Origin of the sequence: Bradyrhizobium sp. SBR1B (assembly GCF_014198205.1) — a bacterium.
In the GTDB taxonomy this organism is placed as follows: domain Bacteria; phylum Pseudomonadota; class Alphaproteobacteria; order Rhizobiales; family Xanthobacteraceae; genus Bradyrhizobium.
The window spans coordinates 1-57671 of the sequence record NZ_JACIHC010000003.1; the positions used below are offsets into that span (position 1 = coordinate 1).

The 57671-nt window shown below is 65.3% G+C and carries 48 protein-coding genes and 1 pseudogene (1 of these 49 running past the window's edge); 24 read left to right on the forward strand and 25 right to left on the reverse strand.

What is annotated here, in order from left to right:
* From GGD61_RS08310 to GGD61_RS08330, 5 genes are all read right to left on the reverse strand, one after another.
* A partial coding sequence (locus GGD61_RS08310; RefSeq protein ID WP_143108996.1) for a transposase occupies positions 1–245 on the reverse strand: 245 nt, incomplete at its 3' end.
* Positions 246–425: 180 nt separating this feature from the next.
* On the reverse strand, positions 426–2153 hold the full coding sequence (locus GGD61_RS08315) for a methanol/ethanol family PQQ-dependent dehydrogenase (RefSeq protein ID WP_092261827.1): 1728 nt from the start codon (positions 2151–2153) through the stop codon (positions 426–428).
* 117 nt (positions 2154–2270) lie between these two features.
* Positions 2271–2924 carry a ubiquinol-cytochrome c reductase iron-sulfur subunit gene (locus GGD61_RS08320; protein WP_092261860.1) on the reverse strand — a complete coding sequence of 218 codons (654 nt, stop codon included), beginning with the start codon at positions 2922–2924 and terminating at the stop codon, positions 2271–2273.
* Positions 2925–3186: 262 nt separating this feature from the next.
* Positions 3187–3651, reverse strand: coding sequence for a group III truncated hemoglobin (locus tag GGD61_RS08325; RefSeq protein WP_018320743.1), 465 nt, complete (start codon positions 3649–3651; stop codon positions 3187–3189).
* Between the two features lie 269 nt (positions 3652–3920).
* The gene (locus GGD61_RS08330) at positions 3921–4772 is read right to left on the reverse strand and encodes a 3-hydroxybutyryl-CoA dehydrogenase (protein WP_092261828.1); all 852 of its coding nucleotides are present in this window, start codon (positions 4770–4772) and stop codon (positions 3921–3923) included.
* A 357-nt stretch (positions 4773–5129) separates the two neighbouring features.
* Between GGD61_RS08330 and pstS the strand changes: the two genes are divergently transcribed.
* From pstS to GGD61_RS08360, 6 genes are all read left to right on the forward strand, one after another.
* Positions 5130–6176 carry a phosphate ABC transporter substrate-binding protein PstS gene (gene pstS, locus GGD61_RS08335; protein WP_183230520.1) on the forward strand — a complete coding sequence of 349 codons (1047 nt, stop codon included), beginning with the start codon at positions 5130–5132 and terminating at the stop codon, positions 6174–6176.
* A gap of 87 nt (positions 6177–6263) precedes the next feature.
* Positions 6264–6608, forward strand: coding sequence for a helix-turn-helix transcriptional regulator (locus tag GGD61_RS08340; protein WP_092261830.1), 345 nt, complete (start codon positions 6264–6266; stop codon positions 6606–6608).
* An 11-nt stretch (positions 6609–6619) separates the two neighbouring features.
* Complete coding sequence (locus tag GGD61_RS08345) at positions 6620–7099, forward strand: ArsI/CadI family heavy metal resistance metalloenzyme (protein WP_026202415.1); 480 nt, start codon at positions 6620–6622, stop codon at positions 7097–7099.
* A gap of 17 nt (positions 7100–7116) precedes the next feature.
* Complete coding sequence (gene arsC, locus GGD61_RS08350; protein WP_092261831.1) at positions 7117–7527, forward strand: arsenate reductase (glutaredoxin); 411 nt, start codon at positions 7117–7119, stop codon at positions 7525–7527.
* On the forward strand, positions 7527–8225 hold the full coding sequence (locus GGD61_RS08355; protein WP_092261832.1) for an MIP/aquaporin family protein: 699 nt from the start codon (positions 7527–7529) through the stop codon (positions 8223–8225). The genes arsC and GGD61_RS08355 overlap by 1 nt, the downstream gene beginning before the upstream one ends.
* A 167-nt stretch (positions 8226–8392) precedes the next feature.
* Positions 8393–9091, forward strand: a complete 699-nt coding sequence (locus GGD61_RS08360; RefSeq protein WP_018320750.1) for an ABC transporter permease — start codon at positions 8393–8395, stop codon at positions 9089–9091.
* Here GGD61_RS08360 and GGD61_RS08365 read toward each other — a convergent pair.
* Complete coding sequence (locus GGD61_RS08365) at positions 9065–9874, reverse strand: substrate-binding domain-containing protein (RefSeq protein WP_092261833.1); 810 nt, start codon at positions 9872–9874, stop codon at positions 9065–9067. The two genes, GGD61_RS08360 and GGD61_RS08365, sit on opposite strands and share 27 nt — an antisense overlap.
* Positions 9875–10035: 161 nt before the next feature.
* On the opposite strand from GGD61_RS08365, the gene GGD61_RS08370 reads away from it, so the two are divergent.
* From GGD61_RS08370 to GGD61_RS08395, 6 genes and pseudogenes are all read left to right on the forward strand, one after another.
* Positions 10036–10335: a hypothetical protein gene (locus tag GGD61_RS08370; RefSeq protein ID WP_092261834.1), complete on the forward strand. Its 300-nt coding sequence runs from the start codon at positions 10036–10038 to the stop codon at positions 10333–10335.
* Between the two features lie 483 nt (positions 10336–10818).
* Positions 10819–12123: pseudogene (locus GGD61_RS41210) on the forward strand (autotransporter-associated beta strand repeat-containing protein); the annotation flags it as partial.
* On the forward strand, positions 12104–13411 hold the full coding sequence (locus GGD61_RS41215) for an autotransporter outer membrane beta-barrel domain-containing protein (protein ID WP_283814527.1): 1308 nt from the start codon (positions 12104–12106) through the stop codon (positions 13409–13411). The pseudogene GGD61_RS41210 and the gene GGD61_RS41215, both read left to right, overlap by 20 nt.
* A gap of 248 nt (positions 13412–13659) precedes the next feature.
* The gene (locus GGD61_RS08385; protein ID WP_092261836.1) at positions 13660–14907 is read left to right on the forward strand and encodes a hypothetical protein; all 1248 of its coding nucleotides are present in this window, start codon (positions 13660–13662) and stop codon (positions 14905–14907) included.
* A gap of 63 nt (positions 14908–14970) precedes the next feature.
* Positions 14971–15243: a TonB-dependent receptor plug domain-containing protein gene (locus tag GGD61_RS08390; RefSeq protein WP_177237453.1), complete on the forward strand. Its 273-nt coding sequence runs from the start codon at positions 14971–14973 to the stop codon at positions 15241–15243.
* Between the two features lie 336 nt (positions 15244–15579).
* Entirely contained in the window at positions 15580–17583 is a 2004-nt protein-coding gene (locus GGD61_RS08395; protein WP_092261838.1) for a bifunctional diguanylate cyclase/phosphodiesterase, read from the forward strand.
* A 6-nt stretch (positions 17584–17589) separates the two neighbouring features.
* On the opposite strand, the gene GGD61_RS08400 is transcribed toward GGD61_RS08395, so the two are convergent.
* The 8 genes from GGD61_RS08400 to GGD61_RS08435 are packed head-to-tail and all read right to left on the reverse strand — an operon-like array spanning position 17590 to position 25954.
* On the reverse strand, positions 17590–18309 hold the full coding sequence (locus GGD61_RS08400; protein ID WP_092261839.1) for an ABC transporter ATP-binding protein: 720 nt from the start codon (positions 18307–18309) through the stop codon (positions 17590–17592).
* A complete protein-coding gene (locus GGD61_RS08405; RefSeq protein WP_092261840.1) occupies positions 18302–19057 on the reverse strand; it encodes an ABC transporter ATP-binding protein in 756 nt (251 codons plus the stop codon). Before GGD61_RS08405 ends, GGD61_RS08400 begins: the two co-directional genes overlap by 8 nt.
* Positions 19054–20052: a branched-chain amino acid ABC transporter permease gene (locus tag GGD61_RS08410; RefSeq protein WP_092261841.1), complete on the reverse strand. Its 999-nt coding sequence runs from the start codon at positions 20050–20052 to the stop codon at positions 19054–19056. Before GGD61_RS08410 ends, GGD61_RS08405 begins: the two co-directional genes overlap by 4 nt.
* The gene (locus tag GGD61_RS08415) at positions 20049–20924 is read right to left on the reverse strand and encodes a branched-chain amino acid ABC transporter permease (protein ID WP_018320760.1); all 876 of its coding nucleotides are present in this window, start codon (positions 20922–20924) and stop codon (positions 20049–20051) included. Before GGD61_RS08415 ends, GGD61_RS08410 begins: the two co-directional genes overlap by 4 nt.
* An 11-nt stretch (positions 20925–20935) precedes the next feature.
* Positions 20936–22177, reverse strand: a complete 1242-nt coding sequence (locus tag GGD61_RS08420; RefSeq protein WP_092261861.1) for an ABC transporter substrate-binding protein — start codon at positions 22175–22177, stop codon at positions 20936–20938.
* Between the two features lie 23 nt (positions 22178–22200).
* A complete protein-coding gene (locus GGD61_RS08425) occupies positions 22201–24576 on the reverse strand; it encodes a xanthine dehydrogenase family protein molybdopterin-binding subunit (RefSeq protein WP_092261842.1) in 2376 nt (791 codons plus the stop codon).
* Positions 24573–25097: a (2Fe-2S)-binding protein gene (locus GGD61_RS08430; RefSeq protein ID WP_092261843.1), complete on the reverse strand. Its 525-nt coding sequence runs from the start codon at positions 25095–25097 to the stop codon at positions 24573–24575. Before GGD61_RS08430 ends, GGD61_RS08425 begins: the two co-directional genes overlap by 4 nt.
* Entirely contained in the window at positions 25094–25954 is an 861-nt protein-coding gene (locus GGD61_RS08435) for a xanthine dehydrogenase family protein subunit M (RefSeq protein ID WP_092261862.1), read from the reverse strand. The genes GGD61_RS08430 and GGD61_RS08435 overlap by 4 nt, the downstream gene beginning before the upstream one ends.
* Before the next feature lie 254 nt (positions 25955–26208).
* Between GGD61_RS08435 and GGD61_RS08440 the strand changes: the two genes are divergently transcribed.
* On the forward strand, positions 26209–26829 hold the full coding sequence (locus tag GGD61_RS08440; RefSeq protein ID WP_177237454.1) for a TetR/AcrR family transcriptional regulator: 621 nt from the start codon (positions 26209–26211) through the stop codon (positions 26827–26829).
* Between the two features lie 167 nt (positions 26830–26996).
* On the opposite strand, the gene hutU is transcribed toward GGD61_RS08440, so the two are convergent.
* The 3 genes from hutU to hutI are packed head-to-tail and all read right to left on the reverse strand — an operon-like array spanning position 26997 to position 31447.
* Positions 26997–28667 (reverse strand): urocanate hydratase, encoded by a 1671-nt coding sequence (gene hutU / locus GGD61_RS08445; RefSeq protein ID WP_183230522.1) that lies wholly within the window; start codon positions 28665–28667, stop codon positions 26997–26999.
* 9 nt (positions 28668–28676) lie between these two features.
* Positions 28677–30236: a histidine ammonia-lyase gene (gene hutH / locus GGD61_RS08450; protein WP_183230523.1), complete on the reverse strand. Its 1560-nt coding sequence runs from the start codon at positions 30234–30236 to the stop codon at positions 28677–28679.
* Positions 30233–31447 carry an imidazolonepropionase gene (gene hutI / locus GGD61_RS08455; RefSeq protein ID WP_183230524.1) on the reverse strand — a complete coding sequence of 405 codons (1215 nt, stop codon included), beginning with the start codon at positions 31445–31447 and terminating at the stop codon, positions 30233–30235. Before hutI ends, hutH begins: the two co-directional genes overlap by 4 nt.
* A gap of 84 nt (positions 31448–31531) precedes the next feature.
* Here hutI and GGD61_RS08460 point away from each other — a divergent pair, with 84 nt between their 5' ends.
* The 8 genes from GGD61_RS08460 to GGD61_RS08495 all read left to right on the forward strand — a co-directional run bounded on the left by GGD61_RS08460 (position 31532) and on the right by GGD61_RS08495 (position 42784).
* Entirely contained in the window at positions 31532–32890 is a 1359-nt protein-coding gene (locus tag GGD61_RS08460) for a formimidoylglutamate deiminase (protein ID WP_183230525.1), read from the forward strand.
* Positions 32887–33615 carry a histidine utilization repressor gene (gene hutC, locus GGD61_RS08465; protein ID WP_183230526.1) on the forward strand — a complete coding sequence of 243 codons (729 nt, stop codon included), beginning with the start codon at positions 32887–32889 and terminating at the stop codon, positions 33613–33615. The genes GGD61_RS08460 and hutC overlap by 4 nt, the downstream gene beginning before the upstream one ends.
* Before the next feature lie 105 nt (positions 33616–33720).
* Complete coding sequence (locus tag GGD61_RS08470; protein WP_183230527.1) at positions 33721–34665, forward strand: ABC transporter substrate-binding protein; 945 nt, start codon at positions 33721–33723, stop codon at positions 34663–34665.
* Positions 34666–34737: 72 nt separating this feature from the next.
* On the forward strand, positions 34738–35511 hold the full coding sequence (locus GGD61_RS08475; RefSeq protein ID WP_183230528.1) for an ABC transporter permease: 774 nt from the start codon (positions 34738–34740) through the stop codon (positions 35509–35511).
* Positions 35508–36293 (forward strand): ABC transporter ATP-binding protein, encoded by a 786-nt coding sequence (locus GGD61_RS08480; protein ID WP_020508750.1) that lies wholly within the window; start codon positions 35508–35510, stop codon positions 36291–36293. Before GGD61_RS08475 ends, GGD61_RS08480 begins: the two co-directional genes overlap by 4 nt.
* Positions 36286–37518: a Zn-dependent hydrolase gene (locus GGD61_RS08485; protein WP_183230529.1), complete on the forward strand. Its 1233-nt coding sequence runs from the start codon at positions 36286–36288 to the stop codon at positions 37516–37518. The genes GGD61_RS08480 and GGD61_RS08485 overlap by 8 nt, the downstream gene beginning before the upstream one ends.
* A 1106-nt stretch (positions 37519–38624) precedes the next feature.
* Entirely contained in the window at positions 38625–39779 is a 1155-nt protein-coding gene (locus GGD61_RS08490) for an MFS transporter (protein WP_183230530.1), read from the forward strand.
* 158 nt (positions 39780–39937) lie between these two features.
* Positions 39938–42784: a winged helix-turn-helix domain-containing protein gene (locus GGD61_RS08495; protein ID WP_183230531.1), complete on the forward strand. Its 2847-nt coding sequence runs from the start codon at positions 39938–39940 to the stop codon at positions 42782–42784.
* A 19-nt stretch (positions 42785–42803) separates the two neighbouring features.
* Here the strand turns inward: GGD61_RS08495 and msrA are convergent, their stop codons facing one another.
* From msrA to GGD61_RS08525, 6 genes are all read right to left on the reverse strand, one after another.
* Complete coding sequence (msrA, locus tag GGD61_RS08500) at positions 42804–43319, reverse strand: peptide-methionine (S)-S-oxide reductase MsrA (RefSeq protein WP_092253107.1); 516 nt, start codon at positions 43317–43319, stop codon at positions 42804–42806.
* Positions 43320–43457: 138 nt separating this feature from the next.
* On the reverse strand, positions 43458–43880 hold the full coding sequence (locus tag GGD61_RS08505) for an OsmC family protein (protein ID WP_092253109.1): 423 nt from the start codon (positions 43878–43880) through the stop codon (positions 43458–43460).
* A gap of 110 nt (positions 43881–43990) precedes the next feature.
* Positions 43991–44839, reverse strand: coding sequence for an enoyl-CoA hydratase/isomerase family protein (locus GGD61_RS08510; protein ID WP_177236947.1), 849 nt, complete (start codon positions 44837–44839; stop codon positions 43991–43993).
* Between the two features lie 31 nt (positions 44840–44870).
* A complete protein-coding gene (locus tag GGD61_RS08515) occupies positions 44871–46184 on the reverse strand; it encodes an epoxide hydrolase family protein (RefSeq protein ID WP_092253113.1) in 1314 nt (437 codons plus the stop codon).
* Positions 46185–46423: 239 nt separating this feature from the next.
* The gene (locus GGD61_RS08520) at positions 46424–47113 is read right to left on the reverse strand and encodes a VOC family protein (RefSeq protein ID WP_092253115.1); all 690 of its coding nucleotides are present in this window, start codon (positions 47111–47113) and stop codon (positions 46424–46426) included.
* Positions 47114–47242: 129 nt separating this feature from the next.
* On the reverse strand, positions 47243–47914 hold the full coding sequence (locus GGD61_RS08525) for a sensor histidine kinase (protein WP_092253944.1): 672 nt from the start codon (positions 47912–47914) through the stop codon (positions 47243–47245).
* Between the two features lie 330 nt (positions 47915–48244).
* Between GGD61_RS08525 and GGD61_RS08530 the strand changes: the two genes are divergently transcribed.
* Both GGD61_RS08530 and GGD61_RS08535 read left to right on the forward strand, forming a co-directional pair.
* Entirely contained in the window at positions 48245–51118 is a 2874-nt protein-coding gene (locus GGD61_RS08530) for a winged helix-turn-helix domain-containing protein (protein ID WP_092253116.1), read from the forward strand.
* Positions 51119–51236: 118 nt separating this feature from the next.
* Positions 51237–51944 (forward strand): hypothetical protein, encoded by a 708-nt coding sequence (locus GGD61_RS08535; protein ID WP_092253946.1) that lies wholly within the window; start codon positions 51237–51239, stop codon positions 51942–51944.
* A 167-nt stretch (positions 51945–52111) separates the two neighbouring features.
* Here GGD61_RS08535 and GGD61_RS08540 read toward each other — a convergent pair whose 3' ends face one another.
* The gene (locus GGD61_RS08540) at positions 52112–54994 is read right to left on the reverse strand and encodes a winged helix-turn-helix domain-containing protein (RefSeq protein WP_092253118.1); all 2883 of its coding nucleotides are present in this window, start codon (positions 54992–54994) and stop codon (positions 52112–52114) included.
* A gap of 355 nt (positions 54995–55349) precedes the next feature.
* Here GGD61_RS08540 and GGD61_RS08545 point away from each other — a divergent pair, with 355 nt between their 5' ends.
* A complete protein-coding gene (locus tag GGD61_RS08545; RefSeq protein ID WP_092253120.1) occupies positions 55350–56336 on the forward strand; it encodes a helix-turn-helix domain-containing protein in 987 nt (328 codons plus the stop codon).
* Between the two features lie 124 nt (positions 56337–56460).
* On the opposite strand, the gene GGD61_RS08550 is transcribed toward GGD61_RS08545, so the two are convergent.
* Positions 56461–57671: the 3' portion of a molybdopterin guanine dinucleotide-containing S/N-oxide reductase gene (locus GGD61_RS08550; protein ID WP_092253122.1), read on the reverse strand. 1111 nt of this gene lie beyond the right edge of the window; only the last 1211 of its 2322 coding nucleotides appear in the window; its start codon lies off the right edge, out of view; the stop codon is at positions 56461–56463.

Sequence of the window (57671 nt, forward strand, 5' to 3'; positions counted from 1 at the left end):
AGCGCCTCCTCCAGTTCGCGCTCCGAAAGACCGTAGAGCGACTGCAGCAGCACCGCGCGAAACAGCACAAGCACCGGATAGCCTGGACGACCGGGGCTCCCTTCATCCCGCAAATGACCGATCAGCTTCTCGAACCGGTACCACTTGACCAGGCCAGCCAACCGATCCAGCGCCGCATTGGCGCCGGCGCCCTTCGGCATCAGCGCTTCCACAAAGCTCGGCTGTCCTGTCCGCTTCACCGCCATCGTCATTCCCCCAAGGCTTTGCCCTAGGGAATCACAACTGGCGGATTACGCAACAGGCCCCCAAGGGGAGAAGGGAAGTAAGCGCGTTCGACGCCTTCCATCGCAAAAATGCGGCGGACGTTGCCGTCCGCCGCATTCGCCACCCCCCTGCTGCTCCGCTTCTTTCGATCCGCCGCGGAGCTACTTCTTCAGCGCGAACACCCAGATGACGCCGCCTTGCGGCACGTTGGCTTCGATGCCGATGTTGTTGGTCACCAGCGCGTCCTGGATGCGCTGCGCGTCGACGCCCCATCCCGACTGGATCGCGATGTATTGGGTGCCGTCGATCTCATAGGACACCGGCATGCCCATGATGCCGGAGTTGGTCTTCTGCTCCCACAGGAGCTCGCCGGTCTTGGCGTTGAAGGCGCGGAAGTTGCGGTCATTGGTGCCGCCGACGAAGATGAGATCGCCCGCGGTCGCCGTCACCGAACCGAACAGCTGCGACTTCGGGAAGTTGTGTTGCCACACCTTCTTGCCCGTGGTGGGATCCCAGGCCTGCAGCTCGCCGAAATGATCCGCGCCCGGCTTCGTCTTCAGGCCGATGTCTTCCGGCTTGGTGCCGAGCCAGAGCTCACCCGGCTTGAGGGCGACTTTCTCGCCGGTGAAACCGCCGCAGAAATTCTCGTTGGCCGGCACGTAGACGAGGCCGGTCTTCTGGCTGTAGGCCGCCGACGGCCAGTCCTTGCCGCCCCACAGCGACGGACAGAACTCGACACGCTTGCCGATCACCGGCTTGTGCGCGGGGTCGACGATCGGCTTGCCGCTCTCGGGCTCGATCCCCTTCCAGACGTCGGTCGAGACGAACGGCCAGCCGGCGACGTAGTTGATCTTGGTCGGCGTGCGCTCGAGCACCCAGAAGATCGCGTCGCGGCCCGGATGGACCAGGCTCTTGATGTTGCGGCCATCGCGTTGCAGGTCGATCAGCATCGGCGCATCGACCTCGTCCCAGTCCCAGGAATCGTTCTGGTGGTACTGGTGATAGGTCTTGATCTTGCCGGTGCTCGGATCGAGCGCAAGCACCGAGGAGGTGTAAAGATTGTCGCCGGGATGGGTCTCGCCGGGCCATGGCGCGGCGTTGCCGACGCCCCAATAGATCGTCTTGGTCTCCTTGTCGTAATTGCCGGTCATCCAGGCTGAGCCGCCGCCGTTCTTCCAATCGTCGCCCTGCCAGGTGTCATGGCCCGGCTCGCCTTCGCCTGGAATGGTGAAGGTTCGCCACAGCTCCTTGCCGTCCTTGGCATCATAGGCCGCGATATAGCCGCGCACGCCGAACTCGCCGCCGGAGCCGCCGACAATGACCTTGCCATCGACGACCAGCGGCATCAGGGTCATGTACTGGCCCTTCTTGTAGTCCTGCACCTTGGTGTCCCACACCACCTTGCCGGTCTTGGCATCGAGCGCGACGACGTGGTCGTCCGTGGTGGCGAGGTAGAGCTTGTCCTCCCAGAGGCCAACGCCGCGGCTGGTCGGGTGCAGCTGGAACAGATCGTCGGGGAGCTGCCGCTTGTAGCGCCAATATTCGTCGCCGGTCTTGGCGTTGAGCGCGATCACCTGTCCCATCGGGGTCGCCACGAACATCACGCCGTTGTTGACGATTGGCGGCGCCTCGTGGCCTTCGACGACGCCGGTGGCAAAGGTCCAGACCGGCGTGAGATTCTTCACGTTGGAGGTGTTGATCTGATCGAGCGGGCTGTAGCCGTGCCCGTCATAGGTGCGCCGATAGAGCATCCAGTTGTTTGGCTCCGGATTCTCCAGCCGCTGTGCGGTGACCGGTGCGTAATTCTCGATCGGACCTGACACGGCGGCGGTCGAGGCGAGGCAGGTGAAGGCGACGAAGCCGGACAGGTACCATTGCTTCCTGGTCATGGACGTTCCCCTTTTCATCCGTTTGAATTCTTGTGTTGAATTCTTGTCGTTCGTCCCGTCGTCCGCCCAACGGCGGATACGACCTCTCGTGACGCGGGCGTGGGCCCGCACCGTCCGTCATCCTGGCTGCGCGCCACCTACCTTTCCGATGAAATTGCCGGCGACGCTGAGCGAGCCGTCAGCGAGCGCCACCGGCAGCGCCGCGAGCCGTCGCGGCGCCGGGCCGAACACGACCTGTGCGCCCGCACGAGGATCGTATTCGGAGTTGTGACACATGCACTTGAACACCTCCTTGTCGCCGACATCGCTCTTCACCCAGGCGGTGACGGGACAGCCGGCATGCGAGCAGATCGCCGAATAGGCGATGATGCCGTCGACCGCGCGCGCGGCCGTCTTCTCGTCAAGCTCGGCGGGATCGAGCTTGATGATCAGGATCTCGTTGAGCCGGGAGGCGCTGCGCACCACCGATGTCTTGGGATCCTTCGGCCAGGCATGCACCGGCGGTCCGCCGGCCGGCAGGTCGGCCGCGGTGATGGGCTTTCCCTCCTTGTCGCCTTCGGAAAAGACGAGCACATCGCCTTTCTGCGGCCGTTCGTCGGACCCGGGCGGATCCTCGCCCGCGTGCGCAGACGCGGAGCAACCGAGGCAGGCGGTGGTGGCGAGCGCGCCAAGCAGGATCGTTCGCCGCGTCTGCTCGGCACAGGCGTCGGCTTCGGGTTTCCCAGGACTCTCGGACGGTGATGAATTGGTTGTGAACGATGCGCGGGACATGTTCACAAGCAGGCACTGGAACTCTGCCGAAAACAAGGCGAAGAGTTGGCACCGCAGTGCATCAATGTGGCTTTGCTCGCGTTGATTGAACAACGATGAACGTGTTCAAGCGCCTTTTCACAATTCAACGTCGCGCCGCGCGAGCGGCATGATGATTTTGCAGATCAGACCGATGATGTTGGAATTGGTGCAACGCGCTATTCGTCGCGCTGCGCAAACGCAGCGCGACGACCCTGCATGTTTTGCAGGCAGCCGGTCGTTGTCAGGACCTGAGCACGTGGCGCGGCGCGGCGATAGAACCGGAGACGGTGGCCGATGCCATCTCAAAACTGTCGGCGATGCGGCGCGCTTTGTCGATGAACAGGCTAGCTGCTGGCGGCGGGCAGACCTCGCGCGCGGTCTGCTCGAACAGATCGAGCCAGCGGTCGAAATGATCGCCGACCAGGCTCAGCGGTAAATGCGCCCGCATTGGCGAGCCGTGATAGCGGCCGCTCATCAGCACGACCGAGGACCAGAAATCTCTGAGCTTGGCGAGATGCTCGTCCCAATTCTGCACGATCCCGAACACCGGGCCCAGCCGTGCATCTTCGCGCACGCGGCCATAGAAGCGGGTGACGAGTTCCCCGATCATCTCTTCGGTAATCCCGGTGCGCTCGATCGCATCCTGGGTCAACAGGTTCCGCCGCGCGGCCGCCGCCTCGCGCTCGGCCTTCAGTCGATCCGACATGTCCTTCGTTTTCCGTTCGTTGTTCCCCGCGTTCCCGCGAGCCGCCCGTTCGACATTGTCAGGCCTAATGCGCCCGACATCTTTGTCCTGGCGCAAATTGCGGGATTGGGCCGCGGGCGTTTCGAGCCCGGCGTCTGCTCCTTGATCAGTATCGTAGGGTGGGCAAAGGCGCACTTGCGCCGTGCCCACCATCAGTCCGATACGGCCACGGAACGTGGGCACGCTTCGCTTTGCCCACCCTACGGGACCGTCTTTGTCGCGATGACAGATCACGTACCGTAGCTGTAGAAGCCCTGCCCGGTCTTGCGGCCGAGATGGCCTGCATCGACCATCTCCTTGAGCAGCGGCGCTGGCCTGTATTTAGGATCGTTGAAGCCCTTGTAAAAGACATCCATCACCGAAAGCATGGTGTCGAGCCCGACGAGATCGGCCAGAGCCAGCGGCCCGATCGGATGGTTGCAACCAAGCTTCATACCAGCATCGATCTCTTCCGCGGTCGCAATTCCCTCCTGGAGCGCGAAGATCGCCTCGTTGATCATCGGGCACAGGATGCGGTTGACGGCAAAGCCGGGGCTGTTCTTGGCGGTGATCGCCACTTTGCCGACGCGCTTGGCGAAATCGAGGGCCTTGGCGTGGGTGTCGTCGGAGGTCTGCAGGCCGCGGATCAGCTCCAGCAGCGCCATCACCGGCACCGGGTTGAAGAAGTGCATGCCGATGAAGCGGTCGGGACGATCGGTCGCCGCAGCGAGCTTCGTGATCGAGATCGACGAGGTGTTGGTCGCAAGCAGCGTTCGCGGCGACAACGTCGCGCAGAGATCCTTCAGGATCTTGACCTTGAGCTCCTCGTTCTCGGTTGCGGCCTCGATAACCAGATCGCAATCGGCAAGCTTCGCCCGGTCGGTGGTGCCGGTGATGCGCTTGAGCGCCGCCTCGCGATCGGCCGCCGACATCTTCTCCTTCTTGACCAGACGCTCGAGGCTGCCGCCGACGGTCGACAGCCCGCGGTTCACCGCCGCGTCGGAAATGTCGACCATCACGACCGAGAGCCCGGCCGCCGCGCAGACCTGCGCGATACCATTCCCCATGGTCCCTGCCCCGATGATGCCAACGGTCTGGATCATTGCTCCATATCCTTCATCCTTGCGGCCCCGCCGACACGGCACGGCCCATTATTCCCTGCATCAGGCTCTAGCACCGCCGAGGGGCGCCTGCGACCTGATCCTGCCTCTCCTTAAAGCATCCACGGCGGGAATAAAGCCGCCGACGGGCGCGAAACGGCCCGATTTGGCCGCATGGCGCGTAATTTGCCCCAAAATTGCGTCCCTGCCCGGCCGGGACAGCGGCCTCCCTCAATCGGACGACGCGGCGGAGCTGACGGCGTGGTGTAGTCGGCGCGCAATGGCCACCGCGAATGCCTCGCGACGCAATTGTGAGATCGACCACATCGGCTTCGTGCCCCACCTGTTAGCCTCGCGCAAATGAAGACACATATTGCACTTCCCATCATCCTCGCCGCTCTGCTCGTCGCAACGCCAGGCTTGGCAGCCGAGACCAGAGGAGCCGGCTCAACCTTCGTTTCGCCCGTGATGGCGAAATGGACCGACGCATATAAGGCCAAGACCGGCAACGTCGTCAGCTATCAAGCGGTCGGCTCCGGCATCGGCCTCGGCCTGATCAAAAAGGAAGCCGTCGATTTCGGTGCCAGCGATATGCCGCTCGACCCCAGGGAGTTGGACAGGCTCGGCCTGATGCAATTCCCGATCGTCATCGGAGGCGTCGTGCCAGTGGTCAATATCGACGGCGTCAAGCCCGGCCAGATCCGCTTCACCGGGCAGGTGCTCGCCGATATCTATCTCGGCAAGCTCAGATCCTGGAGCGATCCGGCGATCGCCGCGATCAACCCCGACGTCAGATTGCCGAACGCTGCGATCACGGTGGTCCATCGCATCGACGGCTCAGGCACGACATTCAACTGGTCGAACTATCTGTCGAAGGTTAGCCCGCAGTGGGAAGCCAGCGTGGGCGAAGGCACCTCCGTCGAGTGGCCGCTTGGCCTCGGCGGCCGCGGCAATGATGGTGTCGCCTCGCTCGTCGGTCTCATACCCGGCGCGATCGGCTATCTCGAATATACTTACGCGCTGCAACGGCTCGACCGGATTTCCTTCGGTATCGTGCAGAACAGCGCCGGCAATTACGTCGTGCCCGACGCCGCATCGTTCCAGGCGGCGGCATCAAGCGTGGACTGGAAGGCGGAGAAGGATTTCCATCTCGTGCTCACCAACGCGCCCGGCGAAGACGCCTACCCGATCACGGCGACGACCTTCGTGCTGATGCCGAAGGCGCCGAAATCACCGGAACGATCGGCAGCCGCCATCGACTTCGTCCGCTGGTCGCTGGAAAACGGAAAATCCGAGGCCCAGACGCTCAACTACGTCCCGCTCCCGCCTGCCTTGATCGACCAGATCGAACGCTATTGGCAGCAGAGCCTGGAAGCACAGACGGCAACGGCGGCCGTGAAGCGCTGAACAGCGACGGCGGCCGTCAATCGAGATTGGCTCTCCGCATGCCAATCTCGATTGACAGGCCGCCATTATTTCAATAATCGTTGAAATATGGAAAAGATGGACGCCGTCGCGGCGCTCGCCGCGCTCGCTCAGGACAATCGCCTCGATGTCTTCCGCTTGCTGGTGCAGGCCGGCCCCGAAGGCCTGACCGCCGGCGCGGTGGCCGAGGCGCTGGATCTCGCCCCCAATACGCTGACCTTCCATTTCGACCGGCTACGGATGGCTGGGCTCGCGACCGTCCGTCGCGAGGGGCGTTCGATGATCTATGCGGCGCGGTTCGAGACCATGAACGCGCTGGTCGGATTCCTGACCGAAAACTGCTGCGGCGGGGTGTCATGCGCTCCGGCAAAGCCTTCGAAACCGGCGCGGAAGCGCAGCAAAGTGCCAGCCTGAAAGGACAGACCATGAAGCGCCTGCACGTTCACGTGTCCGTCGAGGATCTCTCCCATTCCATCGGATTCTACTCCGCCCTGTTTGCCAGCGAGCCCTCGGTCGTGAAGTCCGACTATGCCAAATGGATGCTGGACGACCCCCGCGTGAATTTTGCGATCTCGACGCGCGGACGCGCGGCTGGGCTCGATCATCTCGGCATCCAGGTCGAGACCGGCGAGGAACTCCAGGAGGTCTATGCCCGACTGCGCAAGGCCGGCGGCAACGTCGTCGAGCAGGGGCAGACCACCTGCTGCTACGCCAAGTCGGAAAAGTCCTGGATCGACGATCCGGCCGGCATCGCCTGGGAAACCTTCCACACCACGGGCGAGAGCACCGATTACGGCGACGGCAGCGGCGAGAACCAGGCGCGGGTCGCGCATGAGAAGCCGGAGCAGCAATCGGCCTGCTGCGCGCCGCAGGCGGCGCCGGCAACCTCGCGGGCCTGCTGCTGAGCACGAGGGCACCTGCAATGGACGCGATCATCTACCACAATCCCGATTGCGGCACGTCGCGCAACACGCTTGCCATGATCCGGCATGCCGGTATCGAGCCGCACGTGATCGAATATCTGAAAACGCCGCCGTCGCGGGCATTGCTGCAGCAGCTCGTCGCGCGCATGGGGATTTCGGTGCGCGAGGCGGTTCGCGAAAAAGCGGCGCCCTATGCGGAGCTCGGGCTCGCCGATCCGGCGCTGACGGACGATCAGTTGCTCGACGCGATGATGGCGCATCCGATCCTGATCAACCGACCGATCGTGGTGACGCCGAAAGGCGTCAGGCTATGCCGCCCCTCCGAGCTCGTGCTGGATCTGCTACCGCCGCAGCGGGGCGAATTCGTCAAGGAAGACGGCGAGCGCGTCAGGCTGGATCGCGACGCCTGATGCCGAGCCTTGCACAGCGCGCCTTCGCCGAGTGGCTCGGGACGGCGTTCCTGCTTGCTGCGGTGGTCGGCTCCGGGATCATGGCGCAGAAGCTCTCGGGCGGAAACGTCGCGCTGGCGCTGCTGTGCAATACGATCGCCACGGGCGCAATCCTGGTGGTGCTGATCCTGATCTTCGCTCCGATATCGGGGGCTCATTTCAATCCGGCGGTCACGCTCGCATTCGCCTTGCGCGGCGAAACGACGTGGACGGACGCGGCGACCTACGCCATCGCCCAGATCGCCGGCGCGGTCGCGGGTGTCGGGATCGCGCACCTGATGTTCGAGCTTCCTGTCCTCCAGCTTTCCCTCACGGCCCGCACCGGAGCCGGACAATGGCTGGCCGAGGCTGTAGCCACCTTCGGTCTGCTCTCGACGATCTTTGGCGTCGGGCACCGGACCAACACCGCCGTGCCTTACGCCGTCGGCCTCTATGTCACGTCGGCGTATTGGTTCACCTCGTCCACCTCGTTCGCCAACCCCGCGGTCACCATCGCCCGCTCACTGTCCGATACGTTCGCGGGTATTGCCCCGCAAGGCATGCCGGCTTTCATTGCCGCGCAGTTCATCGGCGCAATTCTCGCCGTTCTGCTCGCGCGCTGGCTTTGGGCCCCCGAAAGGCAAAGCTCCCGTCAGATCGTGTCAGAAGAGCCTGCATAACGCGGCGCCAGCCGCATTTTTTGAATTGAATCGCGTTTCCAAACCGTTCCTCCCGGGTATTCTGTGGATGTCAGCAAGACTCGCAGGAACCGGTCCGTGAAGCCGCTACGAACACCCGATATCGACGATCAGGAGGCATTCCGCCCGGCACCGAAGCGTCAGGCCGCATGAACGACTTCGCACGATCCGTTGGCGCGGCGCTCTCGCTGATCGGCGAAGCCGACGCCGAGCTGCTCGGCATCGTCGCATTGTCGGTGCGCGTCAGCCTGACCGCGAGCGTCCTTGCCCTGCTGATCGGTGCACCGATCGGCGCCTTGCTTGCGATCACGCGTTTCCGCGGGCGGCAGGTCATCATCGTGCTGACCAATGCGCTGCTCGGTCTTCCGCCGGTCGTGGTCGGGCTCGCGCTCTATCTTCTGCTGTCGCGGTCCGGCCCGCTCGGCGCGGCCGGATTGTTGTTCACGCCGGCCGCCATGGTGATCGCGCAGACGCTGCTGGCCACGCCGATCGTGGTGGCGCTGGTGCACCGGCCCGCGAGCCTGCTGTGGGCGGAATATGGCGATCTGGCACGGATCGACGGGCTGTCGATCTTCCGCTGCATGGCGCTGCTGTACGCGCTGGGCCGGACCTCGCTGCTGACGGCGTTTCTCGCGGCCTTCGGGCGCGCCATCGCCGAGGTCGGTGCCATCATCATCGTCGGCGGCAACATCCGCGGCTTCACGCGCACGATGACGACCGCGATCGCGCTGGAGACCAGCAAGGGCGATCTGCCGCTGGCACTCGGGCTCGGCCTGATCCTGCTCGCGCTCAGCGTCGCGGTGTCGACCATCGCCTTCCTGCTAGTGGGACGCGTTGGGGAAAAATAGCTGCTCGCCGCCAACCTTGTATCCGGCGATCGCCTCCTGCCCCTTCGATGACACGAGCCAGTCGATGAAGGCCTGCCCATCCTTCGCCTTCACATTCGGGTGCTTCTCGGGATTCACCAGCATGACGCCGTACTGGTTGAACAGCCGCTTGTCGCCCTCCGTCAGGATGGCGAGCTCGCCGCGATTCTTGAACGACAGCCAGGTGCCGCGGTCCGACAGAACATAAGCGTTCGACGACGACGCCATGTTCAGCGCCGGGCCCATGCCCTGGCCGATCTCACGATACCAGCTGTCCTTGCCGGCACTGATGTCGACGCCCGCCTCCTTCCACAGCCGGAGCTCGGCCGCGTGCGTGCCGGATTTGTCGCCGCGCGAGATGAACGGCGCCTTCGCCGCCGCGATCTTGCGCAGCGCATCCGTGACGTCCTTGCCGCCGGCGATCTTCGCGGGATCGCTTTTGGGCCCGACCACAACGAAGTCGTTGTACATGACGTCGAAGCGCTTCACGCCCTGCCCTTCGGACATGAACTTGTCTTCGGCAGCCCGGTCATGGACGAACACCACGTCGGCATCGCCGCGCCGCCCGATATCCAGTGCCTGTCCGGTACCGACGGCAACGACCTTCACGCTGATGCCCTCGTCCTTCGAGAACAGCGGCAGCAGATGGCCGAACAGGCCCGACTGTTCCGTCGACGTGGTCGAGGCAACCGTGATGGTGCGATCCTGCGCGAATGCGATGGTGGACCAGAGCAAAGCTGCTCCGATGGCGACAATCTTCCTCATGCGTCGTCCCCCACAAACAATGACGGTCCTGAATAGCCGATGGCGATGGCGACGGGAACCCCGACATTCGGCCGCAGAGAGTTGAAGCGATGGCATCAAATCGGCAGGAACGCCGATGCCGCAGGCGGATTGTCCGGAGATGTCATGGCAAGGAGAATCCCATGAAAAAGATCATTCTGGCATCCGCATGCATCATGGCGCTGGCGACCGGTAGCGCCTTCGCGCAGACACAACCGGCTCCCGGCGCCTCCGGTCAAGGCGACGTCGGCCCCTCCTCGCGCGGCCCCGCGACCAAGGGAATGACGACCGGCAAGTCGTCGAACATGCAGAACGAGGCCAGTGACAGCAAGGGCGCACAATCGCCGTCGGCCGGCGGCACCAACACGAATAACATGGGCAGCCAGGCCGGAGGCAGCGCGGGTTCAGGATCCGGTTCAGGTTCAGGTTCCGGCGGGCGATAGACCAAGCGCAGAGCTCGGCCCGGGCCGTCTTGAAGCGCGAGGCTCGCGAATCAGCCGCGACATGTGGCGCAGCGAGTCTCGGCTCGCTCCGTCATGTTGCGCGCACAAGATTCCGGTCGCCGTCTTGCCGTGTACGTCATCAATTTATGTTCGACGCGCGTGGTGTAGTTACCGCAGCATTAATTCTGTCGACCTGACGTTGCATCGGAAACACACTGCACATCTTTCCCGATGCGCGGCAACGATCAGCATTGACCCGATCACAGGCAGCAACATACCGTCGCAATCACGATCAGCTGTCGATGATGTTTGGCGATCCGCCATCCGGCGCAGCACCAAGAGCAAGACAAGGGGCTGTGCGCCATGCGCGAATGCATCGGGGCTGCGACGTTTTCACGACAAGCGAACGACGATCGGGGCAGACATCCACAGCATCCCCTATCCTTCACAGGCAAGCGAGCCGCGTTCCGGCGCCTGCTGTTAATGAGCGCCTCGGCGGCGGCGCTGTCGGCGGTTTTGCCAGACCAGGCGGCCGCGCAGACCTGGACTGGCGCCACCAACAATGACTGGACGGTGGGCTCGAACTGGAACACCGGAACAGCGCCCGTCGGCGGCGCGGTTCTCATCGCCACGCCTGCAGACGTTGTTCTCGGCGTGGTCCCCGGCGCGACCAGTACGACGGGTAATTTCAGACTCGGTGGTGCTGCAGCCGGCGTAACAACCAGTCTCACAATTCAAAATGGCAGCACACTGACCAGCACAGGCAGCACCATTGCGATTGGCAACGCCCTCGGTGCGACGTCCGCCTTGACGGTGACCGGAGCCGGTTCGCAATGGATCGTCAATGGCACACTGCAAATTCTTGCAACAGGGAACACGCTCAATATCGAAAACGATGGAACCGTTGTTGCGACGAGCAGGGCTGTTGTTGGCACCCCAGCCGGGACCTCCACAGCCACACTCAACGTCAAGGGCGGCACGCTTGAGACTGGCTTCATCACCATTGCCAACGCTGGCGGCCAGGTGAATTACGACAATGCCGTGATCCGCGCCCGGGGCAATAACGCGAACTTCTTTGGCGGCACCGCCGCCCAGAACAACATCGCCGCGGGCGGGTTGACCTTCGACACCAACGGCTTCACCGTCATCGCATCAGCCGCGGGCGGCCTCAGCGGCGTCGGCGGATTGACCAAGACCGGCAACGGAACCTTGTTCCTTCGTGGCGGCAGCACCTACACCGGCGAAACGGTGATCCAGCAGGGCACGCTCGCCATCGGTGTCGTCGCCGGCGCCAGCGACGCCCTCGCCAATTCGAGGCGTGTGGTCGCAAATGCGACATTCGATATTTCCGGCATCGTCGACGCCACCTCTCACATTCAGAGCCTTGCCGGCACCGGCACCGTCGTGCTCGGCACCAAGACGCTGGCGATCACCAATGCCGGCGACACGTTCGCAGGCACACTCGGCGGCACCGGCGGCCTGCAGATATCAGGCGGCACGCAGACGCTGTCCGGCGTCAACACCTATGGCGGCGCAACCACGATCACCGGCGGCACCCTGCGCGCCGGCGCGGCCGGCGCCTTCAGCGCCGCATCCGCCTATGTCGCGGCCGCAGGCACAACGCTCGACCTGAACGGCTTCAACCAGACCATCGCATCGCTCGACAATGCCGGCCTGGTGCGAACCGGCGGCGCGCCGGGGACCACGCTAACGGTGAGCGGCAATTATGTCGGTAGCGGCGGCACGCTTCTCCTCAACACCGCGCTCGATGGCGACAGTTCGATCACCGATCGCCTGGTCGCAAGGCGCCACCTCCGGTGCCTCCACGCTGCGCATCGCCAATGTCGGCGGCGGCGGCGCGCAGACCGTCGAAGGCATCAAGGTGATCGACGTCGCCGGCGCCTCGAACGGCACCTTCGCGCTGCAGGGCAATTACGTCATTGGCGGCCAGCAGGCCGTGGTCGGCGGCGCCTATGCCTATACGCTGCAGAAGAACGGGATCAGCACGCCCGCAGACGGAGACTGGTATCTGCGGTCCAGCCTGATCAATCCGCCGCCATCGGCGCCGGCCGGGCCGCTCTATCAGGCCGGCGTTCCCCTCTACGAGAACTACGCACAGGTGCTGCTCGGGATGAACCAGCCGGCGAGCCTGCAGCAGCGCGCCGGCAACCGCTATTGGGGCGGCAGCGAAGCGATGGCCCGCGCAGGCATTGATACCGCGCAGACGGCCGAGGGCTCATGGACGCAATCAGCGTTCTGGGGCCGGATCGAGGGCGGCCAGAGCGCGTTGCGGCCTTCCAACACCACCGGCTCCACCTATGATTCCGACGAGATGAAGGTGCAAGTCGGACTCGACGGCGCTGCGCTCGACAATTCGCGCGGCCGGCTGATCGTCAGCCTGACGGCGCAATACGGCCTGACCACGGCCTTCGTCAATTCGCTGTTCGGCAACGGCCGCATCCGCGCGCAAGGAACCGGCGTTGGCGCAACCGCGACCTGGTACGGCCATGACGGCTTCTATGTCGACGGCCAGGCGCAGACCATGTTCTATCGCAGCGACCTGTCATCTGCGCTGGTCGGCTCGTTGATCCACGGCAATGAGGGCCTTGGCTACGCGTTCAGCCTCGAGGGCGGCAGGCGGATCGCAATTGGCAACGGCTTCTGGCTGGCGCCGCAGGCGCAGCTCGCCTATTCGAAGGTCGGCTTCGATGCCTTCACCGACCGCTTCGGCGCGCTGGTCTCGCTCGGCAACGCCGACAGCCTGCTCGGCCGCCTCGGGCTATCGCTCAATCATCAGCGCACCTGGAACGACGGCACGGGCATCGTCCGCTCTGACCTCTATGCCATCGGCAATCTGCACTACGAATTTCTCGAAGGCACCAGGATCGATGTCGCCGGCACCGGCTTCGCCAGCGGCCATGACCGGCTGTGGGGCAGCATCGGCGGCGGCGGCACCTATAGCTGGGCCAACGGCCGCTATGCCGTGTTCGGCGAGCTCACCTATCGCGCGAGCCTCGATGCTCCCGCGGACAATCACAGCTATAGGGGCACCGGCGGCTTCCGTCTGGTGTGGTGAGCGCTGCCCGCGAAGGTAGCGGTCGATCGCGCTGCAGCGTCACGACGATCGCGGTCTCAGTGTGATGGCCGACACTTGATCCGGTCACCACGCGCACGCGACGAACGCGTGGATGTTCTGCAATTGGTCCCGCCTACATTGACAGGGGTGTGACGGCCGGGGCAGTTTTTCACATTGCTGGCGAATCAGCGATTGCCTCACGCCGAGTACCTCTTGGACAACTCCCTGTGCTTTCGAGACTGATATCGTTGCTGCGCCGCATCCCCGCGGTGAAATGGGCGTTCACCCGGCTTCGGCCCTTGCCGCAGGGCGGCAGCATCGACGGTGCGGCGGTCGTCGCGGAACAGCCCGTCATCGTTACTGAGGGTGCTGACGCTCTTCCGGCTCTCGACATCGGCATCGGCACTAATCCACTGCGCAGCGACGCCGCGGTCGCGGAGGACGGCACCGCCAACCCTGTCATCACAGAGGCAGCAGCCGATATCGCCGGCAGCGACGAGTCCCTGCAGCAGGCGCCGTCAGATGTCGAGCCGGTCTTCGTGGCAGAGGTCTTGGCTTCGGACGAGGTCATCAGCGAAACGGTCGATGGTCCCAAACCAGTCGATGTTCCTGAACCCGTCATCGACAATGATCCGCCTGTAGAGGTCTCGACGAAGCTCGAGCCCGTCGCCACCGAAGCGGTCGCGGCCATCGACATCGAGGACGAGCCGGCCAAAGCCGCTGAGCCCGTCATCAGCAGCGATCCATCTCCCGAGCTCACGACCGACGTTGAGCCCGATGTCGTGGAGGAGACCTCGTCCAATCTCGAGGTCGCTTCGCTTGATGTTGTTTCGGTTGATGTCGCTTCGGTTGACGCTCCCGCTCTCGTCGTTGCCGACGATCCCTCCACTGTCGCCGCCGCGGATGTCGAGCCCATTGTAGACGACACTCATGTCACGCTTGCCGATCCCGATGTCTCGGCGGAACCTGTCGTTGAAGAGAGCATCGACAGCGATCCCACCTCCGGCACCGCGGTGGCGATCGAGCCGGTCGCTGCAAGCGATCCTGCCCCTGTCGCCGCGGACGACTCTTCGGCCGACGCCATCGTGGTCACGCATGATGAGCCGGCTCCGGCTCTCGCAGCTCCCGCTGAGGAGATTCGCAGTGCGCCGAAACTTCGCGCGAAAGCAACGGAACCTGCCGATCGCACCGCGCTGATCCGGCAGCGCTGGGCGGAAAGCGGAATCAGGATGTGGAATCCCCGGCTTCACGGCACCGGCGAAGCCACGCTGAACATCCAGGGCAGCGTCGGGCTGCTGCCGCCTGCGCCCGGCGAGACGATGCCGCGCTACGACAAGCTGGAATTCAAGATGCTCGGCGGACAGATCGTCTGCGAGGGCGTCATCGTCGAAGCCCCCGCACTGGCGAGCCATCGCAGTTTCGCCCGGCTCGCCGAGCCTGGGAAACCCGAGCGTGTCCGCGAACCGACGCGGGAACGCCAGGCCGCTCTGGCCTGATCCTTTCCGCTGCAGCGCCGTCACGTTTGTGCTAGGCTGAGTTTCCCGAATATGGGGGATCGCATGCCTGCAAAGCTGTTGCGACTGATCGTGATCGCCGCCGTCTGCGTCTCGCAAGGAGCCTTTGCGGCCTCCAGCAAGCGGCCTCACCACAGGCCCGCCACCGATCCAGCCGCGCCCTACAAGGCGGACCGGCTCTCCTCCTCGCGCGGCGAGACCATCCTCAACACGCCCGGCCAGACCACCGTGCTGACGCGAGAAGTCCTCGACGACATGAACGCGAGGAGCCTCCGCGATGCCATGCGCTCGACCGCCGGCGTCACGGTCGGACGCTAGAGCGGAATGGCATTAGGCTGAATCATTCCCGCGGTGGCTCGTTCACCGCTCCCGCTTGCGGGAGAGGTCGGCGCATTCCGGGCGATGCGAAGCATCGTTGCGCCGAAGCGCATGGTTAGCAGAGCGTAACGTCGGCTTTTGCAGGACTTCGCCGCCGATATGCCTGCCGACGCGGCCCCGTATCGTTAACACGGCCTCACCCTTGCACGCGGCCGGAAATTCTGCGGTAGCGTGCAACCCTGTGCAGGTCTTTCGCGCAAGACCCGATCTAACGCGCCCTTTACCCACGCTATGCAAGATCGCCGGCAATTTCAGGGATCCGGGGCTCGTATTTCAATGCCTGTTGCCGATTTGAAGTCTCACTTCGCCGCCGCAATGCGGCTGTTTCGCGTGCCGGCCGACAATCCCGAGTTGACGCGCGCGCAGTTCGACGCCTTCTCCAAGCAGATCCCGCTGCTCTACTTCATCCTGATCACCAACACGATCGCGGTCGCATATACCTATGTGCCGCTGGCGCCGGCCTCGCTCAGCATGATCGTGCCGGGCGCGTTGGTCGCGGTGGCGGGCTATCGGACCTTCTGGTGGCTGCGGCAGCGCCACCTCGTCCGCAGCGACGCCGACATCCTGCGCAATCTGCGTCTCACCAACTGGATCGCGGCCCCGATCGCGGCGGGCTTCACCATCTGGTCGTTCGCCCTCTATCCCTACGGCGATCCCTTTGCCAAGAGCCAGGTCGCTTTCTACATGGCGGTGACCGTGATCGGCTGCATCTTCTCGCTGATGCATCTGCGTTCGGCCGCACTGATCGTGACTCTCGTCGTCGACGTGCCGTACGTCGTGTTCTACTTCGCCACCGGCGAGCCGACGCTGGAGGCGATGGCCGTCAACAATCTCCTTGTCACCGGCGCGATGGTGACGGTGCTGACCATCTACTACCGGGACTTCGCCGATCTCGTCGCCAGCCGCAAGTCGCTGCTGGCACAGCAAGCGGCGACGCAGGCGCTCTCGGACGAGAACTTCCGCCTCGCCAATCTCGATTCCCTCACCGAGCTGCCGAACCGCCGCCGCTTCTTCGCCGAGCTGTCGAGCGCCTTTGCCGACGCCGAGCGCAGGAACGTTCGCGTCGCGGTCGGCATCATCGACCTCGACGGCTTCAAGCCGATCAACGACAATTACGGCCACAGCGTCGGCGACCGCGTGCTCATCGAGGCGGGCCGCCGCATCCGCGAGGTCTGCGAGGGCTTCGGCCCGCAACGCGTGGAATTCGCCCGGCTCGGCGGCGACGAGTTTGGCCTCGTCGTCTGTGATGACCCCGACGATGCCGATCTGGCACGGCTTGGCGAACGCATCGGCGGGCAGGTCAAGCTGCCTTACCAGCTCGACACCGCGCACACCGGGTTGTCCTGCTCGATCGGGTTTGCGCTGTTTCCGGACTCCGCGACGACGTCGGAAGCTCTCTATGAATGTGCCGACTATTCGCTTTATCACGCCAAGCGCCATCAGCGCGGCCGCACCGTGATCTTCTCGGGCGAGCTCGAAGCCGAGATCCGGAGCCGCGGCGTGATCGAGAATTTGTTGCGCACCTCCGATTTTGGCGCCGAGATGGAGCTGGTGTTCCAGCCGATCGTCGACGCCATGAGCGAGCACACTGCGGGCTTCGAGACGCTGGCGCGCTGGCACAGCCCCCGTCTCGGCTGGGTGTCCCCTGCCGACTTCATCCCTGCCGCCGAGCGCATCGGCCTGATCCGGCCACTGACGCAGACGCTGCTGGCCCGCGCGCTCGCGACCGCCAAGACCTGGCCCGACGACATCCGCCTGTCGTTCAACCTGTCTGCGCACGACGTCTGCGCTGCCGAAGGCATCCTGCCCCTGATCTCCATCATCGAGAAAAGCGGCCTGTCGCCACGACGGATCGATTTCGAGATCACCGAGACCGCCGTCACCTTCGATTTCGTGCGCGCGCAGCAGTCGGTCGCGACGCTGAAGGCGATGGGCTGCGGCATTTCGCTGGACGATTTCGGCACGGGCTATTCGTCGCTGAGCCACGTGCACCGGCTGCCGCTCGACAAGATCAAGGTCGACCGCAGCTTCGTCGCCGACATCAACGAGAATCCGGTCAGTCACAAGATCATCAAGTCACTGACGGGCCTCTGCGACGACATGGAGATCGCCTGCGTCGTCGAGGGAGTCGAGACCCGCGCCCAGCTCGATACCTTGCGCCGGCTCGGCTGCGACTTCATCCAGGGCTATTATTTCGCAAAACCCATGTCGGGCGATGCGATCGGCGACTATCTGGCGAACGAACGCCAGCGCCTCGACGGCGCCAAGGTCGTGGCCTGAGACCGCTCACACCGCGCAGTAGCGTTCCTGGATGTCCTTGTCCGCGAGCAGCGCCGCCGCGCTGCTTTGATGCACGACCTCGCCCTGGTCGATGATCACGGCGCGGTCGGCCAATCGAAGAGCCCATTCGACGTTCTGCTCGACCAGCAGCAGTGTCTTGCCCTCGTCGCGCAGGCGGCGGAACAGCACGCCCATCTCCTCGACGAGGACGGGCATGATGCCCTCCGAGGGTTCATCCAGCAGGATCATCTTGGGCTTGCCGATCAGCGCGCGCGCGATCGCCAGCATCTGCTGCTCGCCGCCGGAGAGCGTCACGCCCTCCTGGTCGAGGCGCTCCTTCAGGCGCGGAAAGGTTTCGGCGATCTCGTCGATCGCCGTCCGCTCCTCGATGTCGCTGCCGGCCGCGACCAGGCCGAGCCGGAGATTCTCGCGCACCGACAGCCCGGGAACGATGCGCCGCTCCTCGGGCACGTAAGCGAGACCGAGGTGGAAGCGCTGATGGGCGCGCAATGGCAGGAGCTCCCTGCCCGCAAAGCGCGCGCGGCCGGTCGCCTTCGGCATCAGGCCCATCATGGTTCGCAAGGTTGTGGTCTTGCCGGCGCCGTTGCGGCCGACGAGGGCAACCACCTCGCCCTCCTTCACGTGCAGGGAGATGCCGTGGAGGATGTGGCTCGCCCCATACCAGGCGTGGAGATCTTCGATTTCGAGCAGCGCGGTTTCAGCCATAACCTTCACTCTGTCCGAGATAGACCCGGCGGACCTCCGGATTGCTCCTGATCTCGTCGGGCGCGCCGTCGGCGAGCAGGCGGCCATGATGCAGCACCACGACGCGCTTGGACAGGCCCAGCACCATCTTCATCTTGTGCTCCACCAGGAGCACGGTGCGCTTGTCGGCAAGCCGCTCCAGCAGCGCGACCATATCCTTGGTCTCTTCCGGTCCCATGCCGGCGGTCGGCTCGTCGAGCAGCAGCAACTCGGGCTCGGAGACCAGCGCGATCGCGATCTCCAGCGCGCGCTGCTGGCCATGCGAGAGGAATTTTGCAAATTCGCTTCGCTTGCCGAGCAGCCCCACCGCGTCGAGCGCCGCATCAGCACGCGCATGCAATTCGGTCAGCCGAGCGCGATTCCGCCAGATGTCGTAGCTCACAGCCAGCGCCTGCGCCGCGACGCGGACGTTCTCATGCACCGACAGATCCGGAAAGATGTTGGTGATCTGGTAGGAGCGCGAAATGCCCTGGTGCACGAAACGGTGCTGCGGCAGGCCGTTCAGCTCGCGTCCGCGGAAGTGCAACTTGCCGGACGTCGGCGTCAATACACCGGAGAGGATGTTGAAGAACGTACTCTTGCCGGCCCCGTTCGGCCCGATAATCGAGGTCAGCTGTCCCGCCGCAAAGGACAGGGTGATATCCTCGAGCGCGACGAAGCCGCCGAAGCGCTTGCCGATTCCCTCGGCGCGAAGCAGCTCGCCGCTCATCGCCGCGCCTTTCCGATACCGAGGACGTCCAGCAGCGTTCCCCAGATGCCCTTGGGCAGGAACAGCACGAACAGCACGAAGATCGCGCCGACGAAAATCTGCCAATGCGGCGTCCACAGCGAGATGACGTCCTCCAGGATCAGGAAGCTCGCCGCGCCGACGAAGGGCCCGAAAAAGCTGCGGGCGCCGCCGAGCAGCACCATCATCACGATCATACCCGAGGTCTGGTAGTGCAGGATGTCGAGCGGCACGATCGACAAATGCAGCGCCAGCATGCAGCCGCCGAGCGAGGAGATCGCGCCCGACAGCATGAACACGACCAGCTTGCTGCGTTCGACATCGTAGCCGCAGGCCCGCGCCCGCTGCTCGTTCTCGCGGATCGCCTCGATGACGGCCCCGAACGGCGAATTCAGGATGCGCGACTGGAACCACATCGCCAGCGCCGCAAAGGCCATCAGCACGTAATATTTGTTGACGGGGTCGAGGAAGTTGACTTGATGGCCGAACAGGCTGATGCGGTCGACGGTGAAGCCGCGCAGGCCGTTCTCGCCGCCGGTGAAGGACGAGGCCTGGAGCGCGACGTAATAGACGAGCTGCGCCAGCGCGAGCGTGACCATGGAGAAATAGATGCCGCGGGTGCGCGTCGAGATGATTCCGATCACGGCCGCAAGGCAGGTGCTGAGACCCACGGCGATCGCGACCGCGGCAAACCACGGCACGCCGTAACGCCCGATCGCAATGCCGGTGAAGTAGGCCCCCGCACCGAAGAACGCGGCTTGGCCGAACGACAACAGCCCGGTGTAGCCGAACAGCAGATTGTAGCCCATCACCACGACGCCGTAGATCAGGACGTTGACGGCGAGCGCCTTGGACGGCAGCAGCCAGGGCAATATCGCCAGCACGGCGATGGAGAGCAGCACGCGATGGTCGAGAAGCCGGCCGAGCCCGCTCGGCGCAGGCTTGGCGATAACCTCGCCGCTCGAAGGATGCGTCACGCCGTCCTCCCTCTCACCCCGAACAGGCCTTGCGGGCGGATCAGCAGCACCACCGCCATCAGCGCGAACATCACGATGGTCGCCATTTCAGGCGCGAACAGCGCCACCAGGCTGATGGAAATGCCGACCATGAGGCCGGCCACGACCGCGCCGACGATCGAGCCGAGGCCGCCGATCACGGTGACGACGAAGGCTTCGGCCAGAACCAGCGAGCCCATCTCCGGATTGACGCTGCGCATCGGCCCGGCGAGCACGCCGCCGAGTGCGGCAAGTCCGACGCCGAGCCCGAAGATCGCGAGCCAGACGCGGCCGATGTCGACGCCGAGCACCTGCATGATGGTGGGATCGCGCGCACCCGCGCGCACGATCAGGCCGACCCGGGTCTTCTCCAGCGTCAGCCAGAGCGCCAGCAGCACCACCGCCACCAGCACGATGACGAACAGGCGGTAACGCGGGAAGAAGCCGATGCCGAGATCGAGCACGCCGATCAGCTGCGGCGGGGTCGGAAACGGAATGCCGTCGCTGCCGAACACGATGCGCACGCCCTCGACCAGGACGTAGCTGAGGCCGAAGGTGAGCAGCAGCGGATCGTCGATCGAGCGTCCATACAGCCTGCGGATCAGCACGAACTCGATCAGCATGCCGAAGGCGCCGATCAGGATGGGCGCCAGCAGCAGCCCCCACCAGAAGCTTCCGGTGAGAGAGGCCAGATACAGCCCCGCATAGGCCCCGATCATGAACAGCGCACCATGGGCGAAGTTGACCACCCCGAGCATGCCGAACACGATCGTCAGTCCAAGCGCAGTGATCACCAGGACCGCCCCAAGGGCGATCCCGGAGAGAAGCTGCATGATGATCAGCGACAGGTCCATCGTCTCAAGACTTACGTGGCGTGGCCGAGCTCGCTGCAGCTGCGCAGCATGTCGTCCGAGCCTGTGTCGTTGGCGAGAATGGCGAACAGATCGTTGTCGCCCGCCATGGCGGACTTCTTCTTGGACTCCAGCACCAGCACCGACTGCACCGATTGGTGGTCACATTTGCGGTAATGCTGCGGGCTCTTGGTCAGATCATATTGCAGTTTTTCGAGAGCATCGACCACCTTGTCGGTGTCGGTGCCGTCGGCGACCTGCATCGCGGCCAGCAGCGATCCGACGCCGGAATAGCCGTAGGCACCGTAATCGGTCGGGATCGCGCCGCCATTGGCGGCCTTGAACGCCGCGTTGAAGCTGGCGGCCGACTTGCTCTGCGCCTCCAGGCCCCAATAATAATTGGCGCCGCCGACCACGCCCTCGAATACGTCGGGGCCGACTGCGAGCCGCTGGTTGTGCAGGATGACGGGGACCACGATCTTCATCTGCTGCTTGACGCCGAAATCCACGGCCTGCTTGATCGCATTGGCCTGGTCGCGGCCGAAATTGGAGATGCAGAGCACGTCCGGCCGCATCGACATCAGGCGCGGCATGAAGGTGGAATAGTCGGCTGCACCGAACGGATGCAGGATCTCGCCGACATTGTCCGCGCCAATCGCCGCCTGCGCACGCTTGAAGCCGCGCAGCATCTCATGACCGTAGGCATAATCGGCGACGAGATGGGCGACTTTCATGCCCTTCTTCAGCGTCTGCCGCGCCACCGCGGCTGTCGTCATGTGCGGGTTCAGCGCCTCGTGAAACGTGTATTTGCTGAAATCCTTGGCCTCGTTGATGGTGTCGGACTGGCTGATCGAGACGTAGATCACGCCGCGGGCGCGCGTGACCTCGTTGACCGCAAGCTGCACAGCGCTGGAGAGCGCGCCGACCACGGCATGAACCTTGTCCTTCTCGATCAGCTCGAGCGTACGCGTCGCGGCCTCGCCGGCGTTGAGCTTGTCATCGCGCACCAGCAGCTCGACCTTGCGGCCGCCGATGCCACCCTTATCGTTGACGAGCTTCACCGCGAGTTCGGCGCATTTGACCTGATCGCGTGCTTCCGCTGCGAAGGGGCCGGTCAGCGGCGTCGGGAAGCCGATGCGGATCGTCTCGTCGGCCGCACGGCCGAGCCGGGGCATGGCGAGCAGCGCCGCGCTTGCCGAAAGGCCGGCGAGCGCAGTGCGGCGGGTTACTTTCGGGGTCGAACCGGATTTGGGCATGATTTCCTCCAACTGTCTTTTTTCTAGAAACGCTTCAGGGCTTTCAGGACTTTGGCGGGCGTGATCGGAATCGAACTGATCGTCGCATCGAACGGCGCGATCGCGTCGTTGACGGCGTTGAGTACGCAGGCGGACGCCGCGGCCGTACCGGCTTCGCCGACGCCCTTGGCGCCAAGCTCCGTGTCGGCGGTCGGCGTCTCGACATGAGCGATGACGATGTCGGGCATCTCCATCGGCATCGGCACGAGATAATCGGCGAGCGAGCCGTTCATGAGCTGACCGGTGTCGCTGTAACGGCATTCCTCGAACAGTGCCGCGCCCAGCCCCTGCACGATGCCGCCGCGGAGCTGTTCGTCCACGAGCATCGGATTGATGACGCGGCCACAATCCTCGACGATGAAATGCTTCAGGAGCTTAATGAAGCCAGTCTCGACATCCACCTCCAGCGAGCAGCCCTGGATGCCGTTGGTAAAAGCGAACGGATAGCCCTGCGGCGCGAAGTGATGGCTCACGGTGAGCTGCGCCTGCGTGCCCGGCGGCAGCGTATCGGAGCGGAAATAGGCGATGCGTGCGATTTCGGCGATCGGCAGGCGCGGGTTCCGCGTGCTTGCATCGACGATCTCGCCATCGAGGATATCGAGCGCCGATGGCTGCTCCTGCAGAATGAGCGCGGCAATCTCCAGGATGTTGCGCTTGAGCGCGCGCGTGGCCTGCAGCGCGGTCTCGCCGCCGATGCCGGCGCCGCGGCAGGCCCAGGTCGCGCCGCCATGCGGCGTCACCTCGGTATCTCCGGTGATGACCTTGACACACTCCTGCGCGAGGCCCAGCTGATCGGCCACGATCTGGCTGATGATCGCCTCGGTGCCCTGCCCCTGCTCGGTGACCGAGATCAGGCAGCGCACCTCGCCAGAGGGCGTCAGGCTCAGGATCGCGCCGTCCTGCGACGAGATGCGCGCACCGCCGACGCCATAGAACGCCGGGCTGGGATTGGTGATCTCGACGAAGGCCGCGATGCCGATGCCGCGATAGATGCCGCGCTTGCGCAAGTCGGCCTGCTCGGCACGAAGTGCGTCATAGCCCATCATTTCGTGCAGGCGCTTCAGGCAGGCCTGATGCGACAGCGCCTCGAAGCGGTAGCCGGTCGGCGAGGTCTGCGGATAGGCATCGTCGGGGATGACGTTCTGCGCCCGGATGGCAAAGGGATCGAGACCGAGCTTGCTTGCTGCCATGTCGACGAGACGCTCGGTCACCGCGCAGGCGATGGGATGGCCGACGGCGCGGTACTGGCTGGTCTGCACCTTGTTCTGGAAGATCACCTCCAGCGTGGCTCGGTAATTTTTGAAGCGATAGGGCGCGCCGATCAGGCGGATGACCTGGTTGCCCTCGACGACGCTGGTGCGCGGATAGGTCGAGAACGCCCCGATCGCGGTCAGGTCCAGAACATCCATCGCCAGGATCTCGCCCTTGGCATCCAGCGCCACCCGGGCGCGGACGCGATGGTCGCGGGCGTGGATGTCAGAGACGAAGGACTCCATCCGGTCGGCGACGTATTTCACGGGCCGGCCGAGCAGGATCGAGAGACCGACCACCGCCATGTCCTCGTGATAGACATGCAGCTTCATGCCGAAGGAGCCGCCGATGTCGGTCGCGATGACGCGGACGCGGGCTTCCGGAATGTTGTAGTGGCGCGAATAGAGGTCCTGAAACTGATACGGGGTCTGCGTGCCGTGATGCACGGTGAGCATGCCCGCGGATGGATCGTAGTCGGCGATGATGGCGCGCGGCTCCAGCGTCACCGCGGTGTGGCGGCCGAAGGAAAACTCCTCCTCCACCACATGGGCCGCATGCGCAAAGGCGTCATCAACGACGCCGCTGTCGAGCTGGCTGCGGAAGCAGGTGTTGTTGGCACTGCCCGGATTGACCAGCGGACCGTCCGCCTTACGTGCGCCGTCGATGTCAACGACGACGGGAAGGTCCTCGTAGTCCACCTCGATCAGCTCCAGCGCATCTTCAGCAATCGCCCGGCTCTCGGCAACGACGGCGACCACCGCCTGTCCGGCCCAGACCACGCGATCGAGCGGCAGCGGCAATTGCGGCGCGGAGGTCATGCCCTTGAAATGATCGAGCGTGCCGGTCCAGGGCGTGCAGATTTTTGCGAGATCAGCGCCCGTGGCGACGAGATGTACGCCCTCTCGCGCACAGGCCTCGTCGATCTTGATCGAGACGATCTTCGCGTGCGCATGCGGGCTACGCAGGAACGCGGCGTAGAGCATGCGCGGCAGCTTGAGATCGCTGACGTAACGTCCCCGCCCGGCAAGCAGCCGCTTGGCGTTGGGCCGCGGCAGCGCACGGCCGATATAGGAGTTCGGGCGATCGAGCGAGGTCAGCGGCGCGCTCATGTCGCGCCTCCATTCTCACCATGCGCTTTGGCCACGGCGTCGATGGCGTCGACGATCGCCTCGTAGCCGGTGCAGCGGCAGTAATTGCCCGACAGCGCGTCGCGGATATCCTCGCGGCTCGGCTGCGCCGTTTGCGAGAGCAGCTCGTGGGCGTTAATCAACATGCCCGGCGTGCAAAAGCCGCACTGCAACGCATTGCGGCGATGGAATTCGGCCTGGAGATCGGCGAGCAGACCGCTCTCGCTGAGCCCCTCGATGGTGTCGATCCTGCCGCCATCAGCCTGCACCGCGAAGATCAGGCAGGAATGCACGGCGCGGCCGTCGAGCTGCACCAGGCACGCGCCGCAGGCGCCCATCTCGCAGCCGGCATGCGTGCCCGTCAGCTCGAGCTTGTCGCGCAGGCAATCGACCAGCGTGTCGCGCGGCGCGACCTCGCAGGCGACCTTGCGCCCGTTGACGACGAAGCGGACCCGCACCGTCTCGTCGGCCTCGTTCAGCAGACTATCGTCGAAGCCGCTCATGCGCCCTCACCGAGACGTCCGAGCAGGCGGCCAAGCAACACGCGAGCGAGATGCAGCCGCATCGAGGGCGGCACTTCGTCGCCCTCGGGCGGCGCGAGATCGCCTTCGAGCGCGCCTTGCGCGGCAGCGATGCGTTCTGCATCCAACCTCGCGCCGATCAAGGTGGCTTCGACCCCCTTCACCCGCGTCGGCGTATTGCCAACGGAGAAGAATGAGATGCGGATGTCGTCAATGCGCTCACCGGTGCAGGTCGCAAGCATGCCGCAACCAACCAGCGCGTAATCCCCGCGCCGACGCGCCAGCTCGTCGAACGCAAAGCGCTGATCGGCCCTGAACAGCGGAACGTAGACCGCGGTGATCAGCTCGCCGGGCTCGAGCGCCGTCTCGAACAGGTCGATGAAGAAATCATCGGCCTTCACGCGTCGGCGGCCTGAGAGGCCGGCGATCTCGATCTCGGCATCCAGCGCCAAGGTCATCGCCGGAAATTCGGAAGCCGGGTCGGCAAGCGCGACGCTGCCGCCGAAGGTGCCGCGGTTGCGGATCGCGGGATGGGCGACGAACGGTGCCGCGGCGTGCAGCAGCGGCGCGAACTCGGCAATCAAAGGCTCGCTCAGCATCTCGCAATGGCGCGTCAGCGCACCGATGCGCAAGGCGTCGCCTTCGCGCCTGACGCCGCGCAGCTCGCCGATGTGGGTGATGTCGATCAAAAGCCGCGGCGCCTGCAGCCGCAGCGACAGCGCCGGCACCAGGCTCTGGCCGCCGGCGATGAAACGCGCATCGTCCCCGGCGCGTGCGTGAGCATCCAGCGCCTGGTCGATCGTCGCAGCCCGAAAATAGCTGAAAGCCTTCGCCTTCACTGCCGTTTCCCCGAGATCCATCGGCTCATCAGCCGGGATGCCAGATTTGTAACCATCTGGTCTCAAAATCCTGACACGCCTCCCAAGGCCGGTCAACAGGAAATGACCATTTGGTCACAAAAGCGCCTTGGGCTATGAAGGTAGCGGCACGTTGATTCAGCGACGAGATGGCCCGAAAAGCGCAGAAAACTTTGAGACGACCGGTCCGCAAGCGGACCGAGACAGGCAGCAAGTCCGCGCCAAAGCGTCGCAACATGCGCGCGGCCGACCGCGAGCGCGCGATCGTGGACGAGGCCATCCGCTTCTTTGCCGAGCGCGGCTTCGAGGGCCAGACCCGCGAGCTCGCCAAGCGCATGGGCATCACGCATTCGGCGATCTACCGCCACTTCCCGAGCAAGGAAGCGCTGATCGAGCGGGTCTACCAGGAGGTCTATCTCAGCCGCTGGTCGCCCGATTGGGGACCGATGGTGCGCGACCGTTCGCTGTCGCTGGAAGCGAGGCTCACGCGCTTCTATCTCGACTATGTCGAGCGCGTATTCGAATATAATTGGGTGCGGATCTTCGTGTTCTCCGGCATGAAGTCGTTCGGCATCACCAGCCGCTACCTCGACATCGTGAGGCGCGAGATCATCGAGCCGGCGGCGGCCGAGCTGCGCTTTGAGCTCAAACTGCCCGACGCAAAAGCTCACTCATTGAGCGAGCGCGAGACAGAGCTGTTCTGGGGCCTGCACGGCCGCATCTTCTATCTCGCCATCCGCAAGTTCATCTACGAGACGCCGATCCCGCCCGATCTCGACGCCATCGTCCGCGACGCCGTCCAGACCTTCATGGACGGCGCGAAGACGACGATGCCGAGGCTCTTGGTCAGCGGCTGAATCGGCGACGCTGCTCCGAAGGAGGTGCGCTCCCTCTCCTGCTTGCGGGGGAGGGCCGGGGTGGGGGTGCCTCCGCAGAGAGACTCCCTGATTGGAGAGAGCCCCCACCCGGCGCTCCGCGCCGACCTCCCCCGCAAGCGGGAGAGGTTGATCGAGCCCGCGGCTAGCTACTTCGAAAGGCTCGGCAGATCGAGCCCCTTCTCGCGGGCGCAGTCGATCGCGGTCTCGTAGCCCGCGTCGGCATGGCGCATGACACCGCTGGCGGGATCGTTCCAGAGCACGCGCTCGATCCGCTTGGCCGCTTCCGGCGTACCGTCGGCGACGATCACCATGCCGGCGTGCTGGGAATAGCCGATGCCGACACCGCCGCCATGATGCAGCGACACCCAGGTTGCGCCGCTGGCGCAATTGAGCAGCGCGTTCAGCAGTGGCCAGTCGGACACCGCGTCCGAGCCGTCCTTCATCGCTTCAGTCTCGCGGTTCGGGCTTGCCACCGAGCCGCTGTCGAGATGATCGCGGCCGATCACGATCGGCGCCTTGAGCTCACCGCGCGCCACCATCTCGTTGAAGGCAAGGCCGAGTCGATCGCGATCGCCGAGGCCGACCCAGCAGATCCGCGCCGGCAGGCCCTGGAACTTGATGCGCTCCTTGGCCATGTCGAGCCAGTTGTGCAGATGCTTGTCATCAGGCATCAGCTCCTTGACCTTGGCGTCGGTCTTGAAGATGTCCTCGGGATCTCCCGAGAGCGCGGCCCAGCGGAACGGCCCGACGCCGCGGCAGAACAGGGGACGGATATAGGCGGGGACGAAGCCCGGGAAATCGAAGGCGTTCTTCAGGCCCATGTCCTGCGCCATCTGGCGAATGTTGTTGCCGTAGTCGAGCGTCGGAATGCCCTGCGCATGGAAATCCAGCATGGCCTGGACGTGCTCGACCATCGACGTCTTCGACGCGCGCTCCACCCCCTTCGGATCGGAGGCGCGCTTGGCTTCCCAGTCGGCTAGCGTCCAGCCCTTCGGCAAATAGCCATTGACCGGATCGTGCGCGCTGGTCTGGTCGGTGACGACATCCGGCTTGACGCCACGGCGCACGAGCTCGGGGAAAATCTCGGCGGCATTGCCGAGCAGGCCGACCGAGACCGCCTTCTTCGTCTTGGCGGCATCTTCCATGATCGCCAGCGCTTCGTCGAGCGTTGCCGCCTGGCGATCGAGATAGCCGGTACGCAGGCGCATCTCGATGCGGCTCGGCTGGCATTCGACCGCGAGCATTGAAGCGCCGGCCATGGTCGCGGCCAGCGGCTGCGCACCGCCCATGCCCCCCAAGCCGGCGGTGAGAATCCATTTGCCGGCAAGGCTGCCGCCATAATGGCGACGACCGACCTCGACGAAGGTCTCGTAGGTGCCCTGCACGATGCCCTGGCTACCGATATAGATCCAGGAGCCGGCGGTCATCTGGCCGTACATCATCAGGCCCTGGCGATCGAGCTCGTTGAAATGGTCGAGCGTTGCCCAATGCGGCACGATGTTGGAGTTCGCGATCAGCACGCGCGGCGCATCGGCATGGGTGCGGAACACGCCGACCGGCTTGCCGGACTGGACCAGCAGCGTCTGGTCGCCATCGAGCTTGCGCAAGGCGGCAACGATCCGGTCAAAGCTCTCCCAGTCGCGCGCGGCGCGGCCGATGCCGCCATAGACGACGAGCTCGCTCGGGCGTTCCGCAACGTCAGGATCGAGGTTGTTCATCAGCATGCGCAGCGGCGCTTCGGTCAGCCAGCTCTTGGCGCTGATGTCGCTGCCGCGGGGGGCGCGGATGGTGCGGTCGTTGTCCAGTCGGCGGTTCATGCGGACCTCTTAATCAAGTCTCGGAAACGGATCGGATGGAAGCGCAGTGATCGCGATGGCCGGCAACGCATCCGCATCGATCAGTGCAGCGGCCTTGGCCAGATCGCCGGCCATGTAGCGGTCCGCACCGAGCGCCGGCACCTGCTCGCGGAATGCGGCGATGACGGCAGCCAGCGACGCACTGGTCGCATGCGGCGCGCGCAGCGTGATACCCTGGGCAGCGACCAGGAGCTCGATACCGAGGATGGCGGCGAGATTGTCCGCCATGTCGGACAGGCGCCGCGCGGCATGCGCCGCCATCGAGACGTGATCTTCCTGGTTGGCGCTGGTCGGCGTCGAATCGATCGAGCAGGCCGCCGCGCGCTGCTTGTTCTCGGCATAGAGCGCGGCGGCCGTCACCTCGGCGATCATGAAGCCGGAATTGATGCCGGGATCGGGGGTAAGGAACGGCGGCAGGCCGAAATTCAGCGCGGGATCGACCAGCGTCGCGATGCGCCGCTCGCTGATCGCGCCGATTTCCGACAGCGCTAGCGCGAGCGCGTCGGCGGCAAAGGCCACCGGCTCGGCGTGGAAATTGCCGCCGGAGACGATCTCGCCGGTCTCGACCAGGACGAGCGGATTGTCGGTGACGGCGTTGGCTTCGACGATCAGCGTGCGCGCAGCCTGCGTGATCAGGTCGAGCGCTGCGCCCGCGACCTGCGGCTGGCAGCGCAGGCAATAGGGATCCTGCACGCGCTCGTCGCCTTCGAGATGGGATAGGCGGATGTCGCTGCCATCCAGCAGCGCGACAAGCGTCGCGGCTGCGGCGATCTGCCCGGCGTGACCGCGCAGTGCCTGGATTTCGGGACGGAACGGCGCCGTCGAGGCCATCGCGGCATCGACCGACAGCGCACCGGTCACGAGCGCCGCACGCGCCAGGCGAAACGCGCGCAACACGCCGGCAATGGCGTAGGCGGTCGAGAATTGCGTACCGTTGATCAGCGCAAGCCCCTCCTTGGGGCCGAGCGTCAGCGGCGCAAGTCCGGCAGCCGTCAACGCCTCGCTACCGGACACGGTTTTCCCGTCAACGATCGCCTGCCCTTCGCCGATCATCACCGCTGTCATATGCGCGAGCGGCGCAAGATCGCCGGAGGCGCCGACCGAGCCCTGCTGCGGCACCAGCGGAGTGACACTCCGTGCCAGCATGGCCTGCAACTGCTCGATCACCGCGCGGCGCACGCCGGAAGCGCCGCGCCCGAGCGAGACGATCTTCAGCGCCATCATCAGCCGAACGATCGGCTCGGGCGTGGCTGGGCCGACGCCGCAGCAATGCGAGACGATGAGGTTGCGCTGGAGCAACGCGGTCTGGTCGGACGGAATGCGCTTCGAGGCCAGCTTTCCGAAGCCGGTGTTGATGCCATAGACGGGCACGTCGGCGTGCGCGGCCTTCGCGACGATTTCCGCAGCCGCTTCCACGCGTGGCCAGAACGACGGATCGAGCACGACGGATGCGCCTTCCAGCACGCGCGCGAGATCGTCGAGGCTGACCGCTCCCGGCTTGACGACGATCGCTGTGCCCTGCTCCGTCACTGGCCCCTCCAGACCCGGCGATGCAGCGGATTGAAGCCGATGCGATAAACAAGCTCGGCGGGCCGCTCGATGTCCCAGATCGCGAGGTCGCACCATTTCCCGGCTTCCAGCGTGCCGGTCTCGCCGAGCACGCCCAAGGCACGCGCGCCCTCGCGGGTGATTCCGGCGAGGCATTCGGCGACGGTCATCCGGAACAGGGTCGCGCCCATGTTCATCGTGAGCAGAAGCGAGGTCAGCGGTGAGCTGCCGGGATTGCAATCGGTCGCGAGCGCCACGGAAACGCCGTGGGTGCGGAACGCCTCAACCGGCGGCTTCTGCGTCTCGCGGATGAAGTAGAATGCGCCAGGCAGCAGCACGGCCACCGTACCGGCCTTCGCCATCGCGGCGACGCCGGCTTCGTCGGTATGCTCGAGATGATCCGCCGACAGCGCCGAGAATCTTGCAGCGAGCGCCGCACCGCCGAGGTTCGACAACTGATCGGCATGGAGCTTGACCGGCAGCCCGAGCCCCCTCGCCGTCTCGAACACCTGCGCGGTCTGCTCCGCCGAGAACGCGATGCCCTCCATGAAGGCATCGACGGCGTCGGCAAGACCGGCCTTCGCAACGGCCGGCAGGATCTCCTTGCAGACGAGATCGATATAGCGATTTTTGTCACCGTCAGCTTCCACAGGCAGCGCGTGCGCCCCGAGGAACGAGGTGCGGATCGCAACCGGCCGCTGGCGGCTGATGCTGCGCGCGGCCGCGAGCTGTCGCATCTCCGTTTCGGTGTCGAGGCCATAGCCGGACTTGATCTCGACCGTGGTTGCGCCCTCACCGATCAGCGCGTCGAGCCGCGGCAGCGCGCTTGCGACGAGATCGGCCTCGCTCGCCTTGCGGGTCGCCGCCACCGTGGAGACGATGCCGCCGCCGGCGCGCGCGATCTCCTCGTAGCTCGCGCCCTTCAGGCGGAGCTCGAACTCGTGCGCGCGGTTGCCGCCATAGACGAGATGGGTGTGGCAGTCGACGAGGCCGGGCGTGATCCAGCGACCTTCGCAGTCGATCCGTTCGGCCGCGTCGGCATCCGCCGGAAAATCGGACTGCGCACCGGCATAGACGATACGGCCGCCGCGCGCGGCGATCAGGCCAGGCTCGATCTCGCCGAGATCGGGCCGGTCGGCCCGCATCGTGGCAAGCCGGGCATTGTGCCAGATCCGGTCGAAGCGCTCTGCCATGCAACGGTCCCTTCGCGTGGGATGCTTGACTTATATGTCTAGACATATAATCGTGGGACCGTTCTGTCCAGCCGGCGTGTAATCATGACCCGACTGCATTTCGCCTCCGCGCTCCTGCCCTCGGGCTGGGCCAATGACGTGCAGGTGGTGATCACCGCCGGCGCGATCGCGGCGGTGTCCGCGGGTGTGCAGCCGGCCGTCGGCGACGAGCGCCACGCCATCGCGCTTCCGGGACTTGCGAGCCTGCACAGCCACGCCTTCCAGCGCGGCATGGCGGGCCTTGCTGAGCTGCGCGGCAATTCCACCGACACGTTCTGGACCTGGCGCGAGACGATGTATCGCTTCGCCCTGGCAATGACGCCGGACGACGTCGCCGCCGTCGCAACACTTCTCTATGTCGAGATGCTCGAGCAGGGATTTACCCGCGTCGGCGAATTCCATTATCTGCATCATGATCGCGACGGTTCGCCCTATGCCGATCCCGCCGAGATGGCCGCGCGCATCGCGCAGGCTGCCGAAGCCTCCGGCATTGCCCTGACCCTGCTGCCGAGTTTCTATGCGCATGGTTCCTTCGGCGGCGCAGCGCCTCATGACGGCCAACGCCGCTTCATCTGCTCGGTCGATCAGTTCGCGGCATTGATGGCGGCGTCGCGTAAGGCGATCAGCACATTGCACGGCGCCAACATCGGCATCGCGCCGCACAGCCTGCGCGCGGTGACGCCGGACGAGCTTGCAGCGATCATTCCGCTCGCCGAGGGCGGCCCGGTGCATATCCACGCCGCCGAGCAGGTGAAGGAAGTCGACGACTGCCTCGCCTGGTCCGGCCGGCGCCCGGTGCAATGGTTGCTGGAGCACGCGCCCGTCGACCGGCGCTGGTGCCTCATTCACGCGACGCACATGACGGATGCGGAAATCACGGCATTCGCGAGCGCTGGCGCGGTCGCTGGCCTCTGCCCCATCACCGAAGCAAGCCTTGGCGACGGCATCTTTCCCGCCTGTGAATTTGTCGCTGCCGGCGGCGCCTTTGGCGTCGGCACGGATTCCAACGTGCTGGTCGGCGTCGCCGACGAATTGCGCCAGCTCGAATATGGGCAGCGCCTCAAGCACCGCGAGCGCAACGTGCTCTCCGCCGGCGCAGGCCGCTCGACCGGACGGACGCTGTTCGATCATGCGCTCGCAGGCGGCGCACAGGCGCTGGCGCAACCGACCGTCGGCCTCGCGCCCGGCGCGCGCGCCGATATCGTCACGCTCGACGGCGCACATCCCTCGCTGGCAGGGCGTCACGGCGATGCCACGATCGACGGCTGGATCTTTGCCGCGGGCAGCGGCGCGATCGACTGCGTCTGGGCCGGCGGTCACAAGGTGGTCGAAGGCGGACGTCATGCGTTGCGACAAGCTGCACGCGAGCGCTTCAACGCGGCGGTTCGGAGGCTTGTCGCATGAGCCTTGCCACCGACGCGGCCGACAAGCCGACGCTGTACAAGCGGATTCGCGCCGACATCGAGAAGCGCATCCTGACCGGCGAATGGCCGCCGGGGCATCGCATCCCGTTCGAGCATGAACTGGTGGCGCGCTACGGCTGCTCGCGCATGACGGTGAACAAGGCACTGTCGGAGCTGGCGCAGGCCGATTTGATCGAGCGGCGGCGGCGCGCCGGCTCCTTCGTCCGGCGGCCGCAGCACATGTCGGCGGTGCTCAAGATCGCCGACATCCGCGCCGAGATCACCGCACTGGGGCGCGCTTACGGCTATGAGCTGATCCATCGCAGGCTGCGCTCTGCGACCGCTGCAGACCGCGATCGTCTCGGGGTGAGGAAGGTCGGCAAGGTGGTCGCGATCAACTGCCGCCACAGCGCCGACAAGGTGCCGTTTGCCATCGAGGACCGGCTGATCGACCTTGCATCCGTGCCTGACGCTGCGACCGCCGATTTCTCGCGCGAGCCGCCGGGCTCCTGGCTGCTGCACCATGTCCCATGGACCGAGGCCGAGCACACGATCAGCGCCATCGTTGCAGACGATCGCACGGCGGACGCGCTCGCGATCGCCGTCGGCGCGCCCTGTCTCGTGATCGACCGCTACACCTGGCGCAGCGCACGCACCATCACCGCCGTGCGCCTGCTCTATCCCGGTGACTCTCACCGCCTTGTCGCGCGATTCAAGGGAGGCTGAGAGGACATGTCGGCACAAATCGTGCAACGCTTCGGGCAACGGTCCATCCGGACCGACAATGATCAACAGGACGTCTATCCATCGATCGGCAAGAGGACGACAATCATGCGTAGTTCGACGATATTTGCGACAATCATTGCTCTTTCGGCCGCCACTCCCGTGCTCGCCGACGACGTCAAGGTCGGCGTGGGCATCTCCGGCTGGACCGGATTCGCGCCGCTGACTTTGGCGAAGGAGGCTGGCATCTTCAAGAAGAACGGCCTCGACGTCACGATCAAGAAGATTCCGCAGAAGGACCGGCACCTTGCGATCGCGTCCGGCGACATCCAGTGCGCGGCGACCACGGTCGAGACCTGGATCTCCTGGAACGCGAACGGCGTTGCGACCAAGCAGATCTTCCAGCTCGACAAGAGCTTTGGCGCCGACGGCATGGCTGTGCGCAACGATGTCGCCGCGATCAAGGACCTGAAGGGCAAGACCGTCGCCGCCTCCGCGCCCGGCACCTCGCCTTATTTCGCGCTGGCCTGGATGCTCAAGAAGAACGGTCTCACGGTGAAGGATGTCACCGTCGTCAACCTCGAGCCGGCCGCGGCCGCGCAGGCCTTCGTCTCCGGCCAGAACGATGCGGCGATGACGTATGAGCCTTACTTGTCGACGGTTCGCGCTGCGCCCGACAAGGGCAAGATCATCGCGACCACGCTGGACTATCCGATGGTCATGGACACCTTCGGCTGCACGCCGAAATTCCTGACCGACAATCCCAAGGCCGCCAAGGCGCTTGCCGACAGCTATTTCGAGGCGCTCGACATGATCGCCAAGGACCAGGCCAAGGCCTACGAGATCATGGGTGCGGACGTGAAGCAGAGCGGCGAGCAGTTCGGCAACTCGGCGAAGTATCTGCGCTGGCAGGACAAGGCCGCGAACCAGAAGTTCTTCGCCGGCGACTTCCTGACCTTCAACAAGGAGGCTGCCGACCTGTTGCTCGAGATCGGCATCATCAAGGCTGCGCCGAAGGTCGAGGATCTCTTCGACGCCAGCTTCATCAAGTAAGTCACTCACGCGCTGCTGGCCCCGTCTCGCGGCGGGGCCGGCAAGTCTGTTCACCGCCCGGATATATCGTCGATGCGTCCCCTGGACCCTGTTACATCGAAGCAGCGCGTGGCCTACGGCCTTGCATTCTTCGTGGTGTTCGTTGCCCTCTGGTCGTGGGCGACCTTTGGCGGCTATGTGTCGAAGACCTTTCTCGCCAACCCTCTCACCATGATGCAGGAAGGTTATGACCTGCTGGCCAAGCAGGGTTTTGTGTTCGACATCGGCATGACGATCTGGCGCGTCGTCGGCGGCTTTGCGCTCGCAGCGATCATCGCAGTGCCGCTCGGCGTTCTCATGGGCGCCTACAAGCCGGTCGAGGCGTTCCTCGAGCCGTTCGTCTCCTTCGCGCGCTATCTGCCCGCCTCCGCCTTCATTCCGCTGTTGATTCTGTGGGCCGGCATCGGCGAACTGCAGAAGCTCCTCGTCATCTTCATCGGCTCGGTATTCCAGGTCATCCTGATGGTCGCCGTGACCGTCGGCGCCACGCGGCGCGATCTGGTCGAGGCGGCCTATACGTTGGGGGCCCGCGACCGCGGCATCATCCGCCGCGTTCTGCTGCCCTCCTCCGCGCCCGAGATCGCAGAGATCCTGCGGCTGGTGCTGGGCTGGGCTTGGACCTATGTGATCGTCGCCGAACTGATCGGCTCGTCCTCGGGCATCGGTCACATGATCACCGACAGCCAGGCGCTGCTCAACACCGGCCAGATCATTTTCGGCATCATCGTGATCGGGCTGATCGGCCTCCTCTCCGACTTCATGTTCAAGGCATTCAACGCCTGGCTGTTTCCGTGGAGGCTCGCATGACGATCCTCAAGGTCGAGCAGGTCTCGCGCACTTTCCCCGCACGCCACGGCAACGCGCCGACCAAGGCGCTCGAGCCGACCGATCTCGTCATCGGCAACAACGACTTCGTCACCATCCTCGGCCCCTCCGGCTGCGGCAAGTCCACCCTGCTGCGCATCGTTGCGGGCCTCGACCGTCCGACCAGCGGCCGCGTCACGCTCGACGGGCGCGAGGTGGCTGGTCCCGGCGCCGATCGCGGCATGGTGTTCCAGTCCTACACGCTGTTTCCCTGGCTCACCGTGCGCGAGAACATCGCCTTCGGCCTGCGCGAGCGCGGCGTGTCCGAGGCGGAGCGGCACAAGATCGCCGACGCCTTCATCCGCCAGGTCGGGTTGTCCGGCTTCGAGAATCATTGGCCGAAGCAGCTCTCGGGCGGCATGCAGCAGCGCACGGCGATCGCGCGTGCGCTTGCCAACGACCCGAAGATCCTGCTGCTCGACGAGCCCTTCGGCGCGCTGGATAACCAAACCCGCGCCCTGATGCAGGAGATGCTGCTCGGGATCTGGGAGCGCGACCAGAAGACCGTGCTGTTCGTGACCCACGACATCGAGGAAGCGATCTTCCTCGGCAGCCGCGTCATCGTCATGAGCGCGCGTCCCGGCCGTATCAAGGCCGAGATCACAGTGGACCTGCCGCATCCGCGCTCCTACAAGATCAAGACCACGCCGGAATTCGTCCAGCTCAAGGAACGGCTGGTCGAGGAGATCCGCACCGAGGCGCTGAAGGTTACTGAGCATGCCTGACAATCGTCCTTCCGCCGACGGCGCACGCGTCCTCGCCGACCTCAACGCACTCCGCGCCATCGGCGCCTACAAGACCGGCGTGCACAAGCCGACCTTCTCCGAGCCGCACAAGCTCTCGCTGGACTGGCTGGTGCGCAAGCTGCCCGATGCAGGTCTCTCTGCTTCGATCGACGGCATCGGCAACGTGTTTGGGACCAGCGCCAAGTCCGGGCCGAAACTGCTGGCCGGCTCGCATCTGGAGAGCCAGAACTACGCCGGCTGGCTCGATGGCCCGCTCGGCGTCGTCTATGCGCTCGAGGCGGCGCGCGTGCTCAATGCCGACCCCTCCGTGAAAGGCGCGGTCGAAGTGGCCGCCTGGTGCGATGAGGAAGGTCATTTCGGCAGCTTCCTCGGCTCGCGCTCTTATGTCGGTCAGGTGACTGAAGCCGAGATCGACGCCGCGCGCGACCGCACTGGCGGCCGCACCATGCGCGATGCGCTCGCCGAGATGGGGCTCGCAGGACGCCCGCGCATCGGCGTCGAGCCGGGCCGGCACGTCGGATATCTCGAGGCGCATATCGAACAGGGCGACACGCTCGAAAGCGGCAAGCTTGCGATTGGCGTCGTCACCTCCATCGTCGGCATCTGGCAGTACCGCATCAATTTCGCCGGTGAGCAGAATCACGCCGGCACCACGCGCATGGCCGTGCGCAAGGATGCGGGGCTGGCGCTGGCCAAATTCTGCGTCGCGATCGACCAGCGTTTTCCTGATTCCTGCGGCCCACGAACGGTCTGGACCACCGGCCGCATCTCGCTCGATCCTGGCGCGCCGAGCATCATTCCGGGTGGAGCGGAGATGCTGTTCCAGATCCGCGACGACGATCCGGCCGTCATTGCCCGGCTGGAGCAGCTGCTGCGGACCATGGCTGACGAAGCCAGCGCGAACGGTCCCTGCACCGTTACCGTCGAGAAGATCCGCACCGGCGCGCCCGCCATGATGAATTCCGGCTTTCAGGACGCAATCGAAGCCGCGAGCAAGGCGCTGGCCGGCGGACGATCCATTCGCATGCCCAGTGGCGCCGGCCACGACGCGCAGATGCTGGCAACCGTCATGCCCGCCGCCATGCTGTTCGTGCCGTCGATTGGCGGCATCAGCCATCACTGGACCGAGAACACCGCCGATGCCGATATCGTCACCGGCGCGCAGGTGTACGTGGACGCCTGTCGGCGGATCCTTGCGGGTTAGAACGAGCCAGGGAAGCGCTGCGTCGGGGTACGAGAGCGGAGGTATGACGCACAGTCTCTCCACCGTCACTGCGAGGCTCCAATGCACATCCCAACGTGCAGTGCCGTAGGGTGGGCAAAGGCGCATAGCGCCGTGCCCACGATCTCCCTCCATGAGCGACAAGGCGTGGGCACGCTGCGCTTTGCCCACCCTACGAGATTGAGATTGTGGCACGCAGCTCAAGTTGCAGACGCGGCCTCGCGGCGCATTTCGCCCGAGCTTTGCTTGGTCTCGCTACCCTCTCATCCAAGAGGGCGCAGGGAAGGCCGGGTGCTGGCTCGCACCCGCGGTCCGCTGCGCGAAAAGCACACGCAGAAAGAACCGCACAGCAGCATACAGGTGGTGCCGATCACTCGGCCTTCCCTGCGCAGTGGTTGGACGGCTTATGCCGTGATCTCCCGGGAGCCGACCATTCCTTCTGGCCTCCCTCGCCCCGCGAATTTGAATGATGCAGTCTGCCCGGTTGGGCTCGCTCGCATCTTCGCAAGGACTTGACCGTGGCAACGACGGCCAGGACCACACGGTTTTGCCGTACGCGCGGCCCGCCATTTCGCCGCAGTTTTCCCGAGCCCTGTCGACAAAGCCGGAAACTTACAGACGAGACGAAGCCTGGCAGCGCCGTCGTCCGCACGAAGCCTCGGGCTCACAGGGACTACCCGCCCTGCCCGCGCCTCTCGTGCCGACGCTGCCGCGTCCACCGCAACCCCGGCTCGCGACAGTGACGACCACATAGTCGCCCCTCTTGGGTGAGCCGGGATGGGCGACACATACGCCGAAACCGAATTTCGGTAAAGTGGAATATTTTTAGCGAAGCGGATTGACAGAGGGCGACACAGGTACCGTCCCGTAGCCCGGATGGAGCGCCAGTAATCCGGGACGGTGCGAAATGCGGGCGAGCGGCCCCGGATTGCGCTTCGCTCCATCCGGGCTACACGCAGACAGTCTGCACCGGTTCCAACGATCGAACGCAACGATCGAAGCGCGGCACCTCATGCACGCCACAGACATAAAGTCGCGACAATCGTCGGGCTTGTCGATCGCCCTGCCCCCGCTTTCCCGGAGTTTCCATGTCTTCCGCCGACCGGCCTTCGACCCGCCTTGCGACCCGGCTTGCCTTCCTTGTCGCGGGTTTCGGCATCTCGTGCTGGGCGCCGCTGGTGCCGTTCGCGAAGACGCGGCTCGGCGTCGATGATGGCGTCCTCGGACTGCTGCTGCTCAGCCTCGGCATCGGCTCGGTCATCGCGATGCTGGTGACTGGGATCGTGAGCGCGCGCTACGGCAGCAGGCCGATCATCATCGCGGGCGGGTTCGGTCTGGCGCTGGTTCTGCCCCTGCTCGCGATTGCGGCTACGCCCGCAACGCTGGCGCTGGCGCTTTTCGCATTCGGCGCCGCGCTCGGCTCGATCGACGTCGCCATGAACATCCACGCCGTGGAGGTGGAGCGCGCCGCGCACCGCCCGCTGATGTCCGGCTTCCACGCCCTGTTCAGCATCGGGGGCTTTGCCGGATCCGCGCTGATGACGGCGTTGCTCTCGCTGCAATTCGGAACGCTCGCCTGCACGCTGATCTGCTCCGTGCTGATGCTGATCGCGATGGTCGCGACCTCGCCGCGCCTGCTTCGCTCCGTGCAGGTGCAGGAGGGCCCGCTGTTCGTGTTGCCGCACGGATCGGTGCTGCTGCTCGCGCTGCTCGGCGCCATCACCTTCCTGGTCGAAGGTGCGATGCTGGATTGGGGCGCGCTGCTCGTCATCGGCGCAGGTCTGGTCACCGAGGCGCAAGGCGGCGCCGGCTACATCGTGTTCTCGTTCGCGATGACTGCGGGCCGGCTCGGCGGCGACGCCGTCGTTGCGCGCATCGGCGATCGCGCGACATTGCTCTGGGGCAGCCTCATCGCGATCGCCGGTTTCGTGGTCCTGTTGGCGGCGCCCATTGCGGCGGTCGCCCTCGGCGGATTCCTGCTGATTGGGCTCGGCGCGTCGAATCTGGTGCCGGTGCTGTTCCGCCGGGCGGCGCGGCAAACGGTGATGCCCACCGGCCTTGCGGTCGCGGCGATCACGACCGCGGGCTACGCAGGGATTCTCATCGGGCCCGCCGGCGTCGGCTTCGTCGCACGTTTTGCCGGGTTGCCCTTGGCGTTCTGGCTGCTGGCTGCGCTGATGGGTCTGGTCACGCTGTCGGCGCACATCGTCACGAAGGACCCGGGTAAGACCACGGCGACCTAACCCCTTCCATTTCCGGCATGATTCAGGCGGGGCCGAAGCCGACCCACGCCATCTGCGCAGGTCTGCCAGCTATGCTGCTTTCGGCCAGTTTACTGGACGCCTCGTTCTGCTAGACCACAACAATACCTTTTGACTCCCGTTGCGGGGGGCAATGGCACGTGCCAGCTCACAATAACAACCAAGACTCGGCCATTTCATTCGGGCCATTTCGGCTGTTTCCCAAGTCCCGGCTCCTGGAGAAGGAAGGGGAGCCGCTTCATGTCGGCGGCCGCGCGCTCGATATTCTCATCCTGCTTGCCGAGCGCCCCGGAGAAGTCATCGACAAGAGAGAGCTGGTCAAGCGCATCTGGGCCGACGTGAATGTCGACGAGGGCAGCCTGCGCTTCCATGTCGCAGCGTTGCGCAAGGTGCTCGGCGATACCGGTAAATCGGCCCGTTATGTCCTCAATGTGCCCGGCCGCGGCTATTGCTTTGTCGCCCCGTTCGCCCAAATCGCCTCGCAGGTCGCGCCAGCCGCCGCCGAGATCATTCCTCCTCGCTCGCTGCCCACTCAGCTTGCGAAGATGGTCGGACGCGAGGAGGTCATCGAGAAGATTTCAAACGGCCTGACGCTCTATCGCTTCATGACCCTGGTCGGCCCGGGCGGCATCGGCAAAACGGCGGTCGCCGTCACGGTCGGGCATCGGCGCTCGGCGGATTTCGACGGCCGCGTCTTCTTCGTCGATTTCGGTCCGCTGCGGGATGCGAGCCATGTCCCGACCACCATCGCCTCCGTCCTCGGACTGACCGTCAGCGCGGAGGATCCGACGCCGGCCGTGCTGACATTTTTGAAGACCGGGCCGGCCCTGCTGATCTTCGACAGCTGCGAGCATGTGCTTGATACGCTGGCGCCTCTCGTTGAGCGCATCGTTCGCGAAGCGCCTCAGCTTCGTGTTCTCGCCACCAGCCGCGAGTCGTTCCGGAGCGAAGGCGAGCGGATATTCCGGCTGTTTCCGCTGGATTGTCCGCCCGAGCGCGAGGGCCTCGACGTCGCAGAAGTTCTTGCCTATCCCGCCGCCCAGCTCTTCGTCGAGCGCATCGCGCAGAGCTCCGGGCCGTTCCAGCTCAGCGCGGAAGAGGCGCCGCTTGTCGCCAGCATCTGCCGGCGGCTCGACGGCATTGCGCTGGCGATCGAGCTCGCGGCGGGCCGTGTCAATGCGTATGGCATCGCCGGCACCGCCTCCCTGCTCGACAGCCGCTTCTCGCTGCAATGGCGCGGACGGCGCACGGCCGTCCCGCGGCACCAGACGCTCGCCGCCGCCCTCGACTGGAGCTACGACCTCCTGTCTCCGGCGGAAAGCGCCACCTTGCGACGATTGTCGGTGTTCGCAGGGCCGTTCGCGCCGGAGGCGGCAGCCGCGGTCGCGTCGGGCGACGGCCTCAGCACCTCGGAGACGCTGGAGGCGATCGACAGCCTGGTCACCAAATCGCTGATCTCGCCATCCGGCTCGCGGGCGCTGCGCTATCGCCTGCTCGACACCACGCGCACTTACGCACTCGGGAAACTGAACGAGCTCGGTGAAACCAGGCAGTTCGCGCGGCGTCATGCGGAGCATTTTCGCGATTTCTTCGAGCGCGCGGGGGCCGACACGTCGACGCCGCTGCCCGAATGGCTCAGCACCTATGGCGGCGAGCTCGACAATGTGCGCGCGGCGCTGGATTGGGCCTTCGCGCCCGACGGCGACACCAGGCTCGGCATTGCGCTGACGGCCGCCGCCGTCACCCTTTGGGTGCGTCTGTCGCTGTTCGCCGAATGCCGCGAGCGCAGCAGAACGGCACTGGCGGCGCTCGGAGACGACGGCGACAACGACCGCATCCGCATGCAGCTTCTGTCGGCACTCGGCTGGTCGCTGATGTATGGCGAGGGCCGCGCGCGCGAGGCGCGCCCGCTCCTCGAGACGACGCTCGAGCTCGCTGAGAACCTCGACGACAAGGACTTCCGGCTGCGCGCACTCTGGGGCCTGTGCATCGACCAATTCAACAACGGGCAGTTCGGCAAGGCCCGCGCGCTCGCCGAGCGCTTTGCGAAGGCGGCAGCGAATTCGCCCGACAGCACCGATCTCATGCTGGGCGACCGCCTGATGGCCGTCGCGCTGCATTATCTCGGGGACCAGAACGACGCGCGGCAGCGCATCGACCGGGTGAACGCCTCGCTGCATGTGCTGGTGGCGAAGCCGAAAATCTTCCCGCTCGATCTCAGGATATCGACGCAATATTTCCGGGCCCGCATCCTCTGGCTTCAGGGCCTCGCCGATCAGGCCCAGGCGCTCGCCGCTGAGAACATCGAGGAAGGCCGCGCCAACGGCCATGCGCTGACCTTCTGCAGCGTGCTGGGACAGGCCGCCTGCCCGATCGCGTTCTGGTCCGGCGATTTCGAGGCCGCCGAGCGCCACGGCGCCGAGCTGCTCGAACACACCGAGCGCCACGGAATCCGGCTGTGGGGCCTATGGGCACGCGCCTTCAACGCCGCGGTCGTGGCCAGGCGCGGCGACATCGCCACCGGCCTGCCGCTCCTGCGCGAAGAGCTCAACCGCGCCGGCGATGCGCGCTTCCTGCCGCGCTTTCTGCCGCTGCTCGGCGAGTTCGCCGCGTGCTTCCTCGAAGCCGACCAGGTCGACCGCGGCCTCGACACGATCGAGGAGGTCCTGACCCGCTGCAACGACCGGCAGGAGCGCTGGTATCTGCCGGAGCTGCTCCGCATCAAGGGGGAATTGATGCTCAGAAGCGCACGGCATACTGAGCACGCCGAGGCGCACTTTCGCGAGGGCATCGACATCGCCGTCGAGCAGGGCGCGCGCTTCTGGGAGCTCCGCTGCGCGACCAGTCTCGCGCGGGCCATGATCGGAGCCGGCCGGAGCGCGGAAGCCCGGGTGGCTCTCGACAATGTCTGCGGGACGTTTGCCGAAGGCTCCGGCATCGCCGACATGCGCATGGCCCGCGACCTGATCGCGCGATCGCGGGCCTGACGGCGCGTGGCGTCTTGATCTAGCCTCCCACCGCAGCAGCGCGGCGCGGCAGCTTCCAGCCGGGCCGGATGAAGTGGCAGGTGTAGCCGTCAGGATAGCGTTCGAGATAGTCCTGATGCTCGGGTTCGGCCTCCCAGAACTCGCCTGCGGGCGCGACCTCGGTCACCACCTTGCCGGGCCACAGGCCGGACGCCTCGACGTCGGCGATGGTATCTTCGGCGATCTTCTTCTGCTCGTCGCTCGCATAGAAGATCGCGGAGCGATAGCTGGTGCCTCGGTCATTGCCCTGGCGATCGAGCGTGGTGGGGTCGTGGATCTGGAAGAAGAACTCCAGCATGGTCCGGTAGCTGGTCCTGGCGGGATCGAACATGATCTCGATCGCCTCGGCGTGGCCTTCGTGGTTGCGGTAGGTTGCGTTCTTCACCTTGCCGCCGGTGTAGCCGACGCGTGTGGAAATCACGCCTGGTTGCTTGCGGATCAGATCCTGCATGCCCCAGAAGCAGCCTCCGGCCAAAACTGCGCGCTCCATTGTCATTTGTCCGCTCCCAATTGACCGCTCTGTCGGTCCTGCATCTGCCACATCCTATGCCTTCCGCAGCCCTGCCGAAAGCCGGGCATACCCTGTACGACCATCCGGGTCGTCGACCCGGATGGCACGAACTGTCCCTCGCCGCTAGCCCAGCTTGGCGTCGAGCGTGATCGCCGCGTTGAGCACCTTCGACACCGGGCAGTTCTTCTCGGCCTCGCCGGCGAACTTGGCAAAACCTGCCTCGTCGAGGTTCGGCACCTTGGCACGCAAGGTCAGCGCGGACTTGCTGATCTTGAAGCCCTTGCCTTCGGGCTCCAGGGTCACCGCGGCTTCGGTCGAGAGCTCGTCCGGCGTGAAACCTGCCATCTGAAGACCGAAGGCCAGCGCCATCGTAAAACAGCCGGCATGGGCCGCAGCGATCAATTCCTCGGGATTGGTGCCCTTCTCGTTCTCGAAGCGGGTCTTGAACGAATAGGGCGTCTCGGCCAGCACGCCGGACTCGCTCGTCAGATGGCCGGTGCCGTCGCGGCCGGTGCCCTTCCATACTGCTTTCGCTTTGCGGATCATCTCAATTCTCCTCGTTTGTTTTTGCGCACCGGCGCTCTGTACCGGTGGAAGGCGGCATCGGCGTGACCGCCTGCCGCCGCTCCAACCGGCCGCGTGTCGCAACGGTTCCGCTAGCTGCCGATCTGTCCGACGTGGAAGCCGAGCCGGTTCTCGACGTCCCCGGCGCGGTGGAAGCCCCGCGCCATCAGCGCCTTGATCCTGGTCTGGCTCGCGGGGCGGCTGAGCGAGGCCAGGAACGCGTCCCACTCCGGCTTGATTTCGGCGTCCGGCGGCAGGCTTGCGACATCGACAAGACGCTTGGTCTCGGCGATCGCCTCCTTGTCGAACGAGGCGATGCGCATCGCGAGTGCCTCGACGAAACCGTCGAGCTCGGCATCCGGCAACGACCGGTTGACGTAACCGTAGCGTTCGGCGAGATCGCCATGGATGTCGTCGGCGCCGAGCAGCACTTCGAGCGCACGGCCGCGGCCCATCAGGCGCGGCAGCCGCGCCATCGGCCCGCCACCGGGCACGAGGCCCGCGCCGACCTCCCATTGCGACAGGATCGCCTTCTCGCGGCTGGCAAAGCGCATGTCGCTCGCGAGCGCGAGCTCGCTGCCGACACCCGTTGCGCGGCCACGGATCGCGGCGATGGAGACGACCGGCGCGCGGCTGAGGCGTACCAGCATGTCGGGCAACGCCTCGAGGCCGGTCGGCCCGCGCGGAATACGAAGCGAATCTTCCAGCGGCGCCAGGAAATCGTAATGGGTGATGAAGAAGCCTTCGACGGCACTGTCGAACACCACGACCTTCACGTCCGGATCGGTCTCGATCCTGCTGACGATGTCGCCCAGCACCGGCAGCTGCTTCGGGCCGAAAATATTCACCGGCGGCATGTCGAAGGTGACACGCCAGTAGGACGGCAGGCGGCGCTCGAGGTGGATGTCTTGGGTCGTGAAGGTGCGTTCGGGACGGTTCATTGCTTGCACTCCTGATGTATGGGTTCGCATCTCAGATCGATTGCCGCAGCGGACGGAACGCGGTCCGCACTTCCGCAGAGAACAGCGCCGGCTGCTCCCAGGCCGCGAAGTGTCCGCCCTTGTCGAGGCGGTTGTAGTGGATCAGCTTGGGGTAGGCCTTCTCTGCCCAGCTCCGCGGCGCGGCGTAGATCTCGTCCGGGAAGACGCTGACGGCGACGGGAATCTTGACCTGCTTGGGCGCGAAGAACACCAGCTTGTTCTCCCAGTACAGCCGCGCCGAGGAGACCGCGGTGTTGGTGAGCCAATAGAGCGTGATGTTGTCGACCACATCATCGCGCGACAGCCCTTCCGTCCTGCCATCGAACACGCGTGCGATCATCGCGGCGCTGCGCGCATCATGATCGAGCATCCAGGACGCGAGGCCCGCGGGCGAATCCACGAGGCCATTGAGCGTCTGCGGCCGGTTCGACATCTCGATCGCGTAGCCGAGGCCATGCTTGTAGAAATCATCGAGCTGGTCGTAGGCAAGGCGCTCCTCAGTCGAGAGGTTCGCCGGGCGCGTTCCGCCGGGTTGAAGCGCCCTGGCGATGTCGTCGGGGACGGTCGCGGGCATGTTGGTGTGAATGCCGAGCAATTCCGGCGGCGCGATCAGCGCCATCTGCTCCGTCACGGCATTGCCCCAATCGCCGCCTTGGGCGACATAGCGGCTGTAGCCGAGCCGCTTCATCAGCACGATCCAGGCCCGCGCGATGCGCTGGGGGTCCCAGCCGAGCACCGTCGGCTTGCCCGAGAAGCCGTGGCCAGGGAGCGAGGGAATCACAAGGTCGAACGCGTCCGCGGCCTTGGCGCCGTGCGCGGTCGGATCGGTGAGCGGACCGACGATCTTCATCTGCTCGATGATCGAGCCGGGCCAACCATGCGTGACGATCATCGGCAGTGCATTCTCGTGCCGCGAGCGGACGTGAATGAAGTGAATGTCGACGCCGTCGATTTCGGTGACGAATTGCGGCAAGGCGTTCAACCGGGCCTCCACCTTGCGCCAGTCGTAGTCGCTCTGCCAGTAGCGCACGAGCTGTTGCATCGTCATTAGCTGCACGCCCTGCGACTGATCGGTGACGATCTCGCGATCCGGCCAGCGTGTGGCAGCCAGGCGCCGGCGCAGGTCGAGCAGATCCTGCTCGGGCACACTGATCTGGAATGGCCGGATGGCGCCGCCTGCGGTAGCCTTGGCAGGATGCAGCGGCAACAGGCTCGACACGCTGGCGGCAACCGCGGTCATCGCGGCCTGGCTCAGCAATTGACGGCGGTCGGGATTGAGGCTCTCAGTTCGGGCTTGCGCGGTCATGTTGGATCTCCCTTGCTTTGGTCGGTGACGCTGACCGAGTTCGAAATCAACGCATCGGTTGGCGTGCAGGGAGATTGGCGCAGGCCCCGGCAGTTTGCTCGTTATGCATTGTTAGCCTGCGTTAGCCGTTGCGAGTCCGCGCAAGAGTGCGATGACATGCGCGCAATACGACACGGCGCGCGACGACCAGTCATCGCGCGCCGTGTCGGCCAGGATCGGAAGATGCCTTTCGCTGCAGCTCAAGTCGGCAGCGGCTGGCCGGCCTGCTCGCGGACGATGTATTCGGCGTACCAGTCCGGCCAGTTCTCGTCGTGTCCGCCAGTCCGCGCCTCATGTTCGCCATGCGCCAGCGCCGCGCGACGCAGCGCTGCGGCCAGATCGGTCGCTGAGGCGAATGCCGTGCCGTCGCCTGCGATGCGTCCGGGCAATCGTGTCGTGACTTCCTGGAACAGCCAGCCATTGCCGTCGGGATCGCTGAACGCGGCGAATGAAGCATAGCTGCCGCGCTTCGGGTCAGCACCACTGACTCGAACGCTGCCGAACAGATATGGCTCGTCAGGCCCGGCATGAACGTCGCCGGCACCGTGGAACGGCTCGCTGACCTCGACGCCGCGGGCGAGCAGATCCTGACGTGCCGCCTCGAGATCGGAGACGACCAGATACAGGCCTCGCGCCGAGCCCGGCGCGGCCGCCGTGACGTTCGTGCCGAAGATCACCGAACAGGCCGAGCCCGGCGGCGTGAACTGGATCACGCGCCAGTCGTCGCCTGACGTGAAATCAGCATCCAGTCGCCAGCCGAGGCGCGTGTAGAACGCCTTGGCGCGGTCGACATCGGACACCGGGATCACGAGGACCTCGAGCTTCAAATCAACTCCATGAGATTTCGAGGGCTTGGTTTCAGCTTGGCGATTCAGCTCGATCACAGCCATGTCCAACTCCTTGTTTCAAGCCGCGGGTCCGGGATCGACACCCGCTCCGAACGTCAGGACTGTCGCGCAAACGAGAGATTCTTACCCGTTATGGGGTGTTAGAGTCCGCTAGCCGTTGTGAGGGAGGGCTCACGCCGCAGCGATCGGCATCACGATGGTGACCCGGGTGCCGCCCTCGCCCGCCTCGCCCTGCAGCCGCGCCTGGATGCTGCGTGCGAGCCCTTCGAGGATCCGGCTGCCGGTGCCCTGGAGCGGACCGGTCGCACCGATGCCGTTGTCGGCCACCGTGCAGAGCCAGGCGCCGCCGCGCCGGGCCAGGCCGATGCGGATCAGCGCACCCTTCTTGCTCGGGAAAGCATGCTTTGCCGCGTTCGTCACCAGCTCCGTCAGCATCAGCGCGAGCCGATGACACTGCGCCGCCGGCAATGTGCCGCTTTCGATCGCAGCCTCGCAGCGGATGCCTGCCGGTTCCAGCACAGCCTCGGAGATCGCTTCGCACAGGCTTTCGAAGAAGGCCGCTGCGGAAACGAACCGCAGATCGTCATGATCAGACAGAAGTTGATAGAGCCTGCCGAAGGCGACGATGCGCCGCTCGAACCGGTCCACCGCCAACGACATATCGCCCGTGCCCGCGCGCGTGAAATCGCGACGGACTGACGCACCCAGCAGCGTCAGCGTGTTCTTCATGCGATGGTGGAATTCCCGCAGCACGAGCTCCCAGTCACGCGACTGATCATCGAGGCCAGGTAAAAATTGAGAGCGAACGACATGGTCGTTCGGCCGAGCGCCGATCGCGGACATCATAGCCTCCCGTTGAAACTTGCATCTAACGCGAATGCCATACTGGATGCTGTTCGCGTGCTTTGCTCGTTAGACGTTGCAAGATTCTGTTATGATCACCGTCGCGACGACCGAGATCCAGATCCGCCATCGCGGTCCAGCGCATTGCCGGATTGTCCCGATCGCTCGCTGGACCACTCGCGTTTAAGTTAGATTTGCGACGCTCCTCGCGTGATCGGCCGATCGCGATGATCGCCACGCGATTTCGCCACTTTCGGCCAGTTTACTGGACGTCTCGTTCTGTTAGACCAAAACTGCAGACTTCAGCCTTTTCACTGGAATTGTTGGCCCGTGCCGGACACTAACGAGCAAGATTCGGTCATTGCCTTCGGGCCATTTCGCTTGTTCACGAAGTCGCGGCTGCTTGAGAAGGACGGCGTCCCGCTTCACCTCGGCGGCCGCGCGCTCGACATCCTCATTTTTCTCGCCGAGCGTGCCGGCGAGGTCGTGGACAAGCGGGAGCTGATCAAGCGCATCTGGGCCGATGTGAACGTCGACGAAGGCAGCCTGCGTTTCCACATCACGACGTTGCGCAAGGCTTTGAACGATAAGGCTTTGAACGATAGGGCCTTAAGCGATGCCGGCGAAGGCTCCCGCTACGTGATCAACGTCCCCGGACGCGGCTATTGCTTCGCGGCCCCGCTGCTCCGGGCTGCGCCTTCTGAGAGCCGGACCAGCCTGCCCGACGCTTCGCCCCGCTCGCTGCCCGCGCCGCTCGCTAAGATGATCGGGCGGAACGATGCGGTCGAGAAGATCTCGGCCGAGCTTGCCCAGCATCGCTTCGTCACAATCGTCGGCCCGGGCGGGATCGGCAAGACGTCGGTCGCGCTTGCCGTCGCGCATCGCGAGCTCGCCGGCTTCGATGACCAGGTATGTTTCGTCGATTTCGGCGCGCTGACGGATGTCCGGCTCGTTCCCGGCACGATTGCGGCCGCGCTGGGCCTGACCGTCAATGCCGACGATCCCGTGCCGAGCCTGCTGACGGTCCTGCGCAGCCGGCGCATGCTGCTGGTGTTCGACAGTTGCGAGCATATCCTCGACGAGCTCGCCCCTCTGGCCGAACGCATGGTCCGCGAGGCGCCGAAGCTGCATATTCTGGCCACCAGCCGCGAATCCTTTCGCACCGAAGGTGAGCGCGTCCACCGGCTGTTTCCGCTGGATTGCCCGCCGCAGCGCGAAGGCCTCGGCATTGCCGACATCCTTGCCTATCCCGCAAGCCAGCTCTTCGTGGAACGCATTGCCGAGAGCCTGAGCGAATTCGAGCTCACCGAGGAGGATGCGCCGCTCGTCGCCGAGATCTGCCGACGGCTGGACGGCATCGCCCTGGCGATCGAGCTCGCGGCCGGACGTGTCAACGCTTATGGCATTGCCGGGACCGCATCACTGCTGGACAGCCGCTTCTCGCTGCTGTGGCGGGGACGGCGCACCGCGATTCCGCGGCACCAGACCCTGAGCGCGGCGCTCGCCTGGAGCTACGATTTGCTGCCGCCGACCGAGAGCGCGACCCTGCGCGGATTGTCGGTGTTCGTCGGGCCGTTCACGCTGGAAGCCGCGCTTGCGATCGCATCCTGCCAGGGCATCAGCGAGGGCGAAGGTGTGGAAGCCATTTCGAACCTGCTCTCCAAATCCCTGATCGCGACCTCGCCGGCTGAGCGGCGGCTGCGCTATCGCCTGCTCGACACCACCCGCGCCTTCATGGCGGACAAGCTCGTCGAGAACGGCGAAGCGGACCGCGTCGCGCGCGCCCACGCCGAATATTTCCGCGATTTCCTGCGCGACATTGCCCTCAAATCCACGGGCATGCAGAGCGCGGGCGGCTTCCTTCCCTATGCCGACCATTTGCCCAATGTCAGGGCTGCGCTAGCCTTCAGCTTTTCGGACGGCGGCGACCGGACGATCGGCGTGGATCTGGCGGCCTCGGCGGCGCAGTTCTTCCTCGAGCTGACATTGCTGACGGAATGCTACCGATGGACCCAGCAGGCGCTGGCGTCCCTCGACACGCGCGCCGTGGACAGCCGACAGGAGATGACCCTGCAGGCCGCGCTCGGCGTCTCCGTGATGTTCACGCAAGGTAATACGGAAGCGGTCCGGTCGGCCTTCACGCGCAGTCTCGAGCTTGCCCGCCAGCTCGAGGACCTGCATTGGCAGCTCTGGCTGTTGCGCGGATTGCACATCTACCTGACCAGGGTCGGAGATTTTCACGGCGCACTCGAGACCAGCGAACAGGCCGAGGGCGTTGCGCGCAAACTGAATGATTCCGCCGCCACGCTGAACGTGGATTGGATGCGCGGCGTCGCGCACCATTTGATCGGCAACCAGGACAAGGCGGTTCGGTTCTGCGAAAGCGCGATGGTGCACAATCCCGGCTCGCAACGGCTGAATATCGGGCATCTCGGCTATGACGACCGCATCGTGGCGCTGGTTGCGCTGGCGCGCGGGCTCTGGCTCACGGGCCGGCCCGAGCGAGCGATCGAGGTGGCCAGATACACGGTGCGCGAGGCCGAGCTGCTCGAGCAGCCGCTTACCCTCGGCATCTCCCTGATCTGGACGATCTACGTGTTCCTCTGGGTCGGCGACTGGGCCAGTGCCGAAATCCTGATCGAGCGGCTGATCGATCATTCCGCACGGCACTTTCTCGGCCCCTATCACGCGGTCGGCATCGGCCAGAAGGGCGAGCTGCTGCTGCGCCGGGGCGACGTCGCGGCAGGGATCGAGCACCTCCGGCGCAGTCAGGCGACGTTGTACGCGACACGGCACCGCATCATGACGACGGTGTTTGCGACGGCGCTGGCCGAGGGTCTCGCCTCCCAGAACCAGCCCGACGAGGCCTTGCAGACGATCAACGAGGCGATCGCCCAGATTCCCGATCACGGCGAATCCTTCGACATGCCGGAGATGCTCAGGATCAAGGGTGACATCCTCGCCGGGTCTGGCAACGCTGTAGAGGCGGAGAGCACCTTGCGCAAATCGCTCGATCTGTCCCGGCGTCAATCCGCGGTCGGCTGGGAGCTTCGCGGGGCGATCAGCCTCGGCCGCATCTGGGAGCAGGCCGGCAAGGCCGCTGACGCTAGCGCTTTGCTCAACCCCCTCGTTGCGCGCTACCAGGAGGGCCTGCAGACCCGCGATCTGATCGCTGCCAGAGAGCTGCTGGGCACCCTGAATTGAGAGTATCTTCAACGAGATACTGCCATGCTACTCGCTCGCAACTCCTAACAACTTCTAACACGCCAAGCCGCATGCGCCCCGCCATGGTGGAGACACTGGACGGTGGATGTGGCGGGACATGGCGCTTCTTGACGACGTAATCGATGCCAGCGGCGGAATGGCCCGCTGGAACAGCTTGAACCGGTTCACGCTCCACCTTTCCGTTGGCGGGACGCTGTTCTCCAGCGCCGGCCATGCCCGGGAATTCAAGGATGTGACCGCGGAAGGCTCGACCCGGACGCAATCGGTGCGCTTCACCGGCATCACCGGGGGTGAGCACTCCGGCTCCTTTCAACCGGACGCGATCACGATCGAGAGCCTGGATGGTGAGGTCCTGCGGTCCTGGCCTAATCCCGGCCTTGCATTTTCCGAGGTCGATCCACCGGCGCTCGCGGATGAGCTGCATCTCGTCTTCTTCTGCGGCGTCGCGATCTGGAGTTATCTGACGATTCCATTCCTGCTTGCCCACCCCGATGTCGTGATCGAGGAGCTGTCGCCCTGGCAGGAGAATGCCGAAACCTGGCGGCGGCTGCGGGCACGATTCCCGGCCCACCTGATGACGCTCGCGTCCGAGCAGATCTTCTATTTCGACGAGAGTGCCCTGCAGCGGCGGGCAGATCACGATCTCTTCGGGATGAAGGTCGCACACTCCTCCTGGGCACATGACAGCTTCGGCGGCATCGTGGTGCCGACACTTCGGCGCGCGCAGACATTGCGGCCCGATGGAACCGTGATTGCCAAGCCGGTGCTGATGGACGTCGAGATCTTCGACGCCGTCTTCGAATAGCGGCGGTACGGCTGACATGGCCGCTCTCAACGCCTAACAATACATAACGAGCCAACAGCGAAATCGCTGCGCTCGTTCGCGGCTTCCTTGCGCGACTGGACGGACACAGGGGCTGACAGCAACCGCGTGGCGGATCGCTGCGGAGGCGCCGCCGCTGTTCGGCCTGATCAGGCGGAAGGCGGAGTCAGCATGAGCCGAGCGTCCCTGAGATCGGCGGTCTCGAACCCCTCTGTGAACCGCGCATAAGTCTTGGCGAGCTGTTGGCGCGGATCTCGCACACCCTGTCGCTCGCGCAGCCGCGCCAGCGACATCTCGGTGCGCAGCCGCCAGGACAGCGCGCCCTGTTGCTCGGCGAGCTCCGCCGATGCGACAAGGCTTGCCTCGGCCGCGTCGAGGTTTCCACTCTGCGCCTCGAGCTCTCCGCACAGACGCAGCAGTTCCGGCATGTCGAAGGCACCGCCTTCCTGCTCGACGCGGTCGATGGTCTCGTGCAGGACCTGAGCGCCTTCCGCCAAGCGCCCCAATGAGACCAGCCCGGAAGACAGATCCGCGGCGAATGCCGACATATAGAGCTCGTAGCGATCCGCGTGCAGACGCGGAAGTGCGCTTCGCAACAGGTCGATGCCGCCAAGGGCCTCGCCATGGGCGATCATGGTCTGCGCCCGAAAGCCGGTCGCAACGGCCTCATAGGGGACGAGCCCGTGCATCCCCGCATGCGTCGCCAGCCGAGTGCTCATGGTCTCGACGGCGGACCAGTCGCCGACCCAACCGAACACCGAGGCGGACCAGCACAGCGCGATACAATGCATCACCACGTCGCGCGGCGCTGACGCGCCGACGAGGGGGAGGACGCATTCGAGCGCGCGATCGGGATAGCCGCGCAGCCACAACACGCGCGCCAGCGGAATTTGCGGCGTACGCGAATAGGCGAAATGTCCGGGTTGCGTGCCCCGCAGTGCGGCGTCGTCGCGCATGCCCTCGTCGAGATGAGCTTGCGCCTCGGCCTGGTCGCCGGCGAGGTGATAGGACACGCCGAGAAGCGCTTTGCTGCCGGCAATGCCCGCGGTATCGCCGATCAGGCGCGCAATCCGTTCGGCGTGACGCGCAGTCGGCACCAGATGCCGGTAGCCGCCGGTCCGGCGATAGAACATGTTCAGTCGCGATAACAACCTGAATGTGTTGGCGTGGTCGCCGATCGTCTGCGCGATCTCCAGCCCGCGCCGGAGCGCCGCTTCCGCCTGCTCGCTGTTGCGCTCGGTGAACATGAAGGCGTGACCGAGCGTTGACTGAAGCTCGAGCTCCCATCGGCCGCCACGATCGGCGTCGTCGAGCATCGCGAGCGCGCGATCGGACCAGATGCGCGCCTCGTTCAGCAAATTCAGCTCGACGAACAGGCCCGTGCAACTGCCGGCAAGCGGCACGCGCAAGTCGGCGCCGTCATCATTGGCGTAGCTCCATGCCAACGCCGCGCGGGCATCGGCGAGCAGGCCCGCACGCTCCTGCGAGCGGGACATCTGGCCGCTGCCACCCTGCGCCGTCAGGCCGGCTTCGAGCGTGCGTTGAACATAACAAGCGTGACGGCGCGCGATGACGCTTGCCTCACCGCCATCCGCCAACTTCTGCATGGCATAGGCACGCGTTGCGTCCAGCAGGCGATAGCGCCGCGATGCGCCGTCCGGCTGCGAGGACACCAGCGACTTGGCCACGAGCTGCTCCAGCGCGTCGATGACGCGTTCCTCCGGCGTTTCCTCCTCGGCCACCACCGCTATGGCGCCCTTCAGGGTGAAGTGACCTGCGAAGACGGCGAGCCGCAGGAACACGATGCGCTCGTTCTCGCCGATCAGGCCGAAACTCCAGTCAAGCGTGGCACCGAGCGTCTGCTGCCGCGGCGGCGCCGTTCGTCGCCCGCGCCACTCGAGCTGCAGGCGGCTGTCGAGCAGCGCCGCCATCTCGCGCAGCCCGTAGAGGCCGACGCGCGCGGCAGCAAGTTCGATCGCGAGCGCGATGCCATCGAGCTTGCCGCAGATCTGCACCAGGACTTCCGCATCCTCGTCGGTGAGATCGTCGCGATGCCCCGCCGCATTGGCGCGGTCGACGAACAGGCGCGCCGCCGGATAATTCAGCACCTCGCCGGCGCTGAGGCGCGTGCCTTGCGGCGGGCCGCGCAGCGGAGCAAGTTCGAAAATCTGCTCGCCAGCCACCAGCAGCGACTCGCGGCTGGTGGCGAGGATGGCGACGCCGGGCGCCTCGCGGTGAATGTCTTCCGCGAGACGTGCGACCGCGTCGATGACGTGCTCACAGCTGTCGAGAACGAGAAGCAGCCGGCGCCCGCGCAGGAAATTGACGATGCTGTCACTCGGATCGTTGTGGTGCACGACGAGGCCCAGCGCGGCGGCAACCGTGCTCGCCACCAACGCGGCGTCCTTGAGCGGACCGAATTCGAGGAAGTGGACGTTGCCCTCGAATCTGTCGCACAGGGCATGCGCGAGCGCGACCGCAATGGTGGTCTTGCCGATGCCGCCTGGCCCTCGCAGCGTGACGAAACGATCGCGGAGCAAGCGCGGCGCCAGCTCGGCCACGATTTCGTCCCGCCCGACCATCCGGTCCAAACGATGCGGCAGAGACGGTGACGACGTCACCTTTTCGGCTGGCCGCGACGTGAGCGACGGCGGCTCCGCGCGTGGACCACGCTGCACCGGCGCGACGAAGCAATAACCCCGGCTCGGAATGTTGGTGATGTAGCGGACGCCGTCCTTGCCGTCGCCGAGCACCTTGCGCAGCTCGGCGACATGAACCCGCAGGCTGATCTCCTCGACGGAGAGGCCGGACCACGCGTAGCCGAGAATCTCGTTCTTTGGCACCACCTCGCCGGCACGGCTGACGAGAAGGCGCAAAATATCCATCGCGCGGCTGCCGAGCTTGACTGGCACGCCGTCCTTCTCCAGCAGCCGCGAGCGCAGCGAGAACGGCCCGAACGAGACGGCATCGAGATCAAGGATCGTTCCGGCGCCGCCGCTGCGGGGGCCATGTCCTGCCGAGAGGTCGGTCACATCTTGCTCATCTTGACGACTGCTTCCTCGAAACGCGCGGGGACTATACCCGGCACCGATGCGAGGTCCAGCGAAGGCCCTGCGCGGATCTCACACCGGCACGTCGATCGCCACGCGATGCTCCTTGAGGTCCCCTCAAACAGGGGCAGCCGGGCAAATCTCTGACAAATTGGACTTAATCAAACGTCTGCGGCGGGCTGTCGCACCTGATGCACGCGCACAAAATCTAACAGATCCTAATCACCACTAACGGGCGTCCTGGCCAGCTCACGCCTATCCTCCGAGCATGGACAGCATTGGCTTTGCGCGTTTGCCGGTCGTTGCAAACCGCGGCAAAGCCAGGAGAGGACGAGCGATGTCGAACAATTTGCACGCGGCCCATGCCTGGATCGATTTTCCGGCCGGCTCGCGGGATCACGAGGTTCTTCGCCCGACGCAGGTGATCGCCCGGGAGAGCCAATGGCGTCAGATCGATCGCACTGTGGACGGCGCGATCCAGGACATCACGATCTCGCGATGGGAGGACTCGCGGAGCAGCTCGTCGCACGAAACGACGACGCCGGATGATCGCTATTTCATCGGCATCGCCCTGAAGACCACGCGCGCGAAGCTGACACGGGACCGCCAGATCATTTTCGACGGCACCATGCCTGCGGGGACGCTCTATGTCACCGCTCCCTCGAAATCTCTCGGCGTGCAATTCCAGTCGCCATGCGCCTTCCTGCACGTCCACATCTCCACGGATCATCTTCCGGCCCATGTCGTTGCGGCCGACGGGCTCAATGACCTCGTGCTGCTGCGCGATCCGCTCGCCGCCGAGCTTGCCAAGGCGCTGATCGAGCAAAGTGATGCCGCAGACCGGCATTTCACACAGTGCATCGGCCAGACCCTGGCGATGCATCTCACCCGGATCGAGTTGCCGCGCGCAAGGGTCAATGCCTTGCCGAAATGGCGGCTGCGGCGTGTCGAGCAATATATCGCCGATCATTTCCACCGCGGCATCAGCCTGTCCGAGCTTGCCAATGTCGCCGGCCTGTCCCGGATGCACTTTGCGGCACAATTCCGCGCCGCGACCGGTTACCGTCCCCGCGAATATCTGCTCAATCACCGCACCGAGCAGGCGAAGACGCTGCTTGCAAGCACCGAGCGGCCATTGGCGGAGATCGCGCTTGCCGTGGGCTTCAGCACGCAGGCGCATTTCTCGACCGTGTTCAAACGCATCAGCGGTCAATCACCGGCACGCTGGCGCCTCGCCAGCAGGGGTGAGCGGCTCGAGGTCGAAGCGCCGCTACGGCGTCGTCCTTCCCCGCAGATTGGTTGGACCGCCAGCGCCGCGGCCTAGGCATCCGGCGGCTCGCGCCCTCTTCCTCCCGGGGCCGGCGAGCCTCTCGGGGCCGTCCCTGCTCCCACACAGGACGGCCCCATTTTCTTGGCGCAACGCTGCGCTCCATCGGAGCTACGACACCCTACACCGGATCGAACGCGCGGATCGGCGGCAGATTACCGGTGAACTTCTCCACCTCGACCACCGTCAGCTGCCCGGTGCAGCCTTGCGCGAACGACGAGGTCCCGATGTCGCGGGTGAGCACGTTCGGATTGCCGTGAACGCAGAGCGGCGCCTCGTCTTCCGGATCCATCGGATCGTACCAGGCGCCGGTCGGAAGCTGCACCACGCCGGGCGCGATGCCGTCGGTGACGTGGACCGCGGCAAGGCACGCACCGCGATCGTTGAACAGGCGGATGATGTCGCCGTCCTTGATGCCGCGTGCATCAGCATCGCGCGGGTTCATCCGCGCGACCTCGCGGCCGCGATGTTTGGCCGCAATCGAGTGCCCGCCGAAATCGAGCTGGCTGTGCAGGCGCGTCACCGGCTGGTTGGCGACCAGGAAGCACGGCGCCCCGGGCTTGGGCATGTCGGTCTTGTCGAGCCAGACCGGATGTCCCGGACAATCCGCATCACCATGGCCGGCGATCTTCTGCGAGAATATCTCGATGCGCCCGCTCGGCGTCGGCAGCGCGTGATTGACAGGATCCTCACGGAAGCGGCGCAACCGGCCGCCATCATCGGGCTGCTGCGGCACGACCAGGCTGCCGCGCGCCCAGAACTCGTCGAAGCGAGGGGCTTCCAGGCCGCGCTTGGCGAGCGAGGCGCGGGTCGGCTCGTAGAGATGCTCGAGCCATTGCCGCGAGGTACGGCCCTCGGTGAAGGGTTCGCGGGCCCCCAAACGGTCGGCGAGATCGGCAAAGATATCGTAGTCGTCGCGCGAAAGTCCGAACGGCTCGGCGATCTGGTGCATGGCCACCATGAGGGGGTCGTTGCTGGAATAGCCGATGTCCTCGCGCTCGAGCGTCATCGTCGACGGCAGCACGATGTCGGCATGACGGGCGGTGGCAGTCCAGGCGAGCTCATGCACGACGAACGTGTCGAGTTTCGCAAAAGCCTTGCGCAGGCGGTTGATATCCTGGTGATGATGGAAGGGATTGCCGCCGGCCCAGTAAACCATTCGGATGTCCGGATAGGTCCGCGTCTCGCCATTGTAGCGATAGGTGCTGCCCGGCTTGAGCAGCATGTCGGCGATGCGCGCCACCGGAATGAAATCGGCGACGCCGTTGCGGCCCTGCCCCAGCGTCGGCCCCGGCACGTCGTTGACGCGGCGGCCGTAATAGCCGATCGCCC

Excerpts from the sequence above, each read along its gene's own strand:
- GGD61_RS08315 (WP_092261827.1), bottom strand. The coding sequence starts at position 2,153 with ATGACCAGGAAGCAATGGTACCTGTCCGGCTTCGTCGCCTTCACCTGC.
- GGD61_RS08320 (WP_092261860.1), bottom strand. The coding sequence starts at position 2,924 with ATGTCCCGCGCATCGTTCACAACCAATTCATCACCGTCCGAGAGTCCT.
- GGD61_RS08325 (WP_018320743.1), bottom strand. The coding sequence starts at position 3,651 with ATGTCGGATCGACTGAAGGCCGAGCGCGAGGCGGCGGCCGCGCGGCGG.
- GGD61_RS08330 (WP_092261828.1), bottom strand. The coding sequence starts at position 4,772 with ATGATCCAGACCGTTGGCATCATCGGGGCAGGGACCATGGGGAATGGT.
- pstS (WP_183230520.1), top strand. The coding sequence starts at position 5,130 with ATGAAGACACATATTGCACTTCCCATCATCCTCGCCGCTCTGCTCGTC.
- GGD61_RS08340 (WP_092261830.1), top strand. The coding sequence starts at position 6,264 with ATGGAAAAGATGGACGCCGTCGCGGCGCTCGCCGCGCTCGCTCAGGAC.
- GGD61_RS08345 (WP_026202415.1), top strand. The coding sequence starts at position 6,620 with ATGAAGCGCCTGCACGTTCACGTGTCCGTCGAGGATCTCTCCCATTCC.
- arsC (WP_092261831.1), top strand. The coding sequence starts at position 7,117 with ATGGACGCGATCATCTACCACAATCCCGATTGCGGCACGTCGCGCAAC.
- GGD61_RS08355 (WP_092261832.1), top strand. The coding sequence starts at position 7,527 with ATGCCGAGCCTTGCACAGCGCGCCTTCGCCGAGTGGCTCGGGACGGCG.
- GGD61_RS08360 (WP_018320750.1), top strand. The coding sequence starts at position 8,393 with ATGAACGACTTCGCACGATCCGTTGGCGCGGCGCTCTCGCTGATCGGC.
- GGD61_RS08365 (WP_092261833.1), bottom strand. The coding sequence starts at position 9,874 with ATGAGGAAGATTGTCGCCATCGGAGCAGCTTTGCTCTGGTCCACCATC.
- GGD61_RS08370 (WP_092261834.1), top strand. The coding sequence starts at position 10,036 with ATGAAAAAGATCATTCTGGCATCCGCATGCATCATGGCGCTGGCGACC.
- GGD61_RS41215 (WP_283814527.1), top strand. The coding sequence starts at position 12,104 with ATGGCGACAGTTCGATCACCGATCGCCTGGTCGCAAGGCGCCACCTCC.
- GGD61_RS08390 (WP_177237453.1), top strand. The coding sequence starts at position 14,971 with ATGCCTGCAAAGCTGTTGCGACTGATCGTGATCGCCGCCGTCTGCGTC.
- GGD61_RS08395 (WP_092261838.1), top strand. The coding sequence starts at position 15,580 with ATGCCTGTTGCCGATTTGAAGTCTCACTTCGCCGCCGCAATGCGGCTG.
- GGD61_RS08400 (WP_092261839.1), bottom strand. The coding sequence starts at position 18,309 with ATGGCTGAAACCGCGCTGCTCGAAATCGAAGATCTCCACGCCTGGTAT.
- GGD61_RS08405 (WP_092261840.1), bottom strand. The coding sequence starts at position 19,057 with ATGAGCGGCGAGCTGCTTCGCGCCGAGGGAATCGGCAAGCGCTTCGGC.
- GGD61_RS08415 (WP_018320760.1), bottom strand. The coding sequence starts at position 20,924 with ATGGACCTGTCGCTGATCATCATGCAGCTTCTCTCCGGGATCGCCCTT.
- GGD61_RS08420 (WP_092261861.1), bottom strand. The coding sequence starts at position 22,177 with ATGCCCAAATCCGGTTCGACCCCGAAAGTAACCCGCCGCACTGCGCTC.
- GGD61_RS08425 (WP_092261842.1), bottom strand. The coding sequence starts at position 24,576 with ATGAGCGCGCCGCTGACCTCGCTCGATCGCCCGAACTCCTATATCGGC.
- GGD61_RS08430 (WP_092261843.1), bottom strand. The coding sequence starts at position 25,097 with ATGAGCGGCTTCGACGATAGTCTGCTGAACGAGGCCGACGAGACGGTG.
- GGD61_RS08440 (WP_177237454.1), top strand. The coding sequence starts at position 26,209 with ATGCGCGCGGCCGACCGCGAGCGCGCGATCGTGGACGAGGCCATCCGC.
- hutU (WP_183230522.1), bottom strand. The coding sequence starts at position 28,667 with ATGAACCGCCGACTGGACAACGACCGCACCATCCGCGCCCCCCGCGGC.
- hutI (WP_183230524.1), bottom strand. The coding sequence starts at position 31,447 with ATGGCAGAGCGCTTCGACCGGATCTGGCACAATGCCCGGCTTGCCACG.
- GGD61_RS08460 (WP_183230525.1), top strand. The coding sequence starts at position 31,532 with ATGACCCGACTGCATTTCGCCTCCGCGCTCCTGCCCTCGGGCTGGGCC.
- hutC (WP_183230526.1), top strand. The coding sequence starts at position 32,887 with ATGAGCCTTGCCACCGACGCGGCCGACAAGCCGACGCTGTACAAGCGG.
- GGD61_RS08470 (WP_183230527.1), top strand. The coding sequence starts at position 33,721 with ATGCGTAGTTCGACGATATTTGCGACAATCATTGCTCTTTCGGCCGCC.
- GGD61_RS08475 (WP_183230528.1), top strand. The coding sequence starts at position 34,738 with ATGCGTCCCCTGGACCCTGTTACATCGAAGCAGCGCGTGGCCTACGGC.
- GGD61_RS08480 (WP_020508750.1), top strand. The coding sequence starts at position 35,508 with ATGACGATCCTCAAGGTCGAGCAGGTCTCGCGCACTTTCCCCGCACGC.
- GGD61_RS08485 (WP_183230529.1), top strand. The coding sequence starts at position 36,286 with ATGCCTGACAATCGTCCTTCCGCCGACGGCGCACGCGTCCTCGCCGAC.
- GGD61_RS08490 (WP_183230530.1), top strand. The coding sequence starts at position 38,625 with ATGTCTTCCGCCGACCGGCCTTCGACCCGCCTTGCGACCCGGCTTGCC.
- msrA (WP_092253107.1), bottom strand. The coding sequence starts at position 43,319 with ATGACAATGGAGCGCGCAGTTTTGGCCGGAGGCTGCTTCTGGGGCATG.
- GGD61_RS08505 (WP_092253109.1), bottom strand. The coding sequence starts at position 43,880 with ATGATCCGCAAAGCGAAAGCAGTATGGAAGGGCACCGGCCGCGACGGC.
- GGD61_RS08510 (WP_177236947.1), bottom strand. The coding sequence starts at position 44,839 with ATGAACCGTCCCGAACGCACCTTCACGACCCAAGACATCCACCTCGAG.
- GGD61_RS08515 (WP_092253113.1), bottom strand. The coding sequence starts at position 46,184 with ATGACCGCGCAAGCCCGAACTGAGAGCCTCAATCCCGACCGCCGTCAA.
- GGD61_RS08520 (WP_092253115.1), bottom strand. The coding sequence starts at position 47,113 with ATGGCTGTGATCGAGCTGAATCGCCAAGCTGAAACCAAGCCCTCGAAA.
- GGD61_RS08525 (WP_092253944.1), bottom strand. The coding sequence starts at position 47,914 with ATGTCCGCGATCGGCGCTCGGCCGAACGACCATGTCGTTCGCTCTCAA.
- GGD61_RS08535 (WP_092253946.1), top strand. The coding sequence starts at position 51,237 with ATGGCGCTTCTTGACGACGTAATCGATGCCAGCGGCGGAATGGCCCGC.
- GGD61_RS08545 (WP_092253120.1), top strand. The coding sequence starts at position 55,350 with ATGTCGAACAATTTGCACGCGGCCCATGCCTGGATCGATTTTCCGGCC.